Here is a 57,671-nt window from a genome sequence, read left to right as displayed (position 1 = left end):
ACCCCGACCAGAACCTCGAGGCCTTCGCCGTCCAGCCGGACGGTGTGGTGGTCAACCAGCGTGAGCTGGCGGCGGGGTTCACCGGTACGTGGAAGCCGCTCGCGGGAGTCACCGCGCAGGGCTCGCCGGCGGCCGCGGCCGACAGCGGCGGCGTGGTCCACGTGGCGGTGCGTGGCACCGACGGTTACATCTACGTCACCGAGCAGAAGGCTCCGGGCAGCACCGGTTATCAAGCGTGGCAGCGGCTGGTGGACTCCCGGACCGGCTCGGCGTACCAGTCCGCGACGGATCCCACCTTCACCGCACTGTCGGCCGGCGGTGTCGTGGTGACCTTCCGCGACAGCGACGGGGTCACCTACGCCTACGGTTCGGGCGCTCCGGCCGTCGCAGCGCGCAGCGCGCTCGCACCGTCGTCTTCAGCGGCGTTCACCGGTGGGCCGCTGCCCAAGCCGTCCTTCTGACGGTTCCTTGCCGTGCTGTGGTTCGACCGATGAGGGCGGGTTTCCCCATGTTTTCTCCACGCCGCAAGTCCGGATCCGCAAGCCGAGCCGCGTTGCTGGTGCTCGTCGTCGCCCTGACGGCGGGAGTCGTCGGGCCGTCGATCCCGGTGGGGCCGGGCGCCGACGCCGACCTGCTGCGGCAGGCGATGGCGCTCGCACCGCAGCAATTGGCGGGCACCGCGGGGGAGACGGCGGACGAGCCCGCCGGCTCGGCGAACACAGCCGGGCCGAAGTCGCTGCAGTCGAAGTACCCGGCAGTCACCACCGGCGAGGCGAAGGTCCGCGCGAACGCCGTCCAGGTCGGAAATCCGCCCGCCCATGCGACCGGGTTCGATGAGAAGACCAGCCGGGAACTCCCGGAGCGCCGCACGGCCACCGACAAGACCTACGCCAATGCGGACGGCACCCTCACCACGGAGTTCGGCCAGGAGCCGATGAACTACCGTGCGGCGGACGGCAGCTACCAGCCGATCGACACGGCGATCGCCCCCGGGGCACCGGGGACGGGGTGGACCAACACGGCCGACGCCGAGCGGCTCGCCTTCGCTCCCACGGCCGATGTGGCCGAGATCGTCCGGGTGGGCCTGGACGGGGGCCACGAGTTCGGCTTCGGCGTCGACGGTGCCGCCTCTTCGGCGGGCACGGTGTCCGGCAGCCGGATTGTCTACCCGGGCGTCCGGCCCACCGCGGACCTGCGTCTCGACGTGGTGCCCGGCGGGGTCAAGGAGACGCTGGTCCTGAACTCGCCACAGGCCGCGACGGTCTGGGACTTCCCGTTGCGGCTGAAGGGGCTCCGGCCGTCGATCGTGGACGGGCGGGTCGCCCTCACCGATCCGGAAGGGCATGAGCGCGCCTGGATCCCGGCCGGGTTCATGACCGACTCCCGTCGTGATCCCGCGACGGGCGAGCCGGCTCGGTCCGAGGGCGTGACCTACCGGCTCCTGGAGAACGCCGGTGCGTTCGTGCTGCGTGTCGAACTGGACGCGAAGTGGCTGAACGATCCCGCGCGCGTCTATCCGGTGGAGGCCGACCCCAGCGTCGAGACCACCGCCTCGGACGGCGGCGCCGTGTTCCAGAACGGCTCCCGGCTCGACGGGTCGACCGAGCTCAAGATCGGGACGACCGGGTCGATCCACGCCGCGAGCTACCTGTCCTTCGGCGGCGTGGAAAACCGGCTGCGCAACCACAAGATCCTCGGTGCCCAGCTCACGCTGAAGAGCACGTGGTCCTGGTCCTGCCAGCCGCGACCGGTGACCGTGCACGGAGTCACGGCGCCGTGGAACACCGCATCCGGCTTCCCCGGTCCCGCTTACGGCCCGGCTCTCGCTCAGGAATCTTTCGCCCACGGGTACATCGGCCTCCAGCAACACGCTTCGAGCTGTCCGTCCGCCACCGAACTGGTCCCGCTCGGCACCGGCGGACGCGACCTCGTCCAGCGCTGGGTAACCGGCGCGCAGCCCAACTACGGGCTGTCCGTCCGCGCTTCGGAGACCGATCCCTACGGGTGGAAGAAGTTCACCGGCAACCGGACGGCGAACCCGCCCCGCCTGTTCGTCACGCACAGCGCCTACGACGCCGAATACCGCGTCGACCGCGGTGTTCCCGAGCCGCCGGTGACCCGGACGCAGGCCGGCAAGGTCAAAATCACCGTCACCAACCGCGGAGCCGACACCTGGACCGCGGCGGACTACGCGCTCGGGTACCGCGCCTTCACCGCCGCGGGCGCCCCGGTGGGGGCGGTGGAAGCCGCGTCACTGCCCCGTGACGTGCCGCGCGGCGGCTCGGTGACATTGGACGCCACCATCAAGGCCACCGAGCCGGGCAACTACCTATTCGACTTCAGTATGTTGCGCCGCGGTGGCGCCTGGTTCACCGACGAGCAGATCCCGCCGACGCGCTTGTCGATGACCATCTTCGACGTTCCCCCGATCGTCAAGGCCCAGTACCCACCAAACGGCTTCTCCGCTCCCACCCTCACCCCGCAGCTCTGGGCCGACGCGGTGGACGTCGATTCGCCGGTCTCGTCGAACCTCAAGTACCGCTTTGAAGTCTGTGAAAACTACGTCGCCAAGCCGGACGGAACGTCGACCGGTATCTCGTGTGTGAACTCCGGCTACGTGACGAAGCGGACGTGGACGGTTCCAGCCGGGGCACTGCGCTGGAGCAAGGATTACCAGTGGCGTGTCTTTGCCTACGACGGGAACTCCGAGAGCGAGAAGCTCACCCCGAGCCATCTGCTGACCGCGGTCCCGCAGCCGGAGATCACCTCGCACCTGGCCAACGCCCCGTACAGCGGCGCGCAGCGTGACTTCGACCCGCAGACCGGGAACTACTTCTCCAGCGCCGTCGACGCCGCGCTCCAGGTGACGGGGCCGGAACTGACCGTCGCTCGCACCTACAACAGCCTCGACCCCCGCACCGACCTGACCTTCGGCGCGGGCTGGTCGACGCGCTACGACATGAAGGTCGTTCCCGACAACGACGGCTCGGGCAACGTCGTGGTGACCTATCCGGACGGCCAGCAGGTCCGGTTCGGCCGCAACGCCGACGGTACCTTCGCGCCGCCGCCGGGCCGGCAGGCGAACTTCCGGATCGAGGTGGAAGCCGCAGGCGGCGGCTGGGTGCTGACGGACAAGGCGGCCACGCTCTACCGCTTCCGGCCCGACGGCCGGCTCATCGACATCTACGACCAGGCCGGTCACCACGTCGAACTCGACTACGGGACCCCGGAGCACCTCCGGCGGGCGATCAGCCGGACCAGCGACCGGATCTTGTACTTCAAGTGGACCGGCAACCACGTCACTTCGGTGAGCACCGACCCGATCGACGGCAAGCAGCTCACCTGGACCTACACCTACGACGGCGACCGGCTGACGAAGGTCTGCGATCCCGACGGCGGGTGCACCGGCTACGACCACACCCCGGCTTCGCTCTACCGCAGCTCGGTGGTGGACGCCCGCCCGTCGTCCTTCTGGCGGTTCGGTGAGACGGCGGGCACGTCCGCCGCCAGCGAGAACGGGCTCAAACTGGGTAAGGACGCCGGAACCTACAAGGACGTCACCCTCGGGCAGCCGGGGCCGCTGGCCGGGACCGGGACCGCCGCGACGTTCAACGGCACGTCTTCCGTGGTGACGTTGCCCGACGGTCTGGTGCGCAAGAACCGAGACCTCGCCGTCGAAATGTGGTTCCGGACCACGACGGGCGGCCCGCTCTTCGGCTACCAGAAGGCGCCGATCAGCGGCACGCCCGCCGGTGCGGTGCCGGTCCTGTACGTCGGTACGGACGGCAAGCTGCGCGGCCAGTTCTGGAACGGCACCGCGGCGCCGATCACCTCGGCGGCGACGGTCAACGACGACGCCTGGCACCACGTCGTGCTTTCCGGCGCGCTCGCCACCCAGACGCTCTACCTCGACGGGCAGACCGTCGGCAGCGTCCAGGGCGAAATCGCGCACGACGACATGGTCTACAACCAGATCGGTGCCGCGTACACCGTGCCGCCCTCGGCCTGGCCGGGCTGGGGAACGGAAGCACGCCGCTTCTTCCCCGGGCAGATCGCCGAAGCCGCGTTCTACGAGTACGCCGTCGGACCGACGACGGCCACCGCGCACTTCCAGGCGCGGGCGGCGGCGAGTTCGCTGGCGAAGATCACCCTGCCTAGCGGCCGGGTGGCCGCTCAGCTGAGCTACGAGACCGCGACGGACCGCCTCACCGAGGTCGTCGACCGCAACGGCGGCCACTGGCGCCTCGGCCGGCCGGTCGTGACCGGCACCGAGAACAATCTGATCCGCACCACACAGGTGACGGATCCCGGGAACCGGCCGCACTTCTACGACTACGACCCGGTGCGTGGCCGGATCCTGCGCTACATCGCACCGCTGGGTCAGGGCATCCGCCCGGAGGACCGGCGGGACGGCGACGGCAACCCGCGGCCTCCGGACAACGCCACCTGCGATCCGTCCGCGCCTCGGGATCCGGCTGATCCGTCGTACTGCGGAGGCCCGGTCGGCGGCGACGGAACGTGGGTCGGCGGCCCGGTCAACGGCCAGGGTGTCCGGACCTACGACTACGACGACAAGGGCTTCCAGACCACGATCGGTGACGAACTCGGCAACGTCGTGGTCCTGACCAACGACGAGCGGGGCAACGTCGTCGCCCGCAAGACGTGCCGTGTCGCGCCGGGCGACTGCCAGACGTCGTACTCCACCTACTACCTCAACTCCGCGGACGTCATCGACCCGCGCAACGACAAGCTCCTCTCCTCCCGCGATGCCCGTTCGGCGAACGCGGATGACCCGACGTACGCGACGACGTACACGTACACGGACCTCGGCGTCCGAGGCCTGCTGGCTACCGAGACGACGCCGGACGGCGCGGTCACCCGGCACCAGCACGCGGACGGAACGGAAGCGGCAGTAGGCGGCGGCAACGTTCCGGCGGGTCTTCTCCTGCAGACCACCGACCCCCGCAACGGCGTCACGAGCTACTCCTACTACCGCAACGGCGACCTGGCGAAGGTCGTCGACCCGGCCGGCTTGACGACGACGTACACGTACGACGTCTTCGGCCGCAAGAAGACGGAGAAGCGAAGCAGCCCTTCCGACCCGGCCGGGGCGACCACCACCTACGGCTACGACGCCCGGTCGCACCAGACCGTCGCGAGCGGTCCCGGCGTGGTCAACGCGATCACCGGCGTCACGCACACCGCACAGACGGTGACCGGCTACGACGCCGACGGCAACGTCATCCGGACCGAGAACCGGGACCTGACCGGTGGCGACGCAGCCAGGGTCACGACGACCGACTACGACGACTTCGGCCGGCCGAGCCGGGTCGTCGACCCGGAAGGCGCGGCCACGTCTTCCGGTTACGACCCCTTCGGCAACCGCGTCTGGATGGTCGACGCCGGTGGCAACAAGTACGAGTACGGCTACACCGCACGCAACGCACTGGCCGAAGTCCGCTTGCGGGCTTGGCACGGCCAGGCGACCGACCCGGCGAGCGGCGGTGGTGACACCGACAGTGGCGGCGACACGACGTCGGCTCCGACGTTGATTCTCGCGTCCTACGCCTACGACCTCGCGGGCCGGCGGGTGCGGGAAACCGACTCGATGGGGCGCACCACCCGGTACCAGTACTTCGGTGACGGGAAGGTCTGGAAGGTCATCGCCCACGACGTCCGCGATCCGTTCAACCCCGCTGCGCCCAAACGGAACGTCACGCTGCAGGAGTACGCGTACGACGCGGCGGGGCAGAAGAACAAGCTGACGGAACCCGGTGGCCGCGTCACGACGTTCGAGTACGACGCTTCCGGCCGTGGGACAGCGGAAACCGTCGACCCGGGCGGGCTGGCGAACCGGACGGAGTGGACATACGGCCCGGCCGGTGAGGTCGCCAAGACTATCCACACGGGACAGAGCTCGAACAGCACGCGGCTCGATCTCGGCAATCGCGAGGTCGTCGAGTACAGCTACGACACCGCCGGCCGCCAGACGAGCAAATCCGTCTTGAAGAGCGCGATCGAGAAGCTGACCACGACCTACCGGTACGACGAGCGCGGGCTGGTCACTGCGATCACGTCACCACGCGGCAATGTCCGCGGCGCGGACTCGGTCGCGTTCACGACGAACCTGGCCTACGACAAGCTGGGGCAGCTCATCCGGACGACCCAGCCGCTCGTCTCCGCCGAGTCCGGCGGAGCTGCGGCTGCCCCGGTGCGCCCGGAGGTTCTCACCGGTTACGACACCTTCGGCGCGCAGACGGAAACCCGTGACCCGAACGGCAACGTCGGGACGGTGACCTACGACCGGGCCGGTCGGCCCGTCAAGGTGGCGTCCCCGGATTACCGGAAGCCGGGGGAGACCACGGCGGCAAAGGTCGCGACCGCGAAGCAGTACGACTCGCTCGGCAACCTGATGAGTGTGACGGGCCCGGACGGCGTGGTCACCCGGTTCCGGTACGACCAGCTGAACCGTCCCGTGGAGCGGACCGACCCGAACCCGGAAGCCGGCGACCAGCCCGGTGGCGTGTGGCAGTACGGCTACACGACCGAAGGCGAACTGCGGTCGACCACGGATCCGACGGGTTCGCGGGTGGAAGCGACCTACGACGACCTGGGCCGGCAGGTCACGGCGACCAGGCTCGAGCGGCGCCCCGTCCCGGCGGCCTACACGACCAAGCTGCGGTACGACGACAACGGGAGCCTCGTCTCCTCGACAGCGCCGACCGGTGAGCTGACAAAGAACGAGTACGACGTGCTCGGGCAGCGGATCAACACCAAGGACCCGGCGGGCGTGGTCTCGCAGTACGGCTACGACCTCGCCGGCCGCCAGGTGCGGCAGTCCGACGGGCATGGCCGCACGGGATACGTGAGCTACGACCCGGCGGGGCGGGCGACCGGGTTCTACAGCCTCGATCCCGGCGAGCACGTGCTCCGCAAGAGCGCCGCCGGCTACGACGCGGACGGCAACAAGGTCTCGGTGACCGACGCGCTGGGCCGCACCACCTGGTTCGACCTCGACTCCCGTGGGCTCCTGGTCCAGCAGCAGGAACCGGTTTCGGACACCGCGTCGATCACGACGTCGTTCGGCTACGACGCGGCCGGCAACCGGACGAGGTCGACCGACGGTCGTGGCAACAGCACGGTCGAGACGTACAACGTTCTCGGGTTGCCCGAATCGGTGATCGAACCGGCCACGGCGGCACATCCGGCCGCGGCGGATCGCACGTGGACGACCTCGTACGACCTCGCCGGCCGTCCGGCGCGGGTGCAGGCCCCCGGCGGCGTGGTCCGCGAGCGGACCTTCGACGCGCTGGGCATGCTGACTCTCGAGACGGGCAGCGGCGCCGCACAGCCGACACCGGATCGCGTCCAGCGGTTCGACCTGGCCGGACGGCTGCGGGCGGTGAGCGCGCCGAGCGGCGAGAAAACGTTCACCTACGATGACCGCGGCGACCTGCTGACCAGCACCGGGCCGCTGTCGGGGACGGCGTCGTATTCCTACGACGGTTCGGGCCGGCTCACCGGTCGTGTCGACGGTTCGGGCACCGCGGTCTTCGGCTACGAGAAGGGCCGCTTGTCGACCCAAAAGGACGGTCTGACGGGAGTCGAGCAGAAGCTCGGCTACGACGACGCGGGCAACCTCGGCTCGATCGACTACGGCGGCGGCCGCGTACGCACCTACGGCTACGACGACTTCGGCCGTCAGAAGAGCGATGGGCTCAAGGGTGCCGACGGCAACCCGCTCGCCGCGCTCGAATACGACTACGACCTCGACGACCGGCTGAGGGTCAAGAAGACAACCGGACTGGCGGGAGCCGGAGAGAACACGTACGGCTACGACTACGCCGGCCGCTTGAAGTCCTGGACTGTCGGGGGCAAGACGACCGAGTACGCCTGGGACGCGTCGGGCAACCGGACGCAGGCAGGCGACCGGACGGCCACGTTCGACGAGCGGAACCGCCAGTCGACCGACGGCGCCGACACGCTGACGTGGAGTGCACGGGGCACCCTGGACGCGCGCACGGGCCCGGCCGGGACGGCGACGTCGGAGTTCGACGCGTTCGACCGGGCGGTGAAGCAGGGCGGGATCACGTACGCGTACGACGGCCTGGACCGGGCGTCGTCGCGGAACGACCAGCCGTTGACTTATGACGGCACCAGCCTGGACCTGACCTCGGACGGCTCGTCGACCTTCGCCCGGGGTGTGCAGGGTGACCTGCAGGCTCAGGGCGGGGGTGGCAGCAACCAGATCGCTCTCACGGATCGGCATTCCGACGTCATCGGTGGTTTGTCACCGGTGGGTGGGCTTACCGGCTCCGCGAGTTTCGACCCGTTCGGGGGGAAGGTGGCCCAGTCTGGGACGACGTCATCGTTGGGGTTCCAGTCGGACTTCACGGATCCGGCTACGGGTGCGGTCGACATGGGTGCCCGGTGGTATTCGCCGGGCGCGGGCACGTTCAATGCCCGGGACGACGTGTCGCTTCCCGGCCTGCCGTCCGCGGGTGCGAACCGCTTCACCTACGGGAACGCGAGCCCGCTCAACGGGATCGACCGGGATGGCCATTCGACGGATACCCTGGCGCCTCCCGGAGCAAAGCCCGCTGCCCCCGGGCGGTCAGGCAAGGGAGTCGGTGGCCTGCTGGGTCTCGTTTTCGGCGGTGCGCGCTCCACCGGATCTTCGGGCTGGGACACGTACAACTCGATGGTCGGCTCCGTGCCGTGGGGGTGGCTGCTCCAGGTCCAGCCCAGGACTCCCCGTGGCGGATCTCCTCAGTCGGGCCGGATCGGCTACTACACCGACTTCTCCAGCGATCGCCGCTGGAACCCGTCATGGCGCCCGGAAGCGGTAACGCAACCTGGGAATCCGCCTCAGCCCGGCCCTTGCCGTGCTTGCCTGCCGCCGCCGCGTGGTGGGTGCTGGTGCCCGCCTCCGCCTCCGCCACCGGGCATCCAGGCGCGGATCGACCAGAACGAGAAGGCCCGCAAGGTCGCCGACTCGATCCCGGACGGCGCCAAGAGCCCTTACTACGAGGGCGGCGAAGTCTCGTCGAACCCCGACCTGCCGGCGAGCATCGTCGCAAGTCTGCTCGGGGGGCTGCAGGACCTGGTGAACATCTACGGTGGGTTCCTCAAGCAGGTCCTGGACCAGAAGAGCCCGGTGGTCCACGACGTGGATCCGCCGATCCCCTCGCCGCTGTTGCCGGCTCAGGCCTCGGCATGGGACAACTGCGGTGGTGGCGTCCTGCGCGACGACTTCAACGGCGGGACCCGACGAACAAATTACCTGTGCGACGAGTTGATCGGGCAGGTCCGTGGGCTGGCGGATAAGAGCGCACCCATTCGGCCCGATGAGAACCGGCCGGGTGTGGCCGAAGGCATCCGCCTGCGGACGGGCGAAGTGCTGACCCACCCGAGTGTCCGCGGGGGCAACCTGCCTGCGGTCAACCTCGCCGTCCAGTTCCTGTTGGACTCGATTCCGGACGATCTGCGGGGCAGGGGGCACGGCAAATGCGGTCTCGTCTTTTGTCTCAGCGACGCGTTGGACCAAGGGCTGGACCCCGCCGGCGCGGAAGCCGCTGCATTCAACATCAGGAACAACACCGGGCACGCGAAGCACAACCAACCCCTGCCCCCGTGCGACAGCTGTAGAATGCTCGCCGAGTACTTTGGTTTGAACTTCGTCACCGATGGTTTGGATTGGTGGATGCCGTAATGGCGAGATTTTCGCAACAGACTGAGCGTGATCTGCGCGCTGCTGGCTGGGAGCCGGGCCGCCGTGTCGACACGACGGCCTGGCGTCGCCAGTTGGAAGCGACCGGAGAAGTTCGCATGCACGCCGCCGCCGAAGAATTCCTCGGTGAATTCGGTGGTCTCAAGGTGGAGATCTCCGGACGCGGGATTTCCTCCGCGCGAGAGCCGTTCGAGTTCAACCCGTGGGACCTTTACGGAGAACAAGGGCGGTTCGCTGGATGGGGCGCGCGGCTCGGCAAATCCTTATTTCCCATCGGGGAACTTGACAGGGGTCGATTCTTCCTCGGTATCTCCGAGGTGGGTGAGATCCTCCTGGTGGAGACGTGGGTCGCCAGTTTCGGGTTCGGTGACGCGGCGTTGGAAAACCTCATCTTGGGCGTCAAACCCGAGGAAGTCGCCTGAAGCCTGCTTTACCAGCCGACCGACGCGCGTTGGATCTTCACCGGGTGCGCCGGCGCTCCGTCCAGCGGCCCGTTCGGATCGGTCGGAATGATCCCGTCCTCGACCATCCGGTCGATCGCGGACATCCCCCGGATCACCCGCCCCATCACCGAGTAGTTAGCCGGGATGTTCGCAAACGAGTGCACGATGAAGAACTCCGACCCATTCGTCCCCAGTCCTTGGTTCCCCATCGCGATCGTCCCGCGCGGATAAGTCTCGGCACCAGAAACCTCATCCGGGAACTTGTACCCCGGCCCACCCTTCTCCACCTCGTAAATGTCCCCACACTGCAGAACACCAAGACGAGCGGAGTTGGAAAGCCGCCAGCACTGGGACCGGTCATAGAACCGCTGCAAAACCAGCGAAACCATGTTGTGCACCGCGCAAGGCGCAGCCCCACCACGATCCAGCCGCACGGTCACCGGCCCGTAGTTGAACCGGAACGTCACATCGACCGTCCCGCGCGTCAACGCCACCGGCACCGGACGCACCACAGGACGAGCCGCCGGGTTCGAAGGCGTCGGCGTGAACGTGCACCGGACCAACGGCACCGAAGCCGAAGCTGGGGAAGGAGCAACCAGCAACGCGGCCAGTACACCGACAAGAGCAAGTCCCCAGCGCAGCTTCATGCCAGGGACGTTAGCGAAAAACCGACTACTTGCGCCAGGCCGTGCGCTGCTTGCGGATGTCGAGCACCAGTAACAGGACCATGAACGCCGCCAAGCCGACGAGCCACACGTTCTCGGTGTTGTTCTCGTGGTTGCCCTTGATCATCACCAGCAGGATGATCGCGCTGAGCCAGCCGGCGATGCGGGTGGCCTTCGGGAACGAGCCGTGCCAGCCCCAGGCCGCGGACGGCTCGTCGCGCGGGTCGACCTCGGGCCGCCTCTTCTCGACCGCCTTGCCTGCCACGATGAACTCCTCAAACCCCGTGAACCTCGGACCCGCCGATGATCCCACACCTCCGGGTGCGCCGCGGAGACGCCCCGCGCGACAATGACCGGCGATGACTACCTCGCGAAGCGTTCTCGTGCTCGGCTCGACCGGGTCCATCGGCGTGCAGGCCCTCGACGTCGCCGCGCGCAACCCGCACCTGTTCCGGGTGGCCGGGATCGCCGCCGGTGGGGCCGATCCGGCGGCTCTCGCCGCGCAGGCGATCGCCCATGGCGTCGAAGCCGTCGCCGTGACCAAGGCCACAGTCGTCGAGGACGTCCAGCTCGCGCTGTACGCCGAGGCGCAGCAGCGCGGGTACGCGCAGGGCGAGTTCAAGCTCCCGCGGCTCTTCGCCGGCTCCGACGCCGTCACCGAGCTGGTCGACGCCGTCAAGGTCGACACCGTCCTCAACGCCCTGCCCGGCTCCCGTGGCCTCGAGCCGACGCTCAAAGCGCTCGCCACCGGCGCCACCCTCGCGCTCGCCAACAAGGAGTCGCTCATCGCCGGTGGGCCGCTGGTGCTCGCCGCCGCGAAGCCCGGGCAGCTGGTGCCCGTCGACTCCGAGCACTCCGCCATCGCGCAGGCGCTGCGGGCCGGAAAAGAAAACGAAGTCGCCCGGCTCGTCCTCACCGCGTCCGGCGGCCCGTTCCGCGGCCGCAAGCGCGCGGAGCTGGCCGTCGTCACCGTCGAGCAGGCGATGGCGCACCCGACCTGGTCGATGGGGCCGCTCATCACGATCAACTCCGCCACCCTGGTCAACAAGGGCCTGGAGCTGATCGAGGCGGCGCTGCTGTTCGACATCGCGCCGGAGAAGATCGACGTCACCGTGCACCCGCAGTCGATCGTTCACTCGATGGTGACTTTCACCGACGGCTCGACGATCGCCCAGGCCAGCCCGCCCGACATGCGGCTGCCGATCGCGCTCGCGCTGCACTGGCCAGACCGCGTCCCCGGCGCCGCCGCCGCGTGCACCTGGGACACCGCCGCGACCTGGACTTTCGAGCCGCTGGACGACGAGGCCTTCCCGGCCGTCGAGCTGGCCCGGCACTGCGGCGCCGTGGGCGGCTGCCTGCCCGCCGTCTACAACGCCGCGAACGAGGAGGTCGTCTCCGCTTTCCTCGCGCAGAACACCAGCTTCACGTCGATAGTGGACACTGTTTCCGAGGTGGTGGGAGCCGCCGACGAATGGCGTCGCGAACCGCGCGACGTCGAGGACGTTCTCGCCGCCGAGCGCTGGGCTCGCGCGCGGGCCGGTTCGATCATCGAGGGGAAGTAGCGGGTGCTCGCCTACATCATCGGGGTGGTGCTCTTCGCGCTGGGGATCTGCGTCTCCGTCGCGTTGCACGAGGCCGGCCACATGGTCACCGCGAAGGCCTTCGGCATGAAGGTCCGCCGGTACTTCGTGGGCTTCGGGCCCACGGTGTTCTCCTGGCGCCGCGGCGAGACCGAGTACGGCCTGAAGTGGATCCCGCTCGGCGGGTTCTGCGACATCGCCGGCATGACCGCGCTGGACGAGGTGACGCCGGACGAGGCGCCGCGCGCGATGTGGCGGTTCAAGACCTGGAAGCGCACCGTCGTGATGTCGGCCGGGTCGATCACCCACTTCATCCTGGGCTTCGTGGTCCTCTACCTGATGGCCGTGACCATGGGCCTGCCGAACCTCGCGGCCCAGGCCCCGACCCAGCCGGTGCTGGACTCGACCTCCTGCGCCGTCGCGACCACGTCGAAGGAACAGGCCGCGGCCCAGGCCAAGAACCCCACCTGCCCGCCGGGCGCGCTCACCCCGGCGGCGACGGCCGGGCTGCAGCGCGGCGACAAGGTGCTCGCGGTCGGCGGGAAGCCGGTCGCGACCTGGGTGGAGATGCTCACCGCCGTGCAGGCCACCAGCGGCCGGACGGTGTTCGAGGTGCAGCGCGGCAACCAGCAGCTCTGGCTCGTCGTCGACGTGCCGAAGGTGCAGCGCTGGACCGGCGACACCGTCAAGGACGTCGGCATGATCGGCGCCTCGCCGGTGCAGGAGCCGCTGACCACGCAGTACGGCCCGGTCGCCGCGATCGGCGCCACGTTCAGCTTCACCGGCACGATGTTCGCCGAGACGGCCCAGCGGCTCGTCCAGTTCCCCGAGCGCATCCCCGCCGTGGTCACCGCGATCTTCGGCGGCGAGCGCGACCCGAACACCCCGGTCAGCGTCGTCGGCGCGAGCCGGATCGGCGGCGAGGCCGTCGAGCAGGGCATCTGGGTGCTGTTCTTCTTCCTGCTGGCCAGCCTGAACTTCTTCATCGGCGTGTTCAACCTGCTGCCGCTGCTGCCGCTGGACGGCGGGCACATCGCGGTGGTCTGGTACGAGCGCGTCCGCGACTGGATCCGTGCGCGCCGGGGCAAGGTGGCCGCCGGTCCCGTCGACTACACGAAGCTGTCCGGTATCACGATGGTCCTGGTGCTCATCGGCGGTGCGGTGACCCTACTCACGGTGACCGCGGACATCGTCAACCCGATCCGGATCTCGCCGTAGCCCCACGGAGGGGTGGCGGCCCGCCTGCGGCCGCTCACCCCCGCCGTAATGCTGCTCACCGTGACGGTTGACATGGTGAAGGTGGCCCAGTAGGGGTAGGTACGCTGGAAACCGTGACCGTCGCACTCGGTATGCCCGCCCTGCCCCCGCCCGTCCTGTCCGAGCGTCGCAAGACCCGCCAGCTCCAGGTGGGTTCGGTCGGCGTCGGCAGCGACCACCCGATCTCCGTCCAGTCGATGACGACGACGCTCACCTCCGACGTCAACGCGACCCTGCAACAGATCGCCGAGCTGACCGCCGCGGGCTGCGACATCGTCCGCGTCGCCTGCCCGTCGGCCGACGACGCCGAGGCGCTGCCCGCGATCGCGAAGAAGTCGCAGATCCCGGTGATCGCCGACATCCACTTCCAGCCGAAGTACGTCTTCGCGGCGATCGAGGCCGGCTGCGCGGCGGTGCGCGTCAACCCGGGCAACATCCGGAAGTTCGACGACCAGGTCAAGGAGATCGCGCAGGCCGCGAAGGACCACGGCACGCCGATCCGGATCGGCGTCAACGCCGGTTCGCTGGACAAGCGGATCATGGACAAGTACGGCAAGGCGACGCCGGAGGCGCTGGCGGAGTCGGCGCTGTGGGAGGCGTCGCTGTTCGCCGAGCACGACTTCCACGACATCAAGATCTCGGTGAAGCACAACGACCCGGTGATCATGGTGCGCGCCTACGAGATCCTCGCCGAGCAGTGCGACTACCCGCTGCACCTGGGTGTCACCGAGGCCGGCCCGGCGTTCCAGGGCACCATCAAGTCGGCCGTCGCGTTCGGCGCGCTGCTGCGCCAGGGCATCGGCGACACCATCCGCGTCTCGCTGTCCGCGCCGCCGGTCGAAGAGGTCAAGGTCGGCATCCAGATCCTGCAGTCGCTGAACCTCAAGCAGCGCAAGCTGGAGATCGTGTCGTGCCCGTCGTGCGGGCGCGCGCAGGTCGACGTCTACACGCTCGCCGAGCAGGTCACGGCCGGGCTCGAGGGCATGGAGATCCCGCTGCGCGTGGCCGTCATGGGCTGCGTCGTGAACGGCCCGGGCGAGGCCCGCGAGGCCGACCTGGGCGTCGCGTCGGGCAACGGCAAGGGCCAGATCTTCGTCAAGGGCGAGGTCATCAAGACCGTGCCCGAGCACGCGATCGTCGAGACGCTCATCGAAGAGGCCATGCGCATCGCCGAAGAGGCGGGCGAGACCCTGGGTGAAGGTGCCCCGGTCGTCACCGCAGGCTGACCTGCTGACGGACGACGCCCTCGAGGCGTCGTCCGTGGTGGCCAACCGCGCGATGAACCGTGAGCGGCGGTTGGCCGGTCGCGACGGCTATTCGCGCGTCCTCGGCTTCGACATCCTCGGCCTGCCGCCGGGTGCCCGCTGGCTCGACCTCTGCTGCGGCAGCGGGCGGGCGCTCCTGGACGCGGCCGAGGCCCGGCCGGACCTGGACATCACGGGCGTCGACCTCGTCGGGTACTTCGCGGCGGCCGGGCCCGTGCGGTTCGTGACGGCGTCGATCACGGCGTGGGAGCCCGCGGGCCGGTTCGACCTCGTCACGTGTGTGCACGGGCTGCACTACGTCGGCGACAAGCTGGGCGCGCTGCTGCGGGCGGCGTCCTGGCTGAGCGACGGCGGCGTGTTCGTGGCGAACTTCGACATCGCGGGAATCGAGGCGCCCGGCGGGGCACGCCGGGTCCTGCGCGCGCTGCGCGAAGCGGGTTTCACGTACGACTCACGGAGCCACCGGATCCGGCGGGACGGCCCCTTCGACGGCACGCTGCCCTTCCGCTACCTCGGCGCGGACGACCGGGCCGGCCCCAACTACACCGGCCAGCCCGCCGTCCGCTCGTACTACGAATCAGCCCTGTAGGTGGTGCTGGGCGGCGTCCCGGATCTGCAGGCGCACGTTCTCCAGCGCGGCCGCGACCTCGTCGATCTGCTGGGACGCGAGCTGGATCGCACCCTGGATCGCCGTCGCGGTGGACGTCTCCCCGAGCAGGCCGAGCACCTGGGCCTGGAGGTCTTCGAGGTCGCTCTTCGTGGCGAGCGCGATGCCGGTCGGCACCTGGTCGGCGAGCAGCTCCAGCTGCTGCGCCTGCTCCTGGATCGTCATCGGGTCGTTCCTTCCGCGGTGGGGACGCACTGTCCGTGTTAGCAGACGCGGAACTGGCAGTGACACCTAGGGCTTCGCCCTAGGCCGGGGGCTCCGCCACCCGCGCCCCCGAAAAATGTCGGTGGTGACGATTACGCTCGCATTCGTGAGCGTGACCTGGGCCATTCGCGAGCCGCACCCGGTGGTGCGGCCCCTGGTCACGCGCTATGTCGGGTACGCGCAGGACGACGTCACGCTGGCCGTCCACCGCGGCCTGCCGTCCCGGCACGTGACGCTCGTCGTCAGCCTCGCCGGCCCGGTGCGCATGGCCGGGCAGAGCCTCCAGGCGCTGGTCGGCGGCCTGCACACCCGCGCGGTGCTGATCCGGCAGGAGCGCGTGCAGGAGGGCATCCAGCTGGAGCTCGACCCGCTGGGCGTGCGGACGCTGTTCGGCGTGACGGCCGCGGAGCTGAGCGGCGAGGTGGCCGACCTCGCGGAGTTCGGTCTCGGCTGGTTGCCGGACAGGCTGCGGGAGCTGCCTTGGCGCGAGCGGTTCGCGCTGCTGGACGACGTCCTGGCCGCCCGGGCCGTCGAGCCGGTGGCGCCGCCGCCCGAGCTGGGGGAGGCGTGGCGCCGGCTGCGGGGCGCGGACGGGCGGGTGCGCGTCGCGGACCTGGCGGCCGAGGTCGGCTGGAGCCGTCGCCACCTGGGCGAGCGCTTCCGCACGGAGCTGGGGCTGGCGCCGAAGCAGGCGGCGCGGGTGCTGCGGTTCGAGCGGGCCGGGCGCCTGCTGCGGAATGGGCGGACGGACCTGGCGTCGCTGGCGGCGGAGTGCGGGTTCTACGACCAGGCGCACCTGACCAACGAGTGGGGCGCGCTGGCCGGCTGCACGCCGCGGACGTGGATCGCCGAGGAGCTCCCGTTCCTCCAAGACCAGGAGACGGAGGTGGCGCGAAGCTGACGGCATGACTCCCGAACCGAACGTCTGGCCCGCCCTCCGGTACGACGACGCCCCGGCCGCGGTCCGCTTCCTCGTCGACGTCCTGGGCTTCACCGAGGCTCTGGTGGTGCCCGAAGGCGACCTGATCGCGCACGCCGAGCTGCGCTGGCCCGAGGGTGGCGCGGTGATGCTGGGCAGCGTCCGGCCACCGGACGGTGTCCACGACGCGATGAAGCCGGGTGCGTCCGCGGTGTACGTGGTGTCGGACAAGGTGGACGAGGTCTACGCGCGGGTGAAGGCCGCGGGTGCGGAGCTCACGGCCGAACTGACGGACACCGAGTACGGCTCGCACACGTTCAGCCTGCGCGACCCGGAGGGCAACGCCTGGACGATCGGCACCTACCGCGGCGCCTGACCGGACGCGCCCGCTACTGCACCGGCCGCTCGAAGGTCACCAGCAGCCCGTCGACCCCGCCGGGCCCGACCCGGCCCTTCACCTCCGCCGAGGTGATCGCCTTCAGCTGCCAGCCGTCTTCGGCGTGGTCGTTCAGCAGTTTCTCCAGCTTGCCGCCCGACATCTTGCCGCCGACGAGCTTCTCCCGGACCTCGACGACCTTGTACGTGTAGCGCTGCATACGTCCATCCTGCCCGCAAGCTCCGACCTGGGCAGTTCATCTCAGCGTGTCGAAAGCCTCGCGTTCCGTTTCGGCTGTTCATCTGGCACCCTGGAACCCGTGTTGCGGCTTGCAGGTGCACGGCTGCTCGATGATCGGGACTATCCGGCGGTCCGTGCCGCTCTGGCCGCGGACCCGGTGGGCAGCTGCATGGTCAGCGCCCGGGTCGAGGCCGCGGGCCTCGACCCGTGGCGGCTCGGTGGTGAGCTCTGGGCCGCCGACAGCCGTCCGGTCCGGGCCGGGCGGCTCCAAGGGCTGTGCTTCTCCGGGCCCAACCTCATCCCGCTGAGGGGCAACGCCCCCGCGTTGCGCTCCTTCGCCGATCGCGTCCTGAGACGGCAACGCACCTGCTCCTCGCTTGTCGGCCCGGCCGAACAGGTCCTCGGCCTGTGGGACGAGCTCGAAGGCGAGTGGGGCCCGGCCCGCGAGGTCCGCGGCGACCAGCCGCTGATGGCTCTGGACAGCACCCCGCTCGTCGCCGCCGATCCGCTGGTCCGGCCCGTCCGGCCGGACGAGCTCGAGCGGTACCTGCCCGCGGCCGTCTCGATGTTCATCGAAGAGGTCGGCGTCGACCCGCGCAGCGGCGACGGCGGAGCGAGCTACCGCGCCCGGGTCACCGAGCTGATCGGCGCCGGTCGCGCGTTCGCCCGCTTCGAGGACGGCGAGGTCGTCTTCAAGGCCGAGATCGGTGCCATGTCGGCCACCGTCGGGCAGATCCAGGGCGTCTGGGTGCACCCCGACCGCCGCGGCGACGGGCTCGGCACCGCCGGCACCGCCGCGGTCGTGAACCGGCTCGTCCGCGGCCTCGGCCGCACCGCCAGCCTCTACGTCAACGCCTTCAACACCCCCGCCCTCGCGGCCTACCGCAAGATCGGGTTCGAGCAGGTCGGCCAGTACGCGACGGTGCTGTTCTAACCACTCTTCCGTGGCGGTGTTTCGAAGCCGTCGCACCGCCCTGACCAGGCATCATCCCGCCATGAGTGCACGTCGACACGGTGCTCTCGCGGTGCTGCTGCTCGTCGCCGCGACCACGGCCGGGTGCTCGGGCGACAGTCCCGAAGACGCCCTCTCCGCCTTCCTGGACGCCGTCGCGTCCGGGGACGTCGCCGCCGCGGCGGCGAACACCGACTCGCCCGATGCCGCGAAGAGCGTGCTGAGCCAGGTCCGCGGCGTGCTCGACCCCGAGGGCCTCGACGTCGACGACGAAGAGGTGAAACAGCCGGACGGCGACGTCGTGTCCGCCGGCTACCGGCTCACCTGGCACCTCCCGCACGGCCGCACCTGGTCCTACCGCGCCGACGCCCAGCTGCGGGCGGCCGAAACCGGCTGGCAGGTGCACTGGCAGCCGACGGTCGTGCACCCCCAGCTGGCCGTCGGTCAGACCCTCGGCATGCTGCCGCAGCTGCCCGAGACGGCGCCGGTGCTCGACCGCGACGGCGTGCCCCTGATGCGGCCGCAGACCGTGATCGGCGTGGTCGTCGACCCGCAGAAGACCGGCGACGCGAGTGCCGTCGCCGGCACCCTCGCCAAGGCGCTGCACCGGTACGAACCGTCGGTCACCGGCCGGTCCGTGCTGGACGGGATGAACAAGACCAAGCCCGGTGACGCCTACCCGGTGATCACCTTGCGCGCCGGCGACTACCAGCGGGTCAAGCCGGCGATCTACGACCTGCCCGGCGTCCGCTTCGCCAGCCAGGAGCGGCTGCTGCCGGTGACGCGCGGGTCCGGGCAGCAGGTCCTGCCGGGCATCCGGGCGCTGGTCGAGCAGCAGCTGGCGGGGGCGGCGGGCTGGCGGATCGTCACCCGCGACGTCACCGGCGGCGAGGCCGCCGAGCTCAAGGCCGAGCCGCCGCGGCCCGCGCCCGCCGTCACCAGCACGCTGAGCGCGAAGGTCCAGGCCGCCGCCGAGAAGGCCCTCGAAACCGAGCCGTACTCGGCCGCGCTGGTCGCGATCCAGCCCTCGAGCGGGGACATCCTCGCGGTCGCCCAGAACGACGCCGCCGACGAGGAGGGCTCGCTGGCCTTGTCCGGGCGCTACCCGCCGGGGTCGACGTTCAAGATCGTCACGGCGGCGGCCGCGCTGTCGGCGGGGGAGGTCGAGGCGGGCAGCGCGGTCGACTGCCCGGGGACGACGACGATCGAGAACCGCGTCGTGCCGAACGAAGGCCGGTTCGACCTGGGCCGGGTGCCGCTGAAGACGGCGTTCGCACGGTCCTGCAACACGACCTTCGCGCGGCTCGCCGCCGGCCTCGACGGGACGGCGCTCACCGGCACCGCCCGGTCGTTCGGCATCGGCGCCGACTTCGTGGTCCCGGGCCTGACCACGGTCACCGGGGACGTCCCGGCCAGCGACTCGGCCGTCCAGCGGGCGGAAAACGGCTTCGGCCAGGGGACGGTGGTGACCAGCCCGTTCGGCATGGCGCTGGTCGCGGCCACCGTGCAGGCCGGGAAGGTGCCGTCGCCGTCGATCGTGAAGGGCCTGCCGGCGACCACGAAGAACGTCGGCGACCCGCCGTCGCAGGAGGTTCTCGACACGCTGCGCGGGATGATGCGGGAGGTCGTCACGGCGGGCACGGCGACCGGGCTGCGGGACATCCCCGACGTCGCGGGCAAGACCGGCACCGCCCAGTTCGGCGACGGCTCCCGCTCGCACGGCTGGTTCGTCGGCTACCGCGGTGACCTGGCGTTCGCCGTGCTCCTCACCGACGCCGGGTCGTCCAAACCGGCGGTGCAGGCCGCGCACCGGTTCCTGGCGGGGATCGGCTGAGCGGACCGTCGTAAGGTGGAGGCATGTCCGTTCGTGCCCCGCTCGTTCCCGGCGTCCAGACGCCGCGCCGTGACGTCCCCAGTTCCATCGCCCGTCCCGAGTACGTGGACAAGCCGGCGCCGAGGCGGGACACCGGCAACGGCGTGCGCACGCCCGAGGTGATCGAGGCGATGCGGGTCGCGAGCCGCATCGCGGCCCAGGCGCTGGAGGAGGGCGGCAAGGCCGTCAAGCCGGGCGCCTCCACGGACGACATCGACAAGGTGGTGCACGAGTTCCTGCTCGACCACCACGCCTACCCCTCGACGCTGGGCTACCGCCGCTTCCCGAAGTCGTGCTGCACCTCGCTCAACGAGGTGATCTGCCACGGCATCCCGGACTCGACGGTGATCGAGGACGGCGACATCTGCAACATCGACGTCACCGCCTACATCGGCGGCGTCCACGGCGACACGAACGCGACCTTCCTGGCCGGCGACGTCTCGGAGGAAGCCCGCCTGCTGGTGGAGCGCACCCGCGAGGCGACGCTGCGGGCGATCAAGGCGGTCCGCCCGGGCCGCCAACTGAACGTCATCGGCCGGGTCATCGAGGCCTACGCCAAGCGCTTCGGCTACGGCGTGGTCCGCGACTTCACCGGCCACGGCGTCGGCCCGGCGTTCCACACGCCCCCGACGGTCCTGCACTACGAAGAGCCCTCCGTCGACACGATCATCGAGGAGGGCATGACCTTCACGATCGAGCCGATGATCACCCTGGGCACCATCGACTACGACATCTGGTCCGACGACTGGACCGTCACCACGAAGGACAAGAAGTGGACGGCCCAGTTCGAGCACACCCTCGTGGTGACGGCCGACGGCAGCGAGATCCTCACGCTGCCCTGACTCAGTGGCTGGTGGCCTTCTTGTAGCAGCGCACCGAGAGCGGCACGAAGATCGCCAGCAGCACCGCGATCCACAGCACCGAGGCGAGCACGGCGTGCTGCATCGGCCAGGCGCCGTGCACCGGCATGGCCGCGCTGGTGTTGCCGAACAGCTCCCGTGCCGCCTGCGTGATCGCCGAGACCGGGTTCCAGTCCGCGATCACCCGCAGCGGGGTGGGCAGGCGGCTGCTGTCGACGAACGTGTTGGCCAGGAACGTGAGCGGGAAGATCGCCACGCTCGAGACGTTGTTGAACACCTCGGGCTTGCGGACCGCGAGCCCGAGCGTCCCCATCACCCACGACAACGCGTAGGCGAAGGCGAGCAGCAGGAGCACCCCGCCGAGTGCCTCGAAAACGCCGGTGTGGATGCGCCAACCGACCGCCAGGCCGACCAGGCCCATGATGAGCAGGCTCGTCACGTTGAGGATCAGGTCGGCGGTGGTGCGGCCGATCAGCACCGCCGCCGGGGACATCGGCAGCGAGCGGAATCGGTCGATGATGCCCTTCTGCAGGTCGTCGGTCAGCCCGTAGCCGGTGACGATGCTGCCCATCGCCACCGCCAGGGTGAAGATCCCCGGCAGCATGAACTCGCGGTACGACATGCCGGGGATGTCGATCACGCTGCCGAAGACGTAGCCGAAGAGCAGCACGAACATCACCGGCATGAACACGATGGACCCGAGCAGGTCCAGCGACCGGACGATCTTGATCGAGTTGCGCTTGGCGACGGTCACGCCGTCGGTGACGGCCATCTGCACCGCGTTCATCACACGGCCTCCTTCGCGAGTTCGGCGGGCTCGGCCGTTTCGCGGCCGGTGAGGGTGAGGAAAACGTCGTCGAGGGTGGGGCGGCGGACGCCGACGTCGCGGACGTCGACGCCTTCCACGGCGAGCAGGCCGAGCGCTTCGGTAAGCGCTTTCGCGCCGTGGGTCACGGGCACGGTCAGCCGGAACGCCTCGGCCTGCGGCTCTCCGCTGGCCAGCCGGGCCAGTGCCCGCTGCGCGACGACGACGTCGTCGTGGGTGCCGACGGTCAGCTCGATCCGCTCGCCGCCGACGAGGTCCTTGAGCTCGTCGGCGGTGCCGCGGGCGATGACGCGGCCGTGGTCGATGACGGCGATGCTGTCGGCCAGCCGGTCGGCTTCTTCCAGGTACTGGGTGGTCAGCAGCAGGGTGGTGCCACCGGCGACCAGCTCGGTGATGACGTCCCACAGCTCGGTGCGGGCCCGCGGGTCGAGCCCGGTCGTGGGCTCGTCGAGGAACAGCACCGGCGGGTTGGCCACGAGCGCGCCGGCCAGGTCGAGCCGGCGCCGCATGCCGCCGGAGTAGCCCTTGACCGGGCGGTCGGCGGCGTCCGCCAGGCTGAACCGGGCGAGCAGTTCGCGGCCGCGGGCCTTGGCCCGCTTGGTGCCCAGGTGGTACAGCCGCCCGACCATCTCGAGGTTTTCCGCCCCGGTCAGTTCCTGGTCGACGGCGGCGTACTGCCCCGAAGCGCCGATGTGCGAGCGCAGCTTGTGCGCGTCCTTCACGACGTCGAACCCGGCGACCGTCGCCCGGCCCGCGTCCGGTTTCTGCAGTGTCGTGAGGATCTGGACGGTGGTGGTCTTCCCGGCGCCGTTCGGCCCGAGCACCCCCAGCACCGTGCCTTCCGGTACCGCCAATGTCATCCCGTCGAGCGCGGTGACTTTCCCGTACTTCTTGACCAGTCCTTCGGCCACGATGGCGTCTGGCATCGATTTCCCCTTGTCGTGGTGGAGTGTTCAGGCCCGGCGGATGACGATGTCGCCGGTGTAGGTGTGGGCCTTGACCTCGACGGTCTCGGTGGTGCCGCCCGGCCCGTCGGACGGCGTGAGCGTGTTGCGCACGGACCCGGTCAGCGAGTTCAGCTCGAGCCACGCGGCACTGCCTTCGCGGATGCCGACCTCGATCTCGCCGACGGCGGTTTCGAGGACGACCCGGTCGCGGATGACCTCGCCGAGCCGGATGTCCCCGGCGGCGGTCTTCGCGTTGACGCCGGCGTGGGCGACGTCGACCAGGATGTCGCCGTTGGCCGTGCTGACGCGCAGGTCGCCGGTCACCTCGCCGACGCGGGTCTCGCCGTTGGAGTTCTTCAGGACGGCGGTGCCGTCGATCTCGCGGATCCGCAGTTCGCCGGAGCCGGTGCCGACCTGGGCGTGCCCGGTGGCCCGGTCGACGAAGACGTCACCGGTCGCGGTGTTCGCTTCGAGCCGCGAGGTCTCGTCGAGGTGGATGTTGCCCACGGACGTCTTGAGCCGGCTGTCGCCGAGGCGGCCGGTGACGTGGAAGTCGCCCATCGCGGACGTCGCCTTGACGCGGGAGCCGGCCGGCAGCTCGACCGTGACGTGCAGCGCGCCGCCCTTGCCCCACAGTTTGGTCGTGTACTTCGGGCCCTTGACCAGTAGCTCGCCGTCGGCGAACTCGACGCGGGTCTTGGCGGCGGCCTTCACGTCCTCGGTGTCGCCGGGGTCGGCCGGTTGGACGTCGACGGTGGTCTCGGTGCGGTCGCCGGCGACGATCCGGACGTCGGCCATGCTGACGTCGAGCGTGGCCGTGATCGGCTCGGGGGTGGCGAAAGATGGCATGGCTGCGCCCTCCTGGGGTGCTTTGAAAGTGTTTTGGCTGGTCAGGGCAGGCGGGTCAGCGAACCCAGCCGGTGTACTTCTCGCCGTGGACGGACCGGCGGTGCGTGGTCCGGCTCGCGTCCGCGCCGAGTGCGTTGTTCGCGGCCCGGACGAGCCAGGCGTTGATGGAGAGCCGGTCGCGGCTCGCGGCCTCCTCGACCCGCTGCTTCAGCTGGTCGGGGAGCCGCAGGTTGATCCGCGAGACAGCGCCGTCGTCGGCCTCGGGCGGCGGCGGGGCCTCCGCCGGAGCCGGTTCGGGTTCCGTGGGCACGGAAACCGCGAACTCCGCTTCGCGACGGCGAAGGCGTACTTCGACGGAGCCGGGAGCGAGGTCGCGGGTGATCTCGTCGGCCGCGGCCGACAAGGCGTCGAGCAAGGTGAGCCGGATGGCGGACTCCAGCGGGGAGGCCAGCCGCTCGGCCAGTGCGACAGCGTCCTCGCCGGCCGCCTCGGCGGCTACCGCGAACTCGCGGCGGAGGCTGTCCACGAAGGGCGTCAGGTCCATGGCACAAATATGGCACCACGGTGGTGCCACGACAACCCTGAAATGGCACCCTTAGGGGTTGGAGATGGAGGAATCTGCAGGTCAGGCGCGTTCGATGCGCTCCAGGAGCTCGTCGAGGAACCCGCAGGCCTCGGCGGCGGCGCGGTCCGGGTCGCGGTCGGCGATGGCCTGGGCGAGGCCTTCGTGGCCGATTTCCGGCGCGTGGTCCACGCCCGGCGTGATCCTGGACGTCGTCGCGATGCTGGCCGCGATGACTTCCGTCAACCCCCGGTAGAGCTCGGTCAGCAGCCGGTTGTGCCCGGCGCCGACCACGGCGCAGTGGAATTCCGCGTCCGTGCGGGCGAAGTCCTGCCAGTGGCCCTCGCGCAGCGCGACCTCGCGGCGGGCGAGCAGGGCGCGCAGCTCGGCGACCTCTTCCTCGGTCCGCTCGACGGCCGCGAGCCGCGCGCCTTCGACCTCCAGAGTCCGCCGGACCTGCAGGACTTCGCGCAGTTCGGAGCCGCAGAGCCGGCGGATCGCGCCGGACACCTCGCTCGTGGCGCGCACGTAGGTGCCGTCGCCCTGCCGGACCTCCAGTAGTCCCGTGTGTGCGAGTGCGCGCACGGCTTCGCGGACGGTGTTGCGCCCGACGCCGAGCTGCTCGACGAGCTCGGCCTCGGTCGGGATGCGTTCGCCGATCGGCCATTCGCCCTGCGTGACCGCGGTCCGCAGCTGCTCGATGACCTGGTCGACGAGGCCTGCTCGGCGCGTGGTGGCCAGAGGCACAGGATTATCCCTTCATCCAATCATCCTACGTATGCAATAGTAGCGGGCATGCCCGTCGAACACCGTGAACCCGAACTGGACGGCGCCGTCGAGATCCGGACGCCCGGCGTGGTCGCCGCCGGGACGCTGCTCGTGGTCGCGGTGGTGCTCACCGCCCTCAACCTGCGCCCGGCGATCACCGGCGTCGGGCCGATGCTCGCCGAAATGCGCCAGGACCTGGGCACTTCCGTCGTCTGGGCCGGCCTGCTCACGACGTTGCCGACGCTCTGCTTCGCCGGCGCCGGGCTGGCCGCGCCGCTGCTCGCGCGCCGGGCCGGGATCGGCGCCGCCATCGCGGTCGCGCTGGCCGCGCTCGCCGCCGGGCTCGTGCTGCGCGTGCTCGACGGGCCCGCCGTGGTGCTCGGCGGCACGCTCGTGGCCACCGCCGGGATCGCCCTGATCAACGTGCTCATCCCGGTCGTCATCAAGGGCTCCTTCCCGGCTCGGATCGGCGTGGTGACCGGTGTCTACACCGCCGCGCTGCAGGGTGGCGGCGCCCTCGGGTCGGCGGTGACCCCGCGGCTCGGCGATGCCCTCGGCGGCTGGCGCCCGGCGCTGGGCGGCTGGGCGGCGCTGGCCGTCGTCGCACTGCTGGCCTGGATCTTCGCAGCCCGCGGTACCGGCTGGGCACCGCGGCCCGCCGAAGGCGCCGAGGGCGGCCGCTCGCTGCTGCGCAACCGGCTGGCCTGGATCGTCACCGCCTTCTTCGGCCTGCAGGCCTTCTACGCCTACGCGGCGATGGGCTGGTTCCCGCAGGTGCTGATGGACGCCGGCGTGCCGCGCGACGACGCCGGGCTGCTGTTCGGCCTGGTTTCGCTGATCGCCGTGCCGATCAGCCTCGTCGTGGCGCCGATGGCGGCCCGGCAGCGCGGCCAGAGCCCGTGGATCGTCGGGCTGAGCGTGTTCGGCGTCGCCGGGACCATCGGGCTGATGCTCGCGCCGTCGTGGTCGCCGCTGCTCTGGAGCATCCTCGTCGGGCTCGGGATGAGCACGTTCTCGCTGGCCCTGACCGTGATCGCGCTGCGCGCGCGGACCGGCGCCGACACCGCCCGGCTGTCCGGGATGGCGCAGGGCTTCGGCTACCTGTTCGCCGCGCTCGGGCCGTTCCTGTTCGGCCTGCTGCACGACCTCGCGGGCGGCTGGACCGTGCCGCTGGCCATGCTGCTCGGCCTGCTCGGTGTCCAGCTGGCCTTCGGCGCCCTCGCCGGCCGCCACCGCTTCGTCTGATTCTTAACTGTTAAGGCCGTTCGCCGGGTTCCGGCGGCTTAAGATCACCGGGTGGCCGTGCCGTCCCCGGACCTCGGGGCGTTGCTGCGCGAGGGCCCGTTCGACGTGGCCCTGCGCGCGGCCATCCGTGCCCGCGGGCTGAGCCTCGACCGGCTCCGCGAGCACCTGCGCACCCGCGGCGTCTCGGTCACGACGGCGACGCTGAGTTACTGGCAGTCCGGCCGCAGCCGTCCCGAACGGCGGGAGTCGGTGCGCGGGCTGCGGCAGCTCGAAGCCGTCCTCGAGGTGCCGGCGGGCTCGCTGGTCGCGCTGCTCGGCCCGCCGCGGGCCCGCCGGTCCGCTCCCGCGGAAATCGGCCGGTTCTGGCCGGACGCGCCGGGTATCGACGCCGCGGTATCCGATGTGGACACCCGGTGGGACGAGCGGCTGACCCGGCTCAGCCAGCACGACGTCGTCCTCGTCGGCCCCGGCCGCGAGGAACTGGAGATCCGGTCGCGGCAGGTGCTGCGGGCCGAGGCCGACGGCCCGGACCGGTGGGTGGTGATCCTGCACCTCGACGAGCACGACCGGCCGCTGCCGGAGCTGCGTTCGCTGCGCGGCTGCCACGCGGGCCGCAGCGTGCTTAGGCCCGAAGACGGCCTCCTCGTCGTCGAGCTGCTCTTCGGCAGGCCGCTCCTGCGCGGCGAAACGGTACTCACCGAACACACGCTGGTGAATCGCGCGCCACACCCCGTCGCGACGAACTACGAACGCAAGTTCCGGCTCCCGGTCCGCGAATACGTACTCGAAATCCGGTTCTCCCCGGAGGCGGTTCCGGCGGTGTGCCGCCGGTTCGCGGAGCCCGGTGAAAACGCCGATGTCGTCCCGGAAGCCGGTGCGGTGCACGGCGTTGCGCTGAACTTCGGCCCCGGCCGCTACGGGTTCGAATGGGACTGGCCAGTTAACTGTTAAAGACTTGCGGATCTGCAGTACCGGCTTTCCGGCGGTTTACCGTCTGCGCATTCCACTCACCGATCCGAGGAGACCCGATGCGCAGATTCGTTTCCGCCGTGGGCACGGCCGCGCTGGCCGCGCTGGGACTGGGCTTCGCGCCCGCCGAAGCGGCGCCGGACCACCCGGACGCCGAGGTGGCGGGCGTCGCCGCGGCGTTCGGGCTGCCGGCGGACGAGGCTCGGGCCCAGCTCGCCGCCCAGGACCGGGCCCACCGGCTGGCCGCGGCCCTGCCCGCGTCGGTCCGCGCGCAGGCCGCGGGGCAGTGGTTCGACGCCGCCGCCGGTCGGTTGACCGTCGCGGTCACGACCTCCGAAGCCGCCGATCAGGCCCGCGCCGCGGGGGCGGCGGCCCAGGTCGTGGCCCGGAGCCGGGCCGATCTCGACCGCACCGCCTCGGCCGTCCGTGCCCTGGTCGGCCCGGGCGTCCCCGGTGTGTACGGCTGGGGCGTCGACGTCCGCGCCAACGACGTCGGCGTGGACGTCGATCGGACGAAGAAGACCGCCGCGACCGAAAGCTTCCTTTCGCGCGTGCGGGAGCTGGGTGTGCGGATCACCGAGACCGCGACGTCGCCGCGGCAGCAGTCGGGCACGATCCAGACCGGCAGCCCGTGGTGGCCGGGCAGTGAGAGCAACTGCTCGGTCGGCTTCCCGGTGACGGATTCCGCGGGCGCGAAGCACTTTCTGACCGCGGGTCACTGCACGAACGACCGCGACCAGGCCGCGTACGGCGCTTCGGGGCAGCAGAACCGGATCGGCACGTCGAACGCCGGCGGCACGCACAGCGTCAACGCCCGCGAAGGCGACATGGGCGTCGTCGCGGTGACGGAGCCGGGCTGGACCCTCTCGGCGTCGGTGAACACCTGGGGCCAGCCGGCGATCACGCTGTCCGGCGTGGCCGAGGCGATGGTCGGCGACCGCGTCTGCCACTCCGGTAACACCTCGCACTGGCAGTGCGGCGAGGTGAAGTACACGCACAAGTCCGCCGACTACGGCGGCGGCCTGGTCATCGACGACCTGACCTGGACGACGGCGTGCTCCCTCGGCGGCGACTCCGGCGGCGGCTGGCTGCTCGGCGACAAGGCCACCGGCCTGCACGACGGCGGCCCGTCGCAGTGCGTCCAGAACCCGCCCGACGGTGACCTGTCGCTCTTCCAGCCGGTGGCCGAAGCGCTGACCAAGTGGCAGCTCACCCTGGTGACCGGCGGCGGCCCGACGCCGGGCGACCGGACCTTGACCAACGACACGGACTACGCGATCCGCGACTACCAGCAGGTGTTCAGCCCGGTCACGTCCGGCCTGACCGGGCAGGCGGCGACCCCGCTGACGGTCGCGGTGACGATCCGGCACACGTGCGCCGAAGACCTCGGCATCACGCTGCTGGACCCCAACGGCCGCGGCTACCCGCTCAAGTACAGCGGCGGCGGCGCGTGCACGGCGTGGAACGGCCCCCGGACGTTCACGGTCCCGGCGTCCGCCCCGGCCGGCGGCCGCTGGCAGCTGCGCGTCACCGACTACGGCCCCGGCGACACCGGCACCCTCGACACCTGGTCCCTCACCCTCTGAAAAGTCAGTCCAGGGGCAGGTTGAGCAGCGCGTTCTCGATCAGCTCCGGCATCGCCGGGTGGATCCAGTACTGCCCGCGGGCCATGCTCCGCGCGTCGAGGCCGAAACTCATGGCCTGGATGAGCGGCTGGATCACCGAGGACGCCTGCGGGCCGATGATGTGCGCGCCGAGCAGCTGCCCGGTCGCCGGGTCGGCCAGGAGCTTCGCGAAGCCCGTGGTGTCCTCCATCGCCCAGCCGTAGGCGATCCCGGCGTAGTCCTGCTTCGAGACCACATAGGACACGCCGAGGTCGCGGGCCTTCCGCTCGGTCAGCCCGACCGAGGCCACCTGCGGGTGCGTGAAGACCGCGTGCGGCACGAACCGGTGGTCGGCGGTGATCCGCTCGTCCGGGTGCAGGAGGTTGTGCTGCACCACGCGGGACTCGTGGTTCGCGACGTGCTTGAGCTCGTGCGGCGACGACAGGTCACCGAGGGCGTAGATGCCCTCGACCGCGGTCTCCTGGTAGTCGTCGACCACCACGTGCCCACTGTCCATTGTGGTCACCCCGGTGGCGGCGACGTCCAGGAGGTCGGAGTTCGGCTTCCGGCCGGTGGCGATCAGCAGCACGTCACCCTCGACGGTTTCGGCGCCCTGCGGTCCCTCGAGGTCCAGCGCGATGCCGCTCTCCGTCTTGCGCGCCCGCACGGTCTTGCGGTCGAGGCGGACGTCGAACCGCTCGGCGGCCAGCTCGGTGAAGCGCGCGCTGACGTCCTCGTCCTCCGAGCGCAGCAGCCGCCCGGAGCGGTTGACCAGCGTGACCTGCACGCCGAAGGAGGCGAAGACGTGCGCGAACTCGGCCGCGATGTACCCGCCGCCCAGGATGACGATCCGCTCGGGCAGCTCGTCGAGCCGCATCACGGTGTCGGAGGTGTGGTAGCCGACGCCGTCCAGGCCCGGGATCTCCGGGACGACCGGACGTCCGCCCGCGGCGAGCACGAACTTGTCGGCGGTCAGCACCTCGTCGGGGCGCCCGCCGTCGAAGCTGACCCGCAGTTCCTTGTGCCCGGTGAAGCGGCCGGTGCCCTCGTAAACGTCGACGTTCGCGTTGTCCTCGTGGTGACGCCGGTATTCCGCGCCGCCCTCGGCGATCGGGTCGATCCGGCCGAAGACGCGGTCGCGGATGTCGCGCCAGCGCACGCCCTTCAGCTCTTCGTCGACGCCGTACTTGGCGCTGTGCGAAGGCGTGTACGCGACGTCGGCGGCGTACACGAACATCTTCGTCGGGATGCAGCCCACGTTGAGGCAGGTGCCGCCGAAGGTGCCCTTCTCGACGATCGCCGTCTTCTTGCCGGCGAAGTCCGGGCCGAGGATGGAGTTCCCCGATCCCGTCCCGACGATCACCAGGTCGTAGTGGGGCACTGCATCCTCCGCGGGGTCCGGTTCCGGTCGTTTCACCCTAGCCAACCTCGCTCCCGAGGCGGGTGTTCCCGGTTGTGCTCAACGTCGTATTACGTGGTCAGTGGCCGGTCGCGGTGAAGTGCATCCGGTCGGTCGGGCTGCGCCAGTTCCCGCCCCAGCTCCACCCGATCGCCGCGAACGCGCGCACGGTCGCGTCGCCGGCCAGCACCATCCCGGGCCGCTTGCGCGCGCGGTCGACGTACGCCGAGGCCAACTCGGGCAGCACGAGGTCGCCCTGGGTGTAGGGGTTGCAGAACGGGTTGACGTCCACGGCGAGCCCGTAGGCGTGCGCCGACCAGGTCGTCTGCCCGCGGGCCGGGCGGCAGACGAACGCGCTGGTCGAGTTGCCGTCCCCGGTCGGCGGCGCGGTGAGCTCGGCCGGGCCGGTCACGCGCATCTCTTCCAGCGGGAAGCGCGCGGCGAAGAGCTGCCCGAAGACCTTCGTGATGCCCGCCGCGGCGGTGGCGTTCACCAGCATTTCACCGGTGTGCGCGCGGCCGTCGAAGCCCCGGAAGGACATCGTCAGGTAGCGGAGGTCGCCCGCCTTGACGGGGCAGGCGGGCTGCCACGTGCTGCGCGCGAGGACGTCGACGGGCACGGCGCTGATCGTCGACGCGTACGCGTCCCCCGCCGGGGGCGGCAGGAGGTCTTTTGTCGGAAGTGCCCGGTTCACCAGTTCGGGTGGCGTCGGCTCGATCTCGCCGAAGCCGTCAGGACGGCGGGGGAGCGGCCGGGCACCCACCTGCCAGGTGACGGCGGGCGCGCTCGGCGTCGTCACCGGTGCGGCCCCGGTGCTCGCCGCGCTCGCTGTGCTTGTCCTGCTTGTCGTCGTGCTCGGTGCAGGAGGTGGTGCTTCCGGCGAGCACGCGCTCAGGGCGAGGGCCAGTGCTGCCCACGCCGCCGCCCTCCGCCACATCCGATCAGCTTGACAGAAGGGGCCGGAGGGCGGAGACCACCCGTTCCAGTGACACCGTTTTGGGCTCCCTCGGCTTAGGGTATTGAGCGCACGTCGTTCACGCACCGGAGTTGTCCGGGTGCCGAGTGCTTAGCTCCGTGCTGCGTCGAAAAGGGGAAGACCCATGTCCGTGAAGTCCCGCCGATCCCTGCTGTTCGCGAGCGGCGCGCTCCTCGCGGTCGTCGCGGTCGCCGTCCCGATCGTGGTGGGCACGGCGGCGGCGGACCCGGCTTCGGCCAACCAGCCGCGGATCGTGGGCGGCGACAAGGCTTCCCTGTCCGACCACCCGTACGCGGTGTACCTGACCGACGCGGGCGGCAACCAGTTCTGCGGCGCGGTGATCGTCAGCTCGACGTCGGTGGCGACGGCGGCGCACTGCGCGAAGGCGGTGGCGAAGCAGGACATCCGGGTGGTGGCCGGCCGCGAGGACAAGCGCACCGGCGACGGCCAGGTCCTCGGCGTCTCGAAGGTCTGGGTCTCCCCGGGCTACACCGACCCGACGCAGGGTGCGGACATCGCGGTGCTGACCGTCCGCGGCCAGCTCGGCTACCGGCCCGCGAAGCTGCCCGACAGCGGCGACGCGGGGCTGTACGCCAAAGGCACCCAGGCGACCGTGCTCGGCTGGGGCCGCATCGCCGACGGCGGCTCCCGCTCCGACTACCTGCGCAGTGCCCAGGTGCCGGTGGTCTCGGACAGCGAATGCCGCGCCGACTACACCGTCTACGACCAGCGGACCATGGTGTGCGCGGGCTACGCCGAGGGTGGCGTCGACGCCTGCCAGGGCGACTCCGGCGGCCCGCTCGTGGTCGGCGACACGCTGATCGGCATCGTCTCCTTCGGCGACGGCTGCGCGAAGGCGAACAGGCCGGGCGTCTACACGCGCGTCTCGACGTACGCCAACGACGTCGAGGCTCAGGCCAGGCCCCGCCTGCTCGGCTGAGCGTGCTAAGCAGGGGTATGCCGACCCTGCACGACGCGTCCGGTCCCGAGCTCACCGCCGCCCAGTTGCACGACATCCTCCGCCTGCGCGTCGACGTGTTCGTCGTGGAGCAGAAGGCCGCGTACCCGGAGCTCGACGGCCGTGACCTGCTCCCGGACACCCGCCACCTGTGGTTCGAGGGCGAGGGCGCGGTCCTGGCGTACCTGCGGGTCCTGCTCGACCCGGGCGGCATCCGCCGTATCGGCCGCGTCGTGACGGCGGCGCCCGCCCGCGGCACCGGCCTGGCGGCCCGCCTGATGGACGCGGCCCTGACCACCCCGGCCGAGTACGTCCTCGACGCCCAGACCTACGTCCAAGGCTTCTACGCCCGCTACGGCTTCGTCGCGGAAGGCCCGGAGTACACCGACGACGACGGAATCCCCCACATCACCATGCGCCGCCGCCCGTGATCAGCGGGTCAACTCGCGTGATTGAAGCGTCGACTCGCGTGATTGAAGGGTCGACACGGCAGGCACCCCGTGTCGACTCCGGAATCACGCGTGTCGACTTGGCAATCACGCGTGTCGACCCTTCCGGTACGGCTCAGGCGAGCGCGCCCCGCGGTGCCGTCGCGGTGATCACCTTCACCGCACGGTCCACATCGGACTCCGTGAGGTCGGCCCGCGCGGTCAGCCGCAGCCGCGAGATCCCGTCCGGCACCGACGGCGGCCGGAAGCACCCGACGCGGATGCCCTGCTCCGCACACGCCGCGGCCCACGCCACCGCCGTCTCCGCGGACGGCGCCTGAACCGAAATCACGGCGGCGTCCGGCGTACTCGCCGTCAACCCGGCCGCCTTCAGCGACATCGCCAGATTGCCCGCGTTCTCGAGCACCTTCCCCGCCAGCCCCGGCTCCTCCTTCAACGCGTGCAACGCCGCCAGCGCGGCCGCGGCGCTCGCGGGCGCCAACGCGGTGTCGAAGATGAAGCTGCGTGCCGTGTCGATCAGGTGCTTGATCACCCGGCGCGGCCCCACCACCGCGCCGCCTTGCGCGCCGAGGGACTTCGACAGCGTCAACGTCGTGACGACGTCGGGAGCGCTCGACAGCCCGGCCGCGTGAACCGCGCCTCGGCCGCCTTCGCCCAGGACGCCGAAGCCGTGCGCGTCGTCCACCAGCAGCGCCGCGCCGTGCGCACGGCAGATTCCGGCCAGCTCGCCGAGCGGCGCGAGGTCGCCGTCGACCGAGAACACCGAGTCCGTCACCACCAGCGCCCGCGGCTTGCGCCGGGTGGCGAGCGCGTGCTTGATCGCCGACGGCGTCGAGTGTGCGACCGCGGCGACGTCGGCCCGCGACAGCCGGCAGCCCTCGATCAGGGACGCGTGGATGTACTTGTCGGTGACGATCGCGGACTCGGACCCGGACAGCGTCGTCACCGCGCCGAGGTTCGCCGCGAAGCCGGAGGAGAACACGAGCGCCGCCTGCGCGCCGCAGAACCGGGCGAGCTCCAGCTCCAGCTCGGTGTGCAGCTCGGTCGATCCGGTGACCAGCCGGGACCCGGTCGACCCGGCACCCCAGCGCAGCGCGGCGGCCGCGGAGGCCCCGGCGACGCGCTTGTCACGGGCCAGTCCGAGGTAGTCGTTGCCCGCCAGGTCCAGTTCATCGGCCTTGGCGGGACGCGGTCGCAGCTGCCGCACCAGTCCCGCGCTCGCCCGCTTCTCCGCTTCGACGTCGAGCCAGTCGAAAACCTCTTCGGGCGGGAGCGTCGGCGGCGTAGTCACGTCCCGCAGTCTCCCATCCGAACCTCGAAGCTCCGCCAAGCGGGCCTGGAAACGCCGGAAGCCCCGGACCGCGAGGTCCGGGGCTTCCGAAGAGAGACGATCAGCTGTCGTAGCCGCGACGCGGGCCACGGCTCGGGCGGCCGTAGCCACCGCCACCACCGCTGCCCGAGCGGGGCTGACGGCTGCGGCCGCCGAAGCCGCCGGGACGGCCTTCACGGTCGCCGCCGCGGTAACCACCACGGTCGCCGCCGCGCTCGCCGCCACGATCACGGTCGCCGCCGGTGTGGCTGCGCTCGCCGCCACGGCTGTAGCCGCCGCGGTCGCCGCGGAAACCGCCACCGCCGCCACGACGCGGGCTCTCGCGCCGCCGCTCGACGACCGGCTCGCCGCTGGGCTCCTTGGCGCCGGTGATGCGGGACAGCTCGGCGTCGCCCGGGCGGACCGTGGTCGACTCGGCGCGCACGCCGGCGCGGTCGGTCAGCCGGCGGACCATCCGGCGCTGGTCGTTGGTGACCACCGTGACGACGACGCCGGACGCCCCGGCGCGCGCCGTGCGGCCCGCGCGGTGCAGGTAGTCCTTGTGGTCGGCCGCCGGGTCGACGTGCAGCACCAGCGAGATGTCGTCGACGTGGATGCCGCGCGCGGCGACGTCCGTGGCGACCAGCACCGGGGTGTGGCCTTCCTTGAAGTCGGCGAGGACGCGGTTGCGCTGCCCCTGCGTCTTGCCACCGTGCAGCGCCGCCGCGTTGACGCCCTGCTCGCGCAGCCGCTCGGCGAGGCGGTCGACGTGGTGCTTGGTGCGCACGAACATGATCGTGCGGCCGTCGCGGGCGCCGATCTGGGTGATGACGTCCTGCTTGTCCTGGTGCGAGACCTGGAGCACGTGGTGGTCCATGGTCGTCACGCTCGCGGTCGACGGCGCGACCGAGTGCGTGACCGGGTCGCTCAGGTACTGCCGGACCAGGCGGTTGACGTCACCGTCGAGGGTCGCGGAGAACAGCAGCCGCTGGCCACCCGGCGGGGTGAGGTCCATGATCTCGCGGACCTGCGGCATGAAGCCCATGTCCGCCATCTGGTCGGCCTCGTCGAGGGCGATGAAGTTGCAGTCGCCCAGGTGCGCGGTGCCCTGGCGGACGTGGTCCGACAGCCGGCCCGGCGTGGCGATCAGCAGGTCGACGCCGCGGGAGAGCGCGTCCGCCTGGCGGGCGAAGGCCATGCCGCCGACGGCCGTGCGGCACCACAGGCCGAGCGACTTGGCCAGCGGGGTCAGCGAGTCGGCGACCTGCATGGCCAGCTCGCGGGTCGGGACGAGGATCAGCGCGCGGGGGCGCTTCGGACGGGCCTTGCCGTCGGCGAGCCGGGCCAGCATGGCCAGGCCGAAGGCGAGGGTCTTGCCGGAACCGGTCTGGGCGCGGCCCAGCACGTCGCGGCCGGCCAGGGCGTCCGGGATGGTCGCGGACTGGATCGGGAACGGGCTGTTGATGCCCGCTTCGCTGAGCGCGCGGAGCAGCGGCTCCGGCAGGCCCAGCTCGGCGAAGGTCTTGGTGGCCACCAGCTCGACCGCGTCGTCGCGCAGCATGTCCCCACCGGCCGGGCGGGTGCGCGGCTTGCGGTCGGGACGGCCCGCGTGAGCGGACGTCGAGGAAGGGCCGGAGTTGAACGTGACGGTCACAAATGCCTCTCGGACGTGGTTCGTCGCAAGGGAGGCCCGGGCAGCCCGCGCGCAGGCAGGGCAAGATGGTGTGCGATGGGCGTTCACAGGGACGGACCCGGCACACCGTGTCATCGCTTGCCGACACTGCGCGCCGCTTGGGTTACGGATCACCGCGAGCCATTCGGTGGCTCTGGAGGCGACGGACACCAACTCATCCACGCCGCCGGTTGCGGTCTGCACTTACTGTACCCGAACCGGGGCTCGGACTACTCATCGAGGTCACCGGTTGTGGGCGGCGTCGCAGTCGTGGTCCAGGCCACAGCCGCGACGCCGCCCCGGAATCACCCCAAACCGGCCGCGGAAACGAGCTCGGCCAGCAGTTCTCCGGTGTTCGTGACGTGCTCGCCGAGGCCGCGGCCGTGGAACCAGCCGGCCAGGTTGCGCACGTCCCGCGCCAGGAATTCGACGCCGGCGGGGTTGGCCACGACGTCCACGACCTGGGGCAGGTCGATCACCATCAGCCTGCCCCGGTGCACCAGCAGGTTGTACGCCGAGAGGTCGCCGTGCGCGAGCCCCTGGGAGGCGAGCAGTTCGAGCGCCGCGGTGGCCTGGAACCACAGGTCCGTCAGCTCGCCGGCGTCCGGGCGGACCTGGGCCAGCCGGGGCGCGGCGGTGCCGTCCTCCTCGCCGAGGAACTCGAGCAGCAGTTCCGTCCCCTCGCGCTGCACCGGGTAGGGCACCGGCGCGCCGAGCGTCCACAGGCGACTCAGCGCGGCGAACTCCGCGACCGCCCACTGTTCGGCGATGAGGTTGCGGCCGAACGCACTGCGCTGCGTCATCGCCCGCATCTCGCGGGACCGGCGCATCCGCCGTCCTTCGAGGTAGCCCGCGTCGCGGTGGAACAGCTTGTGCTCGTCACTGCGGTAGCGCTTCGCGGCGAGCAGCACGCCCGGCGTGCCGGGCAGCCCGCGCCGCAGGAGGTGGACGTCGGCTTCCTTGCCGGTTTTGAGGACGCCGAGGTCGGTGTCCACCGCGGCGAGCTCGGTGACGACCCAGTCCGGCCGGGGGAGCGGGCCGTGCTCGGCGTCGTCCCAGGTGGACCAGCGGTCGGCGCCGTCGGGCAGCTGGTTTTCGGTGTAGGCGTCGTCGCGCAGTTTCGCGAGCCGGACGCGTTCGGCCTCGGTCAGCCGCCCGCTGCGGGTGGGTTCGGGTTCGTCGGACCGTGCACGCCGCGGGCTCTTCCGGTGGCGGGCAGGCTGGTCGTCGAACAGGTCGAAATCTTCGAAGTCGTGCTGGCGCACTGGTGGGTTTCTCCTAGATCAGGGATGCCCCACCGGGCGCGCGTGGTCAGCGCCGGGGGGCGGGTGGGTGAGGGCGCGAAAGGGCCCGGACAGTCATCACGACAGGCACCTCCCGTTCTCACACCACCGGCTCCCTGCCGGCTGCGCCCAGCTTGCCGGACCCGGCCGCGGCCGCGCAACCGAATAGCGCGAACGGTCCATTCGTGACGTTTCCTTGAATTCGCCCCGGCGCCGTGGTCACGATGAACGGGCAGGCCGAACGGAAAGGACGGCAGATGGACAGGTACGACGTGGTGATCGTCGGCGGCGGGCACAACGGCCTGGTGGCGGCTGGTTACCTGGCGCGGGCGGGCCGGTCGGTGCTCGTGCTCGAGCGACGGGATGAGACCGGTGGCGCCGCCGTCTCGTTCCGCGCGTTCGAGGGCGTGGACGTCCGGTTGTCGCGCTACTCGTACCTGGTCAGCCTGCTGCCGAAGAAAATCGTGGCCGACCTCGGCCTCGACGTGGAGCTGAGGCGGCGCCGGATGTCGTCCTACACCCCGTCGGGCGGCTCGGGTCTCCTTGTCGACAACGACGACGCCGTCCGGACGGCGTCGTCGTTCCGGGAGATCACCGGGTCCACTTCGGACTTCTCGGCCTGGCAGCGGTTCTACGAGCTGACCGGGCGCGTCGCCGGGCGCGCGTTCGGAACGCTCACCGAGCCACTGCTGTCCGAAGTGGACTTCCGCGCCCGCCTCGGTGACGCCGAGGCGTGGTCCCTGCTGTTCGAGCGGCCGATCGGCGAAGCGCTCACGTCGTGGTTCGGCCACGACACGGTGCGCGGCGTGGTGCTCACCGACGCGCTGATCGGCACGTTCGCCCCGGCGGACGGCGAGGACCTGCGGCAGAACCGGTGCCTGCTCTACCACGTGATCGGCAACGGCACCGGCGACTGGGACGTCCCGGTCGGCGGCATGGGCGCGGTCACCCGTTCGCTCGCGGCGGTGGCCGTCGCGGCGGGCGCGCGCCTGGTGACCGGTGCGGAGGTGCTCTCGGTCGACCCGGACGGCGAGGTGCGTTATCGGCATGACGACGCCGAGCTCGTCGTCCGGGGCGGGCACGTCCTGGCGAACGTCGCGCCGGCGACGCTCGCCCGGCTGTTGGGCGAGCAACCGGCGGAACGCCCGGAAGGCGCACAGCTGAAGGTGAACATGGTGCTCACGCGGTTGCCGAGGCTGCGTGACCCGGACGTCGACCCGGCCGAGGCGTTCGGTGGCACCTTCCACGTCAACGAGACCTTCACCCAGCTGGAGGCGGCGTACCGCGAGGCGGCGGCGGGGAGGATCCCCTCGCTGCCGCCCTGCGAAATCTATTGCCACTCGTTGACGGATCCGTCGATACTCGGCCCGGCCGAACGCGCGGCAGGCACGCACACTCTCACCCTGTTCGGCCTGCACATGCCGGCCCGCCTGTTCGAGGGGCGCAACGAAGAGGCGCGCGGAGAGGCGTTGCGCGCGACGCTGGCTTCGCTGAACAGCGTGCTGGCCGAGCCGATCGAGGACTGCCTGCTGACCGCGCCGGACGGCAGGCCTTGTGTGGAGGCGAAGACCCCGCTGGACCTGGAAGCCGAGCTGGGCCTTCCGGCGGGGCACATCTTCCACCGGGACCTGTCGTGGCCGTTTGCCGAGGATCCGGCCCAGGCCGGCCGCTGGGGCGTCGAGACCGCCCACGAACGCATCCTGTTGTGCGGCGCGGGTGCCGCGAGAGGAGGTGGAGTCAGCGGCATCCCCGGCCACAACGCGGCGATGGCGGTGCTCGGCGTCCGAGCGTAAGCGGTGAGCCGGAATTGCCCGCGGTCCATACCCGGTGAAAAAGACACGGTTTCCGGGAAACGCCCTGGGCGCGGCGCTGCCCCAAGCAGGTGCATCGCACGGGACGGCGTTGACAGCCAAAACGGCGCGGTGTTCCATGAAATCGCCAGTGCCGAAGGGCGCCGGCCCCGGAGGGCAGGGATGGGCGAAGACGTTTTCTTCACGGATTTTCCGCTCGAAATCCGGAACCGGGTGGCGAGCTACCTCGCCGTCACTTCGGCTTCCCGGACGGGAATCCCCGAGGTTTCGCGGATCGGGTCCGAGGGGTCCGAGAGTACCGAGAGTTCCGAAAGCACCGAGCGCTCCGAGGGCAAGGAAGGCACCGAAGGCAGCGAGACCACCGAGCGTTCCGAAAGCACGGAAACCACCGAGTCGACCGAGACCAGCGAAATGATGGAGCGGTATGCCGGACGGTTCCCCGGGACCTGCTGACGCCGGCGCCGGAACGGCCCCGGCTCCGCCCCGCGATCGTTGCGGCGAGACGCGGCCCTTCATCCCGGCCGAAGCGCGGCCCGCCGTGGTCGAGGAACTGGCGAGAACGGCGTGGCAGGTGGCGGCCGCGCTCGAGGTCTGGGAATCGACCCGGCGGTGACGCTCCTGGTCATCGCTCCGGACACCGACGAGACGGCCGCCCGGTTCGCCGGTTTCGCCGTCCGGCGAGGAGTTCCGGCGGTGGTGGCGGCCAGGTTCGGCCGGGTCGGCGTCTCGGTGCGCGCGACGCGCGGGCGAGTGTGCCGTACGCGGCTGACGCTCGACGGCACCGAGGTGAGCGGAGTCCTCAACCGCGGAGTCGACGCCTGGGGTGCGGAGACGGACCCGGATCGCAGCTTCACCGCCGCCGAAACCTACGCGGCCTTTTGGTCGGCCGTCGCGCTGTGGCCGGGGCCGGTGGTCAACCGGCCGTCGGAGCGCGGGTTCTTCGCGCGCATCGACCCGCTGGAACCGGCCGGGACCGGGCTCGTCGAGCCGCCGCGCACGGTGATCCTCAACGACGGTTCGGCGCCGGGGAAGGACGTCTATCGGATTCCCGAGTGGACGGTGGTGGCGCCCGAGGTGCCGCGCAGCCGGTTCGACGTCGTGCAGATCGCCGACCGGGACCCGGCGCGCTCGCACCGGTTCGTCGTAGCCGGAGCCGGCGTCTTCGAGGTGGGTGCGGCCGGAGGAGAGGTCGGCAGGGAGACCGCGAACCGGGTGGCGCCGATCGTCGGCTGGCTCCGCCGCCGGGGCATGGGGTTCGCCGATTTCACCGTGGAACTCGGGGCCGAAGTCTCCCGGTTGACCGACGTCTCGTGCTGGCCCAGTCACGACTTGTTCCCGCAGCTGGAGGACGAGGTCTACACCGCGCTGCTGAGGGAGCTCACCCCGTGATCCTCTGCCTCGGCGTTGCCGCCGACCCGACCTTCACCGCGGGGCTGCGGGCGCTGCGCCGGGCCGGGATCCCGTTCCGGCCGGTGGACCTGCCGTCACTGGCGATGCGCGGGAAGATCCGGATCCCCTTGGACAGTCCGGCCGACACCGTGCTGTCGCTGGACGGCGAAAGCCATCGTGTCGGGGACTTCGCCGCCATCTGGTGCCGGCTCGTGGAGGTCGCGTCCGCAGCGCCCACCCCCGAACTGGCCGCGGCCTCCGCCGGGCAGACCGAGGCGCTGGCGCGGATCCTGGAGTTCGTCCCGCTCAAGGTGATGAACCCGCCCTTGCGCGAAGCTTCCGGGTTCACGAAGCTGCTGCACGCGGTCACCCTCGGCGAAGTCGGCGGCTGGCAGATCCCGGCGACGTGCCTCACCACGGACCCGGAGGAGGCACTGGAGTTCGTCCGGGGCTGCCGCGCCGGCGCAATTTTCAAGGGCGCCAGCGCTACGAAGACCTGGGCCACGGTCTTCGAGCCGCACCACGAATCCCGGCTGCCGCGGCTGGTCCACCTGCCGGTGCTGTTCCAGGAGCGGATCGTCGGGCCGGACGTTCGGATCCACGTCGTGGGCGACCAGTCGTTCGGAGAGCTGATCGACTCGCCGGTGCTCGACTACCGGACCGTCCGCGGGGTCAACGACTACCGCACGCTGGTCGTGCCCCCGGAAATCGCCGAAGGGTGCGCGCGGCTGACCGGGCACTGCCGGGTGCCGTTGCTGGGCGTCGACTTCAAGATCGAGCGCGCGACCGGGCAGTGGTTCTTCCTGGAGGCCAATTCGATGCCGTGTTTCGAGGGTTACGACGAGCGAGCCGGTGGCGCAGTTTCCCGCGCGATCGCCGAATGGCTCGCTGGGGCGTGACCGCGATCAAGGCGTGCCGCCGTCACCCGCGTTGCCCGGCAACCGGCTTCGTACCTCAGCGGCGAATTCCGCGTCGCCGGATTCGGCGAACACCTCGGCGGCTTCGGCCCACGCCCGGACCGCGCCGTCCTCGTCTCCGGTCCGGCTCATGGCGTCCCCGAGCTTGAGCAGTGCCTCGGCAGTGCCTCGCTGGTCGCCGTCCTCACGGCAGCGGCCGGCGGCTGTCCGGTGGGCGTCGATCGCCTCGGCGAACCGCCCGGCGCGAGAAAGCACGATCCCGAGGTTGTTCCAGGCCGTGCCTTCGCCGTAGCGGGCATCAAAGTCGCGGAAGATCCGAAGATCCTCCTCGTGCGCGGCGATTGCTTCATCGAACCTCTGCAGCACGCGCAGGGCGATGCCGAGGTTGTTCCACGCGGCGCCTTCGCCGTAGTGGTCGCCGATCTCCCGGAAAATCTCGCGAGCCTGCCGGTGGGCCGAAATAGCTTCCTCGAAGTTCCCCAAGGCGCTCTCGGCCAGCCCGAGCCGGTTCCACGCCCCGCCTTCGCCCTGGCGGTCACCGGTCTCGCGGCAGGACTCGATGTCCTCCCGGTGGATGACGACCGCCTCCTCGAACTTCCCCGCTGCCCGCAGAGCGGATCCCAGGTCGCCGGACGCCGTTGCTTCGCCGGGCCGGTCACCGAACTGCCGGAAGATGCCGCGAGCCTGCCGGTGGGCTGCGGCGGCTTCGCCGAACCGACCCGCCGCGCCGAGTGCGAGGCCGAGATCGTTCAACGCCAGAGCTTCGCGGTAGCGATCACCGAGCCGGCCGAAGATGCCGCGGGCCTGCTCGTGTGCCGTGACGGCCTCGTCCGCCTTCCCCACCAGGCGCAGCGCCAGGCCGAGGCCGTTGCACGCGATGGCTTCGCCCCGGGGATCGTTGAACCTTCGGTGGATGTCACGAGCCCGCTGGTGTGCGGTGATCGCTTCGGGGAACTGCCCCAGTTCGCGCCGGGCGAGCCCGAGGTTGTTCCAGGCCACGGCCTCGCCGTGGCGATCGTCGAACCTGCGGAAGATGTCGCGGGCCTCTTCGTGGGCCGTGATGGCTTCACCGAACCGATGTGCTTCGCTCAGGGCGAGACCGAGGCCGTTGCCCGCCATGGCTTCGCCGTGGCCGTCGCCGAACCTGCGGAAGATTTCGCGCGCCTCTTTGTGGGCGGCGATGGCCTCGTCGAACCGCCGCACCGCGCACAGCGCGAAACCCAAGCGGTTCAGGACCGCCGCGATCCGCTGCGGGGCGCCGAGTGCGGTCGCGGCCGCGGCGGCGTGCTCGGCGACGGTGATCCAGTCGGTGAGGTGACGGCGCCAGCGCAGATACTCGGCGACGCTCGAGGCGAGTGCGCAGGTCTCCTCGTACCGGCGGGTGTGGTGGGTGACGGCGACCAGCGCGGTGATGTTCGCCCGCTCGGCGTCGAACCACGCCAGTGCCTGGTCCCGGCCGGTGAACCGGTCGGGGAGGCGCTGGCCGTCCAGAGCGTGCAGATGCTTGTCACCGTCCTTGGTGACTTCGGTGTAGTGGTCCACGAGCCGGTCGATCGCCGCGTCCGCGATGCCGTCGGACAGGTGACGTCGTGCGTAGAGGGCGACCAGGTCGTGGAGCCGGTATCGGTCGGCCGCGGTGTACTGGAGTAGCGACGCGGCACGCAGTATCCGCAGCAGCGTCGCGGTCTCCGCGGGTTCGGCGCCGGCGAGAGCCGCGGCCGCCTCGGTGGCCAGGTCCGGTCCCGGGTTGACAGTGAGCAGGGGCAGCAGTCCGGCAGCGGCGGGTTCACGGCCGGCGAGGCGCCGGTAGGAGACGTCGATGACGGACGTGACCTTCGGGCTGGCGCGCCGCAGCCCGGACAGCCGGGCGTTCGCGTCGGCGAACTGCTCGGCGAGACCGGCGATGCTGCTGCCGGGTTCGTCGGCCAGGATCGCCGCCGCGATCTCGATCGCGAGCGGCAGCAACCCGCACAGCCGGACTAGGCGCCCGACGACGTCCGGTTCCCGGACCGGCCGGGTGTCCGCCGGGTCGGCGTCCAGCAGCGTGCGGGTCAGCAGGTCGGCGGCCTCGGCCGGGCTGAGCACGTCGAGTGGGACGCGCCGCGCGGCCGGCAGGTCGAGGACGTCACGGGTGGTCACCAAGGCGCGGTGGAGGCGGTGGCGGGGGAGCAGATCTTTCACCTGCCCGGCTTCGGCGACGTTGTCCAACACCAGCAGGACGCGTTTTCCCTGGTCGGCCAGGTGGTCGAGGAACTGGTGGTAGACGAAGGCCAGCCGGTCGACGGTACCCGGCAGTTGCTCGGTGGGCAGCTTCAGCGCCAGCAGCAGCGACGCGTAAGCCTGGGCGGCCTGGACCGGGGCGGCCTCGGGGTCGTAGCCGCGGAGGTGCACCAGCAGCACCCCGCCCTCGTACCAGCGCCGTCCAGCGGCGAGCACCGCGGTGTGGACGGCCAGGGCGGTCTTGCCGATTCCGCCCATGCCCGACACCGCCGACACCACGACGGCACCGGCCGTCTCCTCCTCCGGAGCCAGCAGCCGCAGGAGCCGTTCGACTTCCCGGACCCGGCCCACGAACAGCCCGCCGGCACGCCGGGGGTGGAGGATTTCCACCACGCCTGCGGGTCCCGGCGCGGTGCCCGGAGCGCCGAGGTTGAGGGTGACGTTCCCGGCCACGCTGCCGAAGGCCGGTCCGTCCCCGTTCGTGCGCGCGGAGACATTCCCCGCGGCGAGTCCGTCGCCGGTCCGGAACGGGGCGAGAGCCGGGATGTAGCCGGACGCGGGTGGCTCTACGTCCCGTCCGGCGCCTGAGGGTCCCGCGGCTGCCCGAAGTGCACGTCATGGCCGACCGCACCGACGGCGATCCCGTGGCCGTGGGCTTCGGCCGTGCCCGACACGGCGGTCCCGCCGTGCGAAGCCACCACTCCGCCTTGCGGGTGTACTTCGGCCAGCGCGTTCTTCAGTGCGTCGGCGAATTGCGCGTCGTCGTCGATGGCGTCCTCCAAGGCCAGCTCCAGCCGCGTCCGGGTCCGCTCGCTCACCTTGCCTGTCTCGGCCACCTCCGCCGCCAGCTTCTGCACAGAGGGGTCGCCGCCGAGCTTCGTCAGCACGACGTCCCGGACCTTCGCTGCACCCGCGTCGACGACGTCGTCCGCGATCCCGTCGAGCGCCTTTCCGGCCCGCCGGGCCTTCGCCACCGCCCAGGCGATGAGCGCTCCGATCACGACTTCCACACCCACCACGACGGGCTCCTTCGCTCGGCTGCCATCGCACCCTGAGTCGCCGGTCACCCATCCTACGTAACAGCGGGAGCCGTTCGCGCCGACCGAAAGGGCAGTTAGCCGTGTTCCGCGCACAGGCACGCGACGCCCGGCTCGATCCACTCCCGTCCGGCCCATTCCGGATGGCGCTCGACGAGCAGCGCACGGACCTCGGCGGTGACCTCGTCCACGCCCATCGCGGAGTCCCGGCGCCGCCAGGTCTCGTCGCGCAGTTCGCGCAGGTAGTCGCGGACGTCGGTGAGCACCGACCCGCCACCGACCGCGCCGTGCCCGGGGACGACCACCCGCGGCCCGGTCGAAACCAGCCGGTCCAGGACCGCGAGCCAGCCGACGCCCGAGACGTCCGTGTCGTGCGGCGGGAACCACGGGAAGATCGCGAACTGCCCGGTCTCGGCCAGGTCGCCGGTGAACAGGACGCCGGCGTCCGGGACCTCGACGACCTGGTCGCCGGCGGTGTGGCCCCGGCCCATCGGCCGCAGCCGGACGGTCCGGCCGCCGAGGTCGAGGTCCCGGGAGCCGTCGTAGACCTCGTCCGGCGTGGGCAGGTGGACGCCGTCGAGGCGACGGGCGACGGTCTCGCCGAGCCCCCGGAACATCTCCAGGTAACCCGGGCCGCGGGTGGCGAGGTCCTCGGCCTGGTCGCGGTTGACCAGGTAGGTGGCCTCGCCGGCGAAGGCCTGCGCGCCGAACGCGTGCTCGGGGTGGAAGTGCGTCGTGGTCAGGTACAGGCGCCGGCCCTTCGCCACTTCCCGCGCGAAGGCGAGGACCTGCGCCGCGTTTTCGGTGCCGATGCCCGTGTCGACGACCAGGACGGCCTCGGTGCCGCCGACGACACCGATGTTGGGCACCAGGTCGACCTGGTCGTTCGGGATCACCAGCAGGTCGGGGGCGATCTCCCGGGCGCCGGAGACGCGCACGGCGGGGTCGGTCAGCTCGGTCATGTCCCGATTCCACCGCCGCCCGGGTGCCGGCGTCCAAGACCGGTTCGGTGGGGCCGATACCGGGGGCATATCGTCGCCGGTCATGGAGCTGCGCACGCTGCGGTACTTCGTTGCGGTAGCTACGACTCTTCTAGTGCACACTGACTGTCATGGGACCTTCACAGCCACTCCGTGAGCGGGGCCGGACGCTGATCGAGCACGCCCCTGACCAGCTAGTTTGGATTCTCCAAGCCCGTGAGTCCAGGGTCGTGCCGGGCCAGGATGCGCCGGGTGAGGGACAGGTCGACTACCAGCTCAGCGACCTGCGGAAGTTCGTCAAGACGATCGGTGGTCGGGTCGATCGTGAGGTTCCTGAGCCCAACGTGTCGTCCTTCAAGCGGCGGCGCGTGCTGCTGCCTGACGGCACCTACGGCTATCGCGTGGTCCGCCCGGACTGGGAGTCAATTCTCACCGCCTTGCGCCGGGGTGAATGCAATGCCCTCGCCTCTGCCGATATCGACCGCGCGACCCGTGACCCGCGTATCCTGGAAGATCTCATTGACGCGGTCGAGTTGTACGGAATTTACGTCGTCAGCATGACCGGAAACATCGATCTGACGACAGATGAGGGGATCGACTCTGCGCGACGCCTAGTCAGTCAACGAAACTCCGAATCTCGGAACACGTCGCGTCGGGTCACCGACGGAAAGCGCCGGGCGGCCCAAGCGGGGAAGCTCCATGGTGGTCCCAATCGCCCGTTCGGCTGGCGCAAAGACCGAATCGCGGTGAACAAGCGTGAAGCGAAACACATTCTGGCGGCCGTCCCGCGCATTATCGCGGGGTTGAGTCCGCTTACGTTGGCGCGGGAGTGGAACGATCGCAAGATTCCCACGGTGACCGGGGCCGAGTGGCGGGCGGCAACGGTCCGGAATATGTTCACGCGCCCCCGTATGTGCGGAATGGTCGTCTACCGAGGCACGGTTCTCAAAGGAGAAGACAGCAAGCCGGTTCGCGGTAGGTGGCAGCCAATTCTCACCGATGACCAGTACGCGGCGGTCGTGCGCGCCTGGAATCCCGCCAGGGAACAGGAGCAGTCCCGCGTCGGAGGGAAGGGGCGCGGGTATCGGACCCTTCATTTGCTGTCGCCGTTCGTCCGGTGCGGTAAGTGCAATGCTCGCATGATCGGTTCCAGCAGGCGCGACCAGCGATCTGGAAACCTGGTCGAGATCTACCGGTGCCCGTCGAAAGGGCAGGGCGGTTGCGCCAGCATCTCACGAGACGCGGCACCCGTGGACGCCTACATTCGAGCACTGGTGATCGCTGAGCAGCAAAAGATTCAGTCTCGAAAACTGGAAAAGCTGCCGCCGTGGCCGAAAGAACAGGAGCTCAAAGACCTGGAAAACCGGATCCAAGACTCCACGCTTAGGTACGAGTCCGGCGACTACTCAGCGGAACGCTACTTTCCCAGTCTGGCGCGCATGGAATCCACCGTTGCGAACCTGAAACGCGAGCAGCGCAAGTACACTGCGAGGCAGGATGCCCGTGACGCCGCGATCGCGAACCTGGCAGAGGAATGGGAGAAGCCGAGTTTCTCCATCGAATTGAAGCAGGCGGCGATCGCTCAGACTCTTGTCGCTGTCGTTATTACGCCCGCCGGAAAAGGTGTCCGGTTTCATCCGGACCAAATCAAGCCGATTTTCCGTGGCGACGACTAGCCATTTTCGCGCAGGTCGCAATGTGACGGGGCATCCGGCCTAGCAGGCGGACGTCCCGCCGCCTCGCGCTTCGGGGCATCGGTCGGACATTCACGATAAATCAGCTGCGGGTCGGCGCCGTAATAGAACTCGCTCGAACGCCGAACTGATTCAACGCGTCCTCGCACAATGTCCGCGCAACCGCACGGATTCCATCGACGTCTTCAGTGATGCCAACTTCAGAGTAGACAGGTTTGAAACGTAGTATTTGACGTGATCCAGGTACGACACTCGTGGCCGCAAGGACCATGCCATTAACCGTGCGGTTGTCAATAGCTACAATTGGCTTCGGCGACGACCCCCACAGGGTCACCTCAATGCCAGCGGATGCGTCGCTGCCAATATTTCGTGCATGGACTACTGCAAGTGTGACCGCGTCAACAATCGAACTCTCTATTAGAGTAGTTCGCAGCTGTACAACATCACTATTTGATTCCATGTTCCACGCTTCGAGGCTGGCGGCGAAACCTGTGGAGCCGTTATGGTGCAACTCGACATGTACCCATTTGGACGGTTCTCCCGCACTGTCAAAAGGGTTTGACCGGGCAACCCATCGCCGCAATCCGATTCGCGGGCTATTTGCGCCGTCATTCAATTCGCGCAGGATTGCCGACTTCCAGTTTTTGTCCGAAGAGACTTCGCCGGCGAGTCGAAGTGTCTCTACAAGTGTCAGACGGGCATCGTTTTGCGTAGGGTCCGATACAATTGTTGGCGCCGGTGTCACCGGTCGCGATGCGACAACAATCCAGCATCCCTGACCTGAATCGAGGTGATCAGAAAGTTCGAGCCGCTGTTCCTGGAGTGCGTCAATTCTTGACGCTCGGCGGCCGAAGCGATCAGTATACGCGCGTTCGAGATCACGCTCGCGCATCCAGCGAGTGTTAGATGCGTCGCGGAAAGGGATGCCGACCTGATCGTCATTTCCGATTAGATGCGGAGAATCAGCACTGGCGGGAATCGAAACGACTAGAATTCCCGGATCGTCGGGCTGGCCGTCCAGGGCGAGGATCTTCAACCCAGACACCATGGGGTGAATTCGAGACGCAGCCACATTGCTTAGCCGTTGGCGTTCAGCCTCACTGTTTGCCACCCCGGTGATTGCGCCTGCGTGCCCGTCATCATCGGTTACGCCAAAGACGATCAGTCCGCCTCGGGTGTTCGCCATTGCCGCTACGTCCTTCGCGAACTCGCGCAGCTTGCGATCCTCGCGTGGCGGAAGTGCCTGCTTGAAATCGAGATCCTCAGTCTCTTCAGCGGACTGAGCAACTGCATCGCGTACATTCTCGTACGTCAACTCGCCAGGAGCGAGCCCAAGTACCGCATGGATGCGAGACCATCGAACTGACATCCGGTCACTGTAGCCGTCTGCGCCAGGCGAGCGCAACGCGTGCCCAGACACAAGCTATTTCGATACGGATCAGGTCTACATTGAATGGCAATTCGTGCAACGCGCAAGGTCCCAAAGAAAGAATTCCGGCGACCATCTGCATTATTCGGAATGTTGATCTTTGGCTAGTGGTTGCGGCGTAGGCTACCCTTCTTCCATGCGAGACTCCAAGCGAATAAGATCAACATGGACCGATGCGGAGCATTGGAAATTTTCGGTCGAAAGAAGAGACTGCTCAGAGCGAACTTTGAATCTCACACTTAGATTCGCATTGCGGGTCTATGCTAGAACTAAATGGGGCAAGGGATTTTTCAATCTTGAGGCAAGATACCCCGAACTACTCACGCTTGCCGAGTTCGGATTCTCGCACGAGATGATACTTGCTGCACACGAGCGCGCGTTACGAAGCTCGAACGGCGCGACAGTGGTCCTCTTCACCACAATCCTCGCACCTGTGGTTACACTCGGTACGTTAGTGTCGCTCCTATCTCCAAATGATACCACTTCGACATGGCTGTTCTTGGCCATCATCGCCGCACTCATCTGCTTTATGTTTACCGTCAACTCGGCATTGACCGAGCAAGGCACTGGAGACGAGGCCAGAGTCTTTGATGCCACTATTGCCGCCATGGCTACATTGCATGATCTGCGGAAAGTTTGCTTGTTACACTTTTCTGCCTCCTTGTCTGGAAAGCGTAAGATAATCCAAATGCACAAGAACGGCAGGAAGAACTTGAGAACTCAGGCTAGAGTTTTCCTTATATACTGCCCGAAGCTCACCGTCTTGGATTCTTCCGATGAAGAATACTTCAAGTGCATACGAATCGCCGCTTGGATTCTGCACTCTGCAAAGAATTTTCGAAACGTCGAATCGCTGAATAAGAGCTTTAAGGCTTGCGGTGAAATGATTGAGCATCTCCTTCAGGGGCGTCCGTGGGAAATAGCAGATATCACGCCCGCGCCCGAGGATATAGATATCCTACCTCCAACATTTACGGACAGAGCCAAGAATTATCTTCTTAATATACTAAGACCAGTCAATCTTTCGGTTGGAGTGGGTATTGCCGCTACGGTTGTGGCGATTTTTAGAAAATGAAGCAGCTATTCGGCGACCTGCGTAGCAGGCGCCTCGCCGGACGGCTTGGTGGCGTTACCCCAGTTAGAGGCGCATCCTGGGGGGCATGGGCGGAGGAAACTTCTTGGACCGTGTGGCCGCTGCTGGGGAGAGAAAAACAGCGCGAGACCAGGGCCGGAACCGTCGGCGGGCGGCGATTGAGCGTGCCATACGGTTCCCCGCGCTGATCGGTGCGGCGACACTTGCGCTGCTGGCGTGGTGGCTGTCCGACTGGGCAATGTGGCCTTGGTTTTTCGGCGGGTTCGGCGGTCTCGTCGCGGTGTTGGTTGTGGCTCGGCGGACGCCACCGATGTGGCGGGTGACGGTGCCGCTGTTGGTGGTCGGGGTGTGGTTGCTGACCTATGTGGCCCCATGGTGGTGGGTGCTGCTGGCAGGGGTCGCGGTGACCGGCGCCGGGGTGGCCGCACTGGTGATGTTGCGGCTACGGGTCCGACGCTGGCAGACGTTGGGGGCGCTGGCGCTGGGTGTGGTAATGGTGGCGGCGGGGTGGGTGATGTTGGCATTGGACGCGGCCCGCCACGCTCGCCAGACGCAACAGGAGTTGAATCAGGCTCACGATGAAGCCGTGGCCCGGATCTTGCCCCGGACCCCGGGGAGCATGGTCAATTTCCTGGCGGAACGGATCGCCCGGCCGACGCCGGACGCGGTCGCCGATGCGTGTTTTGTCTTCGCGCCTGCCGCCCGTCAGCAACTCGCTGACGCCCGGCGCGTGCCAGACTGCCCGGCCGCGATTCGCGCGATGGCCGCCGAAGTGACGGCGGCGGGCGACTACGTGAACAACCTGACTCTGTCTGGGCAGGCTTCCCAGTCCAATCCGGACGGCACGCTGTCGGTGGACGCGTGCCACCTGGATTTCACCGGACTGACCGACGACACCCCGCACGCGAACCCCGGGCCGCAGCTTGGGCGGTTGACGCTGGCGCAGCAGCGCGGGCAAGGCCAGCTGATCGTGGACTATCGCTCTTGTGCTTCGTGATCATGTAGGAGCAGGAACGACCACCGAATCCCCGGCGAATAGACTCTATTTGCGTCCCATCACGGGACCGGGGAGAGGCTTTCGTGTCTCAGGACTTCGGGCGCGGGCGCGCGATGGCTCGGCCTACCGCAGCGATGCTGCCAGCGGCGGACAGCGCGCCAGACACCCAAGGCCCGGCCAGCCAGCCGAGGAGGACCACGGAACCCAGGACGAGGGCAAGCCAAACCGTAAACCACGCAGGCGCACCCTTCTCCGGCACCAGCCGGAACAGTACCCGCAGCGCGGGCGGGTCCTCGTCGGATTGACCGGGCTCTCTCGTCGTGCACATGCGACTGATCGTCAGGGGATCCCTACAGACGAGCAAGGGTTACCGCCGGTAACAGGCTAAATGGTTCCAGTAAACCGCTAAAGGTTTCCGGTAATGAACGAAATGTTAGTGGTGTCTGGGTAAATCCGCTCGCGCAGCAACGGGCAAGTTGCCGCTCGTGCTCAGCTGTCGGAAACGGACGGTGAGACGACAACGGCGGGGCGACCGGTCCTCACCGGTCGCCCCGCCGTGGCGTGCTCTCCCGTGTTCAGTTCTCGTGGTGTGGGGCGGTGGGGGCCTCAAGGCCGTAGATCGCCGCAACCTTGACGGCCCATGCATGTGATCGCTCGGGAGCGTGCTTCAACTGTTCTTGCGCCCACTCTTCCGGGGTGGGGATGGGACACGGCGGGGCTCCCCTTCCGCGTGCTCTGCCTGTCGGATCGGTGACGCGCTGAGAAGCCGCGTCGGTCGGATGATGCGGTGCGGACGGTGCCGAGCCGTCTCCGGCGCGTTCAGGCCGCCTTACGGTGGTGCCCTGCCTCCTGTACCGGGTCCGGTCGGCGTCGGACCGGTCCCCGCCGTCCGGGCTGTCGGCCCGGTCGCCGTCGCCGTGTGATGCCTCCTGCTGGCTCGTTCCGGCGTCGGAGATGTGACCGTCGTCCTCGGTTCCGCGGTGGTTGCGGTGGTCATGGTCGCTGCCTTTCGGGTGGCGGTGCGCGGTGGTCTGTGGTGCGGGGGTGGCGTGGTCGGGCAAAGGGCGAGTCACCTCCCCGCATCCGGTCGGCGGGGCGGCAGGGAGGGACCTTCGCCGGTCCCGGAATCACCCGGGTTTCGGCCCGGTTCGGGGTTTGGCCGGCGGCGGGTCCCTGGGGTCTCTGAGCCGTGTTCGTGCTGGTCAGGGCAGGGACTTTCGGTCAGGGACTCGTCAGGGAGAGGTCCCTGAGTCCCTGCCGCGTCCCTGCCGGAGTCCCTGCCGTCTCCGTGTCCGTCGTCGGCCCCGTTGCCGTCGTCGCGGTCGCGGCGGTCGAGCGCTGCGGCCACGTCGTCGGCGCGGATGACCTTGTTCCCGTCCGACTTGACCGGCGCGACCCCGTACGGGGCGAGGGCGGCTTTCAGGTCCCGGAACGTCCACTCGCCGTACTCGCCGGGATCGTGCCGGGCCAGCCGGGTCAGGACGACCTGAGTCCGGACCCGCTTCTCCCGGTCCAGCACCGCCGCGACGTCGGCCAGGTGGTCGACGGCCACCGGTGCCGCCGCTTCGAGCTGCGGGCGCGCGCTGGACTCGACCGCCCGCCCCATCTCCTCAATCAGTGCCATCGCGCGGCTGATGACGGGGGTGACGTCGTCGGCCCCGTCTTCGAACGGGAGGTAGAACGTGCGGACCAGCTCGAACGTCTCATCGGTGATGCCGACCGCGACACAGGTTCCCCGGTCGGTGTTGATCCGTAGCTCGGTCGCGCGGATACCGGCCGCGTACTTGCCCGATCCCAACAGGCCGTCGTTGGCCACCTGATCGGCAACGGAGAACGCCACACCGCACGACACGTTGCGGGTGACCTCCCGAGGAATACTGTCCTTCGTCGGCGACTGGGTGGCCAGCAACAGAACAATTCCGTACTTACGTCCTCGCTTGATCAACCTGACGGCCAGTTCGGCGGCTTTCTTGCCGAACTTCGGGTGCTGGAAAACTCGTGGCACTCGTCGATCCCGCACACCAACGGGTGCAGGCCAAGCCCCGCCTTGTCGGCGAGCTTGCGGGAGACCTTCGGCGGACGGCCCGGCTGCTCTCCGAGGATCTTGCCGCGTCGCTCCATTTCGGTCAGCAAGTCGGCCAGTGCTTGCGTTGCCGCTTCGGCCACGCTGTCATCCATCCCCATCGCGTAGCGGGACAGCCGGGGCCGGAACGGGTCGAAGTCGGGTGACTCGCCCATCACGAACGCCCACAGTTCGGCCGTGGGGTCCAGTGCCGCCCCGAGCAGCAGCGTCCGCAACGCGGCCGACTTGCCTTGCCCCGGGCGGCCACCGATCAGCCAGTTCACCCCGACAAGCGGCGCATTGATGACCACCCCGCGTTGCGACAGTCCGAACGGGACACCCTCGAACACGTCGACCTGTCCATCGTGGACCAACGGCCATCCGCCGGCCCCGCACCGCAGGACGCCCTTATCGGCGATCCACAGGTCAAGGATTCCGTCCTCATCTCCCTTGGTAGGCCACGTTTCCAGCGACGCCCGCCCAAGGTTCGCCGCCAGCTTCGACCGACGCGCGGCCACCATGTCGGCAGTCACGCCGAGCGGCAACCGGACCTGAGCGAAGGTGCCCTCACCGTCCTTACGCGCGGCCACGGTGTAGACCAGCTCCCCGCCATCGCGGTAGAACCGGTCCAGCGGCGTGATGCCCAAATGCGCCAACGCCTTGCTGATCATCCGTTCGTCAATCCAGGAATCGGCATCGTCACGGTCCGGACGGACCAGCCACCCAGCACCGGGCGTGCGATCGCGTCCCTCGAACGCCGCCGCGATCGCCCACGCCACCGGCGCCACGATCAGCAGCAGTGGCACCACCACCGTGAGCGCCGACCACACGGCGGACACTCCCGTGTAGACGTCGGCCAGCCACGGCCACATGTCCGCCCGGTCCATCACCGAATCCACTAGCCACGACACCGCCGCCACCGGAGCCGCAACCCGCACCGTGATCACCAACCGGCAGAGCACAATGCCGAGCTTGGCCCACCGTGCCGTGGCATCCGAGCGGATCAGCTCCTGCGCGGCACGCCGCGCGTCGGCATCCCCGGCCAGCCGCGCCCGGCGCGCGTCGGCCCGTAGATCGGCGTAGGTGGCCCAGTTCCAGAACTTGACTAGCCACCGCCAGTTCCCCCGCAGCACGAACCACACCAGCCGGAGGACATCGTGCGGGATCTTCCGCGCCCGGTAGGCGGCCACCGACCGCGCCCGGACCATCGACTCGGACCGCCACACCCGCCCGGCCGCGTCGGCAACGCGCTGCCACACCGACACCCGGCGCGGAACCGCCCGGCCACGCGGCTGGGGCAACGTGTCGTCGATCAACTCACCGTCGAGTACCGGGCCGACGTGTTCGACGTCCCGGCCGCCAGCCCGAGCCACCTCGGCGTGTTCGTGCTTCTCCTCGTTCGGTTCGGTCATCGGCTCGCACCCCCCTTGCCGGTCTCGGCGGTCAAGGCGGCGGCGAGACGGGAGGACAGGCCACGAGAACACCCCGTGGTCTCCCGCACCCACGCCGGAGTGATCTGCACCCCGGGCGTCCACGCGGTACGGGCGTCGGTGAGGTAGTCGGCGAACAACTTCCGCCGGGCCGGACGCGGCGCGGCCGGTTCCGGTGCCGCCGGTTCACGAACCGGTGCGCTCTCCTCAGCTATCGGTGCGGTCGGTTCCTGCGCTGATGTGTTCGATTCATGAACCGGGATCGCCGGTTGGGCGACCGTTGCCGACTCGGCAACGCTCGCCCGGTTGCTGGCGTTCATGAACGCCACCGTCACGGCGTCGGTGAGCTTGTCCCGCAGGTTCGTCACTGCCTCGGCGGCGACGAACACCACCAGCGGCGGAACCGAGTGCAGCACCACCCCGGCCGGCGAGCCGGACACCCACGATGACCAGGTGTTCATCACGTAGGTAGCAGCCAGCGTGAACCACTTCGCCGCCCGTACCCACGCTCCCGTGTGGACCTGGTACCGCGCGGTGACCTGCTCGGCCCGCAGGATGGCCAGCAGGACCAGACACACGGTCGGGTCCAGCAGCCACGCCGTCAGCCACGGCAGCGACCCCACGGCCGAACCGGCGGCGGCGAACCACTGCACGTTGGCCGTGGTGAACGCCAGCCCGAGCACGATCCCGGACCAGCACAGCCGGTCCACCTGCGCCCGGACCCGCTCCACCCGCAGCGCCACCACGTCGGGGTGGGTCTGCCAGCGGCGGACGTCGGCCGCCTCGGCAGCGTCCTCGGCGAGCCGTCGCGCCCGGCCCGCCACGGCCGCCGTGTCGTTCTGGTTGGTCGTGGTCATCGGCGACCACCCCGGCGACGCGTGCTGGTGGTGTCCATGGACGTGACCGTCAGAACACGTGTGAGCACGTAGGCCGCGATCAGGTCCGGCACTCCGAGGACCACCAGGACCAACGTCGGGTTGTGCACGTGCGTGATCACCAGCCACTGAACGCCCGTGAACGCCGCGCCCGTGAACAGCACCCGCCCGGCCAGCGACACCACCCGGGAACTTGCCCGTGCCGCGTCGGCGGCCCGGCGCGCCTTGCGGGCGCTCCACCGCCAGACCATGAACAGCGCCAGCAGCACCCCGACCCCGGCGAGGATCTGTGTCGGCGTGAAGTTGACCATCATCGCGCCTCACCACCCCGGCGACGCGCCCACACCGGGTACAGGGCGCGCCGGTCGGTGTCCGGCAGCGCACCCCACACCCCGACCGTGTCAGGTCCGGCGGTTCGCAAGTCCAACTCTAGGCACTCGTCGATCACCGGGCACCCGGCACACATGCGGGCGGCCAGCTCCCGATCCGGCGAAGCCTCGCCGGACAGCTCGGGTACGTCGGCCCGGTCGAATGCCCAGAAACACAGACCGTCCCGGGTAACCAGGTGCGTGAGAATGTCGCTCGGCACGTCGTCGTACCGGTTGAGTCGAGTAGCCGTCTCCTCGTAGTTGGGTTCGGTCATCGGACACCCCCGCCGAGCATCCGGCGCAGTTCGGCGTCGGGGATGACGAGCCGGGAGCGGCGCCGCACTGTGCGCAGGACGCCGGTCCGGATGGCCGCGCACACGCAGGACTCGCTAATGCCTAGGCTCCACGCGACTTGACGGATCGAAAGAAACGCCGGAGAACCGGCATTTTGGGTTGTGGATTTCATGAATGTTTGACCCTTACTCTTGGCTCCGACTCGCGGTTGCGAGCCGGTGCCATCAAGTAAGCCGCCAACCCAGGAAACCAACTATCACACGCGAGGAATAAAAGATCCCAGGCGTGAATATACCCAGGTCGCGAACACATTCCACCACACTGGATATTCTAGGAAAGAATGTCGGATGGCCCGATATTCTCGGCCGGAATGTTGGCCTACTGGGCGCGCTTGATGTCGGTGAACAGTTCGCGGAAGTCTGCACCCGCGCCCGCACCGTAGGTGTCCAGCTCGTGCTCCAGCTCGTTGGAGACCATGAGCAAGGTCGGGCGGCTCCGGCGGCCGTTCTGGAGCGCCTGGATACCTAGTGCGGATGCCTCGTCAACGTCGCCGCGCCTTGCGGCGATGACGGCAAGGGTGAGCTGAGCTTCGGCTATGCGCATCGGAGCTACGGGAACGCCCTCGGCGTTCACGCTGCGGCGCATGACCTCTTCGGCGTTGCGCTGCGCGAGCTGGTCCTCACCGACGATTCGGTAGGTGTCCATCGCGTAGAAGTCCCACTTGTCGGGGTCGACCACAAAGTGGTTGTCCGGCCTGTCCGGGTACGGCAGCCGGTCCAGCAGAGCACTTCCCTGATCGAGTGCCTTATGGACCTCTTCCGCCATGCCCATCCGGGCATAGGCTTTCGCCTGCTGGCCAAAGAGCTGCACGGCGACGGAGTGCGAGGGTGCCGCCAATGCGCCCGCTTCGGCCGCCGGAATGACCGCGCGGAAGTTGCCCGCTGTCAGGTGGAACCAGGCGAGCATTTCGTGTGCCCAACCGACGATCCCAGGATCTTCTGCTTCCTTCCCGAGTTCCAACGCCATGCGCCGAGTCGCCTCAGCTGACCGCGCGTCGCCAAGGTCGTATTCAAGGCAGCCCACGAGCAGCGCCAACATCCCAGCCTGCTGGAGTACCTCGCGATGCTGGGCAAGTGTCAGGTGATTGCCGAGCAACTCGGTCATCTTGCCGAGCCATTCCTTGCCAGTCTTCATCAGCTCGCGCGCATCCGCATGCGGGTAATCGCAGCCCAGCTGCTCAACAGTGATGTTGAGTGCATCAATCGTCGACGAATCGATCGCGGATGCACGAACGCGCCGCAGCAGTTCGAGCGTGTCCATACCCGTATTCACGACGAGAAGTTCGTCCCGCTCCTGCGGAGTAATGAGGCCGCTCGGTCGAGAGCCAGCGTAGACCTTTTCGTTCGTCGAGCTGTGCGGAATCCTCAGGCGGCTTTGCCCTTGAAAGTCGAACCAGAGAAGATGTTGCGGCAGGTGCAGGATCTTGGCGAACCTGCGAAGTGTTTCGAGGTTCTGTTCCGGCTTGCCGTTCTCCAGCTTGCTTACCTGCGCTTGGGTGAGACCGAGCCAGCGTCCAAGCAGCTTGCGACGTCGACTGCCTAGACTCTCGGCCATGACCGACCTGCTGATCTACAACGGACCGGCCGTCGCCGAAGCCGAGGTGACACGCACCGGCGGCGTCCCCTCGGCGCCCGCGGACTTCGGCTGGCCCCGCTGTACCGCCTGCGAGGGACCGATGAAGTTCCTGGCCCAGGTCGTGCTCGACGCTTCGACGATCCTGTCGATCTTCCTGTGCCAGAACGATCCCGGTCTGTGCGACGAGTGGGACCCGGTATCGGGCGGTAACCGTGCCCTGCTGTTCCGGCGCGGTGACCTCGTCCCCGCCCTCGTTCCGGACGGGGACGAGACGCAGCTCGCGGAGGTATGCGGCATCGAGGTAAAACCGGTCGATGCCGACGGCTACGACGAAGCGCGCGGTAAGTGGTCAGCCGAGACGGGCCGTCCCGAGGCCGAAATCCTCGGCATGGTGGGCGGCGCGCCGGCGTGGCTGCAGAACCATGAGACTCCGGTGTGTCCGGTCTGCGCGACAGTGATGGAGTTCGCCGTGCAACTCGAGGAAGGCCGCGACCACAGCATCAACTTCGGCAGCGGGTGCGGGTACGCGTTCGTCTGCCGTGCCTGCCGGCAGGGCAGGTTCCTCTTCCAGTGCTGATCACCGAGCCACGACC

General features: G+C 69.5%; 49 protein-coding genes (1 of these 49 only partly in view). 25 read left to right on the top strand and 24 right to left on the bottom strand.

The window, feature by feature from the left end:
• The 3 genes in view from ACLJQF_RS32095 to ACLJQF_RS32085 are tightly spaced (at most 47 nt apart) and all read left to right on the top strand, a layout consistent with a single transcriptional unit that may run on beyond the window.
• On the top strand, positions 1–461 hold the 3' end of the coding sequence (locus ACLJQF_RS32095; protein ID WP_410614073.1) for a tachylectin-related carbohydrate-binding protein. The gene continues 1,477 nt to the left of window position 1, outside the view; 461 of the gene's 1,938 nt are visible here — the last part of the coding sequence; its start codon lies off the left edge, out of view; its stop codon occupies positions 459–461.
• A gap of 47 nt (positions 462–508) precedes the next feature.
• Positions 509–9,712: a LamG-like jellyroll fold domain-containing protein gene (locus ACLJQF_RS32090; RefSeq protein ID WP_410614072.1), complete on the top strand. Its 9,204-nt coding sequence runs from the start codon at positions 509–511 to the stop codon at positions 9,710–9,712.
• On the top strand, positions 9,712–10,152 hold the full coding sequence (locus ACLJQF_RS32085) for an SUKH-3 domain-containing protein (protein ID WP_410614071.1): 441 nt from the start codon (positions 9,712–9,714) through the stop codon (positions 10,150–10,152). Before ACLJQF_RS32090 ends, ACLJQF_RS32085 begins: the two co-directional genes overlap by 1 nt.
• Positions 10,153–10,160: 8 nt before the next feature.
• Here ACLJQF_RS32085 and ACLJQF_RS32080 read toward each other — a convergent pair whose 3' ends face one another.
• Together ACLJQF_RS32080 and ACLJQF_RS32075 are read right to left on the bottom strand one after the other, a co-directional pair.
• Positions 10,161–10,820 carry a peptidylprolyl isomerase gene (locus ACLJQF_RS32080; RefSeq protein WP_410614070.1) on the bottom strand — a complete coding sequence of 220 codons (660 nt, stop codon included), beginning with the start codon at positions 10,818–10,820 and terminating at the stop codon, positions 10,161–10,163.
• 25 nt (positions 10,821–10,845) lie between these two features.
• Positions 10,846–11,103, bottom strand: coding sequence for a DUF2631 domain-containing protein (locus tag ACLJQF_RS32075; protein WP_410614069.1), 258 nt, complete (start codon positions 11,101–11,103; stop codon positions 10,846–10,848).
• Positions 11,104–11,197: 94 nt separating this feature from the next.
• On the opposite strand from ACLJQF_RS32075, the gene dxr reads away from it, so the two are divergent.
• From dxr to ACLJQF_RS32055, 4 genes are all read left to right on the top strand, one after another.
• The gene (dxr, locus tag ACLJQF_RS32070) at positions 11,198–12,400 is read left to right on the top strand and encodes a 1-deoxy-D-xylulose-5-phosphate reductoisomerase (protein WP_410614068.1); all 1,203 of its coding nucleotides are present in this window, start codon (positions 11,198–11,200) and stop codon (positions 12,398–12,400) included.
• A gap of 3 nt (positions 12,401–12,403) precedes the next feature.
• A complete protein-coding gene (locus ACLJQF_RS32065) occupies positions 12,404–13,636 on the top strand; it encodes a M50 family metallopeptidase (protein WP_410614067.1) in 1,233 nt (410 codons plus the stop codon).
• A 113-nt stretch (positions 13,637–13,749) separates the two neighbouring features.
• A complete protein-coding gene (ispG, locus tag ACLJQF_RS32060; protein WP_410614066.1) occupies positions 13,750–14,901 on the top strand; it encodes a flavodoxin-dependent (E)-4-hydroxy-3-methylbut-2-enyl-diphosphate synthase in 1,152 nt (383 codons plus the stop codon).
• Entirely contained in the window at positions 14,876–15,529 is a 654-nt protein-coding gene (locus ACLJQF_RS32055; RefSeq protein WP_410614065.1) for a class I SAM-dependent methyltransferase, read from the top strand. Before ispG ends, ACLJQF_RS32055 begins: the two co-directional genes overlap by 26 nt.
• Here the strand turns inward: ACLJQF_RS32055 and ACLJQF_RS32050 are convergent.
• Positions 15,518–15,772 (bottom strand): hypothetical protein, encoded by a 255-nt coding sequence (locus ACLJQF_RS32050; RefSeq protein ID WP_003057586.1) that lies wholly within the window; start codon positions 15,770–15,772, stop codon positions 15,518–15,520. The genes ACLJQF_RS32055 and ACLJQF_RS32050 overlap by 12 nt on opposite strands.
• A gap of 115 nt (positions 15,773–15,887) precedes the next feature.
• On the opposite strand from ACLJQF_RS32050, the gene ACLJQF_RS32045 reads away from it, so the two are divergent.
• Both ACLJQF_RS32045 and ACLJQF_RS32040 read left to right on the top strand, forming a co-directional pair.
• Complete coding sequence (locus tag ACLJQF_RS32045) at positions 15,888–16,712, top strand: helix-turn-helix domain-containing protein (protein ID WP_410614064.1); 825 nt, start codon at positions 15,888–15,890, stop codon at positions 16,710–16,712.
• 4 nt (positions 16,713–16,716) lie between these two features.
• The gene (locus ACLJQF_RS32040; RefSeq protein WP_410614063.1) at positions 16,717–17,106 is read left to right on the top strand and encodes a VOC family protein; all 390 of its coding nucleotides are present in this window, start codon (positions 16,717–16,719) and stop codon (positions 17,104–17,106) included.
• A gap of 13 nt (positions 17,107–17,119) precedes the next feature.
• Here the strand turns inward: ACLJQF_RS32040 and ACLJQF_RS32035 are convergent, their stop codons facing one another.
• Positions 17,120–17,326 carry a DUF4177 domain-containing protein gene (locus tag ACLJQF_RS32035; protein WP_410614062.1) on the bottom strand — a complete coding sequence of 69 codons (207 nt, stop codon included), beginning with the start codon at positions 17,324–17,326 and terminating at the stop codon, positions 17,120–17,122.
• Positions 17,327–17,425: 99 nt separating this feature from the next.
• Here ACLJQF_RS32035 and ACLJQF_RS32030 point away from each other — a divergent pair, with 99 nt between their 5' ends.
• The 3 genes from ACLJQF_RS32030 to map all read left to right on the top strand — a co-directional run bounded on the left by ACLJQF_RS32030 (position 17,426) and on the right by map (position 21,013).
• Entirely contained in the window at positions 17,426–18,280 is an 855-nt protein-coding gene (locus ACLJQF_RS32030; RefSeq protein ID WP_410614061.1) for a GNAT family N-acetyltransferase, read from the top strand.
• 61 nt (positions 18,281–18,341) lie between these two features.
• Positions 18,342–20,132 carry a penicillin-binding transpeptidase domain-containing protein gene (locus ACLJQF_RS32025; RefSeq protein ID WP_410614060.1) on the top strand — a complete coding sequence of 597 codons (1,791 nt, stop codon included), beginning with the start codon at positions 18,342–18,344 and terminating at the stop codon, positions 20,130–20,132.
• Between the two features lie 23 nt (positions 20,133–20,155).
• Positions 20,156–21,013, top strand: a complete 858-nt coding sequence (gene map / locus ACLJQF_RS32020) for a type I methionyl aminopeptidase (protein WP_410614059.1) — start codon at positions 20,156–20,158, stop codon at positions 21,011–21,013.
• A 1-nt stretch (position 21,014) separates the two neighbouring features.
• Here map and ACLJQF_RS32015 read toward each other — a convergent pair whose 3' ends face one another.
• The 5 genes from ACLJQF_RS32015 to ACLJQF_RS31995 form a co-directional block, all read right to left on the bottom strand.
• Positions 21,015–21,818: an ABC transporter permease gene (locus ACLJQF_RS32015; RefSeq protein WP_410614058.1), complete on the bottom strand. Its 804-nt coding sequence runs from the start codon at positions 21,816–21,818 to the stop codon at positions 21,015–21,017.
• Positions 21,818–22,783, bottom strand: a complete 966-nt coding sequence (locus ACLJQF_RS32010; protein WP_410614057.1) for an ATP-binding cassette domain-containing protein — start codon at positions 22,781–22,783, stop codon at positions 21,818–21,820. Before ACLJQF_RS32010 ends, ACLJQF_RS32015 begins: the two co-directional genes overlap by 1 nt.
• 27 nt (positions 22,784–22,810) lie before the next feature.
• A complete protein-coding gene (locus ACLJQF_RS32005; RefSeq protein ID WP_410614056.1) occupies positions 22,811–23,653 on the bottom strand; it encodes a DUF4097 family beta strand repeat-containing protein in 843 nt (280 codons plus the stop codon).
• 55 nt (positions 23,654–23,708) lie between these two features.
• Positions 23,709–24,197: a hypothetical protein gene (locus ACLJQF_RS32000; RefSeq protein WP_410614055.1), complete on the bottom strand. Its 489-nt coding sequence runs from the start codon at positions 24,195–24,197 to the stop codon at positions 23,709–23,711.
• A gap of 81 nt (positions 24,198–24,278) precedes the next feature.
• A complete protein-coding gene (locus ACLJQF_RS31995) occupies positions 24,279–24,962 on the bottom strand; it encodes a FadR/GntR family transcriptional regulator (RefSeq protein WP_410614054.1) in 684 nt (227 codons plus the stop codon).
• Between the two features lie 48 nt (positions 24,963–25,010).
• Here ACLJQF_RS31995 and ACLJQF_RS31990 point away from each other — a divergent pair, with 48 nt between their 5' ends.
• The 3 genes from ACLJQF_RS31990 (at position 25,011) to ACLJQF_RS31980 (ending at position 28,783) form a co-directional block, all read left to right on the top strand.
• A complete protein-coding gene (locus ACLJQF_RS31990) occupies positions 25,011–26,228 on the top strand; it encodes a CynX/NimT family MFS transporter (protein ID WP_410614053.1) in 1,218 nt (405 codons plus the stop codon).
• 51 nt (positions 26,229–26,279) lie between these two features.
• Complete coding sequence (locus ACLJQF_RS31985) at positions 26,280–27,179, top strand: helix-turn-helix domain-containing protein (RefSeq protein WP_410614052.1); 900 nt, start codon at positions 26,280–26,282, stop codon at positions 27,177–27,179.
• A gap of 77 nt (positions 27,180–27,256) precedes the next feature.
• Positions 27,257–28,783, top strand: coding sequence for a proprotein convertase P-domain-containing protein (locus ACLJQF_RS31980; protein WP_410614051.1), 1,527 nt, complete (start codon positions 27,257–27,259; stop codon positions 28,781–28,783).
• A 4-nt stretch (positions 28,784–28,787) separates the two neighbouring features.
• Here the strand turns inward: ACLJQF_RS31980 and ACLJQF_RS31975 are convergent, their stop codons facing one another.
• Both ACLJQF_RS31975 and ACLJQF_RS31970 read right to left on the bottom strand, forming a co-directional pair.
• Positions 28,788–30,182 (bottom strand): mycothione reductase, encoded by a 1,395-nt coding sequence (locus ACLJQF_RS31975; RefSeq protein WP_410614050.1) that lies wholly within the window; start codon positions 30,180–30,182, stop codon positions 28,788–28,790.
• Positions 30,183–30,279: 97 nt separating this feature from the next.
• Positions 30,280–31,137, bottom strand: coding sequence for a M15 family metallopeptidase (locus ACLJQF_RS31970; RefSeq protein ID WP_410614049.1), 858 nt, complete (start codon positions 31,135–31,137; stop codon positions 30,280–30,282).
• Positions 31,138–31,300: 163 nt separating this feature from the next.
• Between ACLJQF_RS31970 and ACLJQF_RS31965 the strand changes: the two genes are divergently transcribed.
• Both ACLJQF_RS31965 and ACLJQF_RS31960 read left to right on the top strand, forming a co-directional pair.
• Positions 31,301–32,116 (top strand): S1 family peptidase, encoded by an 816-nt coding sequence (locus ACLJQF_RS31965; RefSeq protein ID WP_410614048.1) that lies wholly within the window; start codon positions 31,301–31,303, stop codon positions 32,114–32,116.
• Between the two features lie 17 nt (positions 32,117–32,133).
• Positions 32,134–32,565 (top strand): GNAT family N-acetyltransferase, encoded by a 432-nt coding sequence (locus ACLJQF_RS31960; protein ID WP_410614047.1) that lies wholly within the window; start codon positions 32,134–32,136, stop codon positions 32,563–32,565.
• A 133-nt stretch (positions 32,566–32,698) separates the two neighbouring features.
• Here the strand turns inward: ACLJQF_RS31960 and ACLJQF_RS31955 are convergent, their stop codons facing one another.
• From ACLJQF_RS31955 to ACLJQF_RS31945, 3 genes are all read right to left on the bottom strand, one after another.
• Positions 32,699–33,874, bottom strand: a complete 1,176-nt coding sequence (locus ACLJQF_RS31955) for an 8-amino-7-oxononanoate synthase (protein WP_410614046.1) — start codon at positions 33,872–33,874, stop codon at positions 32,699–32,701.
• A 100-nt stretch (positions 33,875–33,974) separates the two neighbouring features.
• Positions 33,975–35,546, bottom strand: a complete 1,572-nt coding sequence (locus ACLJQF_RS31950; RefSeq protein WP_410614045.1) for a DEAD/DEAH box helicase — start codon at positions 35,544–35,546, stop codon at positions 33,975–33,977.
• A gap of 323 nt (positions 35,547–35,869) precedes the next feature.
• Positions 35,870–36,829, bottom strand: a complete 960-nt coding sequence (locus tag ACLJQF_RS31945; RefSeq protein WP_410614044.1) for an RIO1 family regulatory kinase/ATPase — start codon at positions 36,827–36,829, stop codon at positions 35,870–35,872.
• Positions 36,830–37,104: 275 nt separating this feature from the next.
• Between ACLJQF_RS31945 and ACLJQF_RS31940 the strand changes: the two genes are divergently transcribed.
• From ACLJQF_RS31940 to ACLJQF_RS31925, 4 genes are all read left to right on the top strand, one after another.
• On the top strand, positions 37,105–38,640 hold the full coding sequence (locus ACLJQF_RS31940) for a phytoene desaturase family protein (protein WP_410614043.1): 1,536 nt from the start codon (positions 37,105–37,107) through the stop codon (positions 38,638–38,640).
• Positions 38,641–38,820: 180 nt separating this feature from the next.
• Entirely contained in the window at positions 38,821–39,111 is a 291-nt protein-coding gene (locus tag ACLJQF_RS31935) for a hypothetical protein (protein WP_410614042.1), read from the top strand.
• Positions 39,112–39,267: 156 nt separating this feature from the next.
• On the top strand, positions 39,268–40,047 hold the full coding sequence (locus ACLJQF_RS31930; RefSeq protein WP_410614041.1) for a hypothetical protein: 780 nt from the start codon (positions 39,268–39,270) through the stop codon (positions 40,045–40,047).
• Positions 40,044–40,946 (top strand): RimK family alpha-L-glutamate ligase, encoded by a 903-nt coding sequence (locus tag ACLJQF_RS31925; protein WP_410614040.1) that lies wholly within the window; start codon positions 40,044–40,046, stop codon positions 40,944–40,946. Before ACLJQF_RS31930 ends, ACLJQF_RS31925 begins: the two co-directional genes overlap by 4 nt.
• A gap of 6 nt (positions 40,947–40,952) precedes the next feature.
• Here the strand turns inward: ACLJQF_RS31925 and ACLJQF_RS31920 are convergent, their stop codons facing one another.
• The 3 genes from ACLJQF_RS31920 to ACLJQF_RS31910 form a co-directional block, all read right to left on the bottom strand.
• Entirely contained in the window at positions 40,953–43,637 is a 2,685-nt protein-coding gene (locus tag ACLJQF_RS31920) for a tetratricopeptide repeat protein (protein WP_410614039.1), read from the bottom strand.
• Positions 43,638–43,750: 113 nt separating this feature from the next.
• Entirely contained in the window at positions 43,751–44,203 is a 453-nt protein-coding gene (locus ACLJQF_RS31915; protein WP_410614038.1) for a hypothetical protein, read from the bottom strand.
• A 95-nt stretch (positions 44,204–44,298) separates the two neighbouring features.
• Positions 44,299–45,183, bottom strand: a complete 885-nt coding sequence (locus tag ACLJQF_RS31910; RefSeq protein ID WP_410614037.1) for an MBL fold metallo-hydrolase — start codon at positions 45,181–45,183, stop codon at positions 44,299–44,301.
• A gap of 149 nt (positions 45,184–45,332) precedes the next feature.
• On the opposite strand from ACLJQF_RS31910, the gene ACLJQF_RS31905 reads away from it, so the two are divergent.
• On the top strand, positions 45,333–46,877 hold the full coding sequence (locus ACLJQF_RS31905; protein WP_410614036.1) for a recombinase family protein: 1,545 nt from the start codon (positions 45,333–45,335) through the stop codon (positions 46,875–46,877).
• 100 nt (positions 46,878–46,977) lie between these two features.
• On the opposite strand, the gene ACLJQF_RS31900 is transcribed toward ACLJQF_RS31905, so the two are convergent.
• A complete protein-coding gene (locus ACLJQF_RS31900) occupies positions 46,978–48,264 on the bottom strand; it encodes a helix-turn-helix domain-containing protein (RefSeq protein WP_410614035.1) in 1,287 nt (428 codons plus the stop codon).
• Between the two features lie 196 nt (positions 48,265–48,460).
• On the opposite strand from ACLJQF_RS31900, the gene ACLJQF_RS31895 reads away from it, so the two are divergent.
• Complete coding sequence (locus tag ACLJQF_RS31895) at positions 48,461–49,399, top strand: hypothetical protein (RefSeq protein WP_410614034.1); 939 nt, start codon at positions 48,461–48,463, stop codon at positions 49,397–49,399.
• 85 nt (positions 49,400–49,484) lie between these two features.
• On the top strand, positions 49,485–50,414 hold the full coding sequence (locus tag ACLJQF_RS31890; RefSeq protein WP_410614033.1) for a hypothetical protein: 930 nt from the start codon (positions 49,485–49,487) through the stop codon (positions 50,412–50,414).
• A 1,069-nt stretch (positions 50,415–51,483) separates the two neighbouring features.
• Here ACLJQF_RS31890 and ACLJQF_RS31885 read toward each other — a convergent pair.
• The 6 genes from ACLJQF_RS31885 to ACLJQF_RS31860 all read right to left on the bottom strand — a co-directional run bounded on the left by ACLJQF_RS31885 (position 51,484) and on the right by ACLJQF_RS31860 (position 57,057).
• A complete protein-coding gene (locus ACLJQF_RS31885) occupies positions 51,484–52,359 on the bottom strand; it encodes a hypothetical protein (protein ID WP_410614032.1) in 876 nt (291 codons plus the stop codon).
• Positions 52,356–53,888 carry an FtsK/SpoIIIE domain-containing protein gene (locus tag ACLJQF_RS31880; RefSeq protein ID WP_410614031.1) on the bottom strand — a complete coding sequence of 511 codons (1,533 nt, stop codon included), beginning with the start codon at positions 53,886–53,888 and terminating at the stop codon, positions 52,356–52,358. The genes ACLJQF_RS31885 and ACLJQF_RS31880 overlap by 4 nt, the downstream gene beginning before the upstream one ends.
• Positions 53,885–54,763, bottom strand: coding sequence for a hypothetical protein (locus tag ACLJQF_RS31875; RefSeq protein WP_410614030.1), 879 nt, complete (start codon positions 54,761–54,763; stop codon positions 53,885–53,887). The genes ACLJQF_RS31880 and ACLJQF_RS31875 overlap by 4 nt, the downstream gene beginning before the upstream one ends.
• The gene (locus ACLJQF_RS31870; RefSeq protein ID WP_410614029.1) at positions 54,760–55,095 is read right to left on the bottom strand and encodes a hypothetical protein; all 336 of its coding nucleotides are present in this window, start codon (positions 55,093–55,095) and stop codon (positions 54,760–54,762) included. Before ACLJQF_RS31870 ends, ACLJQF_RS31875 begins: the two co-directional genes overlap by 4 nt.
• Positions 55,092–55,424: a WhiB family transcriptional regulator gene (locus ACLJQF_RS31865; protein WP_410614028.1), complete on the bottom strand. Its 333-nt coding sequence runs from the start codon at positions 55,422–55,424 to the stop codon at positions 55,092–55,094. The genes ACLJQF_RS31870 and ACLJQF_RS31865 overlap by 4 nt, the downstream gene beginning before the upstream one ends.
• A 397-nt stretch (positions 55,425–55,821) precedes the next feature.
• The gene (locus ACLJQF_RS31860) at positions 55,822–57,057 is read right to left on the bottom strand and encodes an XRE family transcriptional regulator (protein ID WP_410614027.1); all 1,236 of its coding nucleotides are present in this window, start codon (positions 57,055–57,057) and stop codon (positions 55,822–55,824) included.
• Between ACLJQF_RS31860 and ACLJQF_RS31855 the strand changes: the two genes are divergently transcribed.
• Positions 57,056–57,655, top strand: a complete 600-nt coding sequence (locus ACLJQF_RS31855; protein WP_410614026.1) for a hypothetical protein — start codon at positions 57,056–57,058, stop codon at positions 57,653–57,655. The two genes, ACLJQF_RS31860 and ACLJQF_RS31855, sit on opposite strands and share 2 nt — an antisense overlap.
• Positions 57,656–57,671: the final 16 nt, after the last annotated feature.

This window comes from Amycolatopsis sp. lyj-109 (assembly GCF_046548995.1).
Taxonomy (GTDB): domain Bacteria; phylum Actinomycetota; class Actinomycetes; order Mycobacteriales; family Pseudonocardiaceae; genus Amycolatopsis.
Note: the sequence above shows the minus strand (reverse complement) of the source record. Positions and strands in the feature narration are given on the sequence as shown.

Coding starts and splice junctions, on each gene's coding strand:
- ACLJQF_RS32090 (WP_410614072.1), top strand. CDS start 509: ATGTTTTCTCCACGCCGCAAGTCCGGATCCGCAAGCCGAGCCGCGTTG.
- ACLJQF_RS32085 (WP_410614071.1), top strand. CDS start 9,712: ATGGCGAGATTTTCGCAACAGACTGAGCGTGATCTGCGCGCTGCTGGC.
- ACLJQF_RS32080 (WP_410614070.1), bottom strand. CDS start 10,820: ATGAAGCTGCGCTGGGGACTTGCTCTTGTCGGTGTACTGGCCGCGTTG.
- dxr (WP_410614068.1), top strand. CDS start 11,198: ATGACTACCTCGCGAAGCGTTCTCGTGCTCGGCTCGACCGGGTCCATC.
- ACLJQF_RS32050 (WP_003057586.1), bottom strand. CDS start 15,772: ATGACGATCCAGGAGCAGGCGCAGCAGCTGGAGCTGCTCGCCGACCAG.
- ACLJQF_RS32045 (WP_410614064.1), top strand. CDS start 15,888: ATGTCGGTGGTGACGATTACGCTCGCATTCGTGAGCGTGACCTGGGCC.
- ACLJQF_RS32040 (WP_410614063.1), top strand. CDS start 16,717: ATGACTCCCGAACCGAACGTCTGGCCCGCCCTCCGGTACGACGACGCC.
- ACLJQF_RS32035 (WP_410614062.1), bottom strand. CDS start 17,326: ATGCAGCGCTACACGTACAAGGTCGTCGAGGTCCGGGAGAAGCTCGTC.
- ACLJQF_RS32025 (WP_410614060.1), top strand. CDS start 18,342: ATGAGTGCACGTCGACACGGTGCTCTCGCGGTGCTGCTGCTCGTCGCC.
- map (WP_410614059.1), top strand. CDS start 20,156: ATGTCCGTTCGTGCCCCGCTCGTTCCCGGCGTCCAGACGCCGCGCCGT.
- ACLJQF_RS32015 (WP_410614058.1), bottom strand. CDS start 21,818: ATGAACGCGGTGCAGATGGCCGTCACCGACGGCGTGACCGTCGCCAAG.
- ACLJQF_RS32010 (WP_410614057.1), bottom strand. CDS start 22,783: ATGCCAGACGCCATCGTGGCCGAAGGACTGGTCAAGAAGTACGGGAAA.
- ACLJQF_RS32005 (WP_410614056.1), bottom strand. CDS start 23,653: ATGCCATCTTTCGCCACCCCCGAGCCGATCACGGCCACGCTCGACGTC.
- ACLJQF_RS32000 (WP_410614055.1), bottom strand. CDS start 24,197: ATGGACCTGACGCCCTTCGTGGACAGCCTCCGCCGCGAGTTCGCGGTA.
- ACLJQF_RS31990 (WP_410614053.1), top strand. CDS start 25,011: ATGCCCGTCGAACACCGTGAACCCGAACTGGACGGCGCCGTCGAGATC.
- ACLJQF_RS31980 (WP_410614051.1), top strand. CDS start 27,257: ATGCGCAGATTCGTTTCCGCCGTGGGCACGGCCGCGCTGGCCGCGCTG.
- ACLJQF_RS31970 (WP_410614049.1), bottom strand. CDS start 31,137: ATGTGGCGGAGGGCGGCGGCGTGGGCAGCACTGGCCCTCGCCCTGAGC.
- ACLJQF_RS31965 (WP_410614048.1), top strand. CDS start 31,301: ATGTCCGTGAAGTCCCGCCGATCCCTGCTGTTCGCGAGCGGCGCGCTC.
- ACLJQF_RS31960 (WP_410614047.1), top strand. CDS start 32,134: ATGCCGACCCTGCACGACGCGTCCGGTCCCGAGCTCACCGCCGCCCAG.
- ACLJQF_RS31940 (WP_410614043.1), top strand. CDS start 37,105: ATGGACAGGTACGACGTGGTGATCGTCGGCGGCGGGCACAACGGCCTG.
- ACLJQF_RS31935 (WP_410614042.1), top strand. CDS start 38,821: ATGGGCGAAGACGTTTTCTTCACGGATTTTCCGCTCGAAATCCGGAAC.
- ACLJQF_RS31910 (WP_410614037.1), bottom strand. CDS start 45,183: ATGACCGAGCTGACCGACCCCGCCGTGCGCGTCTCCGGCGCCCGGGAG.
- ACLJQF_RS31905 (WP_410614036.1), top strand. CDS start 45,333: ATGGGACCTTCACAGCCACTCCGTGAGCGGGGCCGGACGCTGATCGAG.
- ACLJQF_RS31900 (WP_410614035.1), bottom strand. CDS start 48,264: ATGTCAGTTCGATGGTCTCGCATCCATGCGGTACTTGGGCTCGCTCCT.
- ACLJQF_RS31895 (WP_410614034.1), top strand. CDS start 48,461: ATGCGAGACTCCAAGCGAATAAGATCAACATGGACCGATGCGGAGCAT.
- ACLJQF_RS31890 (WP_410614033.1), top strand. CDS start 49,485: ATGGGCGGAGGAAACTTCTTGGACCGTGTGGCCGCTGCTGGGGAGAGA.
- ACLJQF_RS31880 (WP_410614031.1), bottom strand. CDS start 53,888: ATGACCGAACCGAACGAGGAGAAGCACGAACACGCCGAGGTGGCTCGG.
- ACLJQF_RS31875 (WP_410614030.1), bottom strand. CDS start 54,763: ATGACCACGACCAACCAGAACGACACGGCGGCCGTGGCGGGCCGGGCG.
- ACLJQF_RS31870 (WP_410614029.1), bottom strand. CDS start 55,095: ATGATGGTCAACTTCACGCCGACACAGATCCTCGCCGGGGTCGGGGTG.
- ACLJQF_RS31865 (WP_410614028.1), bottom strand. CDS start 55,424: ATGACCGAACCCAACTACGAGGAGACGGCTACTCGACTCAACCGGTAC.
- ACLJQF_RS31855 (WP_410614026.1), top strand. CDS start 57,056: ATGACCGACCTGCTGATCTACAACGGACCGGCCGTCGCCGAAGCCGAG.
- ACLJQF_RS31860 (WP_410614027.1), bottom strand. CDS start 57,057: ATGGCCGAGAGTCTAGGCAGTCGACGTCGCAAGCTGCTTGGACGCTGG.